A 57,671-nucleotide genomic window follows, 5' to 3' on the forward strand; every position below is an offset into this window, starting at 1 on the left:
CCTTGGCCGGATCCGGTTTCTGTTTATGATTATGTGTATAAACAAAAAGATTACCCCTTTCTCCCCTATTAATTAAAGTAATGAAACTAGTAGATATCAATAGTGTCCCCAGGGCTACGTCAGCAAAAGAGCTTTCCCAATCGGAAAAGGCACTTCAGCTGGCTATAAAACGTAAAAAACGCAGCTATTATTGTATAGGTTGCCTTTTAGTGCTTGTTCCTATTATGGTATACATATGGGATTTGTATCAAAGCAAAAAAGATTTGCAAGCGAAAAAGGAGGCTGCTCAGGCAATTTGTTTTTTTGAATCTGCGAACTTTGCTAAAGCGTTGGAAGGAGAGGGTGCGCATAAAGGGTTTCTAAGCATAATTGAATTATACCCCTTTACATCAACGGCTTGCCTTATGCATTTTTATGCAGGGATCTCCTACATGCATCAGAAGCAATATGACCAAGCCATTGCCTCTTTGAAAAAATTTTCTTCTAAAGATTTTATTGTACAAGCCCGTGCCTATGCGGTTATAGCGGACGCATATAGTGAGCAAAGAAAATACAAACAAGCAGCCATTTATTATAAGCAAGCAGCAAACTACAAACCAAATAGTGTCTATACACCGCATTATTTGGTTAAAGCAGCTAATGCTTTTGAAGAAGTTGCTCAATATAAGGAAGCATATGATTGCTACAATACAATTGAAGAAAAATATCCAAATGCGCAATTGAATCGAGAGGGGTTAGTCGCTCGGGAAAAAGGCCGGCTATCCATGTTGCTGTCAAACTGATTACATACCGTATGGTACGCCATCCCATGCCTAAACATTGGGTCATCCGTTATCCGAAGGAAAATGAAAAAATAATTCTATTAGAAAAAGAAATTGGGGTACCTACCCCTCTTTCAACTATTTTAGTTGATAGGTCAATAGAAACATTTGATTCAGCTAAACAGTTCTTCCGTCCTTCTCTGGAGGCGTTACACGATCCTTTTTTAATGTTAGGGATGGGACGTGCCGTAGCACGTTTGATGCAAGCGCTCTATCGCAGCGAACAAATATTAATTTATGGTGACTATGACGTAGATGGTACAACCGCTGTGGCCATGGTTTATCTTTTCTTACAGCAATTTTCTGGATCTAACATAAGGTATTATGTTCCAGACCGTATGTTAGAAGGATATGGCGTCTCCTTACAAGCTATAGAACAAGCCTATCAAAATGGTGTTAAACTGATTCTTACGTTGGATTGTGGCATAAAGGCTTACGAAGCTATAGCAAGCGCCGTTGCATTAGGAATAGACGTAATAGTTTGTGATCATCATGAGGTGGGTGATTCTTTACCTTTGGCCTATGCGATTCTAAACCCAAAGCAGGGCGATTGTACGTATCCTTTTAAAGAACTATCGGGCTGTGGTATTGCTTTTAAATTCGTACAAGCATGCTGTAAGTATAATGGATGGAAGTATGAAACAGTTTACCCTTACTTAGATTTGGTAGCTATCAGTACAGCTTGTGATATGGTTCCATTAGTGGATGAAAATAGAATTTTAACCTACCATGGCATTAAACAATTAGCGCAAAACGCTCGTCCAGCACTACAAGCGCTCATGGAGGTAGCTTCTTTGGCTGGTAATGTTACAATGGAGGATCTCTTGTTTAAGATAGGACCACGCGTTAATGTGGCTGGACGCATTGGCCATGCTTCCTTGGTGGTACAGCTGCTTGTGGAAAAAGATATCAAACAAGCTAGAACGCTGGCACAAGTTATCAATCAACAAAACCTCTTGCGAAGAGAGCTGGACCATACCATTACACAGGAAGCATTGTCACTTATAGCAAAAAATACAAAATTAAGGAAAAGCAATGTGCTCTTTAATCCAGACTGGCATAAAGGTATTATTGGGATTGTGGCTTCACGTTGTATCGAACAACACCATAAACCTACCATTGTCTTAACGCTTTCCAATGGCAAAGCTACTGGATCCGCTCGCTCAGTGCCTGGCTATAATATATATGAAGCCATTGCTTCCTGTAGCGCGCTACTATGCCAATATGGTGGCCATGCTTTTGCAGCAGGTCTTACGCTACCATTAGAAAATATTTCTGATTTCCAGGAAATGTTTGAGGAAGTGGTAGCAGATACTATAGCGGATCATTTGTTAATCCCACGGCAATCCATTCATGCGTTACTTTCCTTTCAAGATATTACGCAAAAATTTGTTAACATATTGATGCAGATGGCTCCTTTCGGTTTGGGAAATCCTATGCCTGTATTTGTTAGCAACCATGTTTATGCTAGCAGCTATAGCTTGCTTAAGGGGCAACATCTTAAGCTGCAACTCTATCAATTGGGTTGTAAACAACACTATACAGCTATTGGTTTTGGACTAGCAGCTTATGAGTCATTGGTGGCAAGTGGGAATCCTTTTTCTATAGCCTATACAATAGCTTATAACTATTTTCTTGGTAATAAATCCTTACAACTTATTATAAAAGATTTTAAAGAAACGGTTTAGTTTATAGCTTTGATACAAATTACACAATTACAAAAGGGGAAAAAGGTATTTTTTATATCAGATTTACATTTGCCGCTCCAAATGAGCAGTAAAACAAGCAATAGCTGTCGAGAAGACAAGGTCATAGCGTGGTTAAATTATATACAGCCGCAAGCAGAAGCTTTATTTCTATTAGGTGACATTTTTGATTTTTGGTTTGAATATAAATACCTTATCCCAAAAGGTGCTTTGCGATTTCAAGCAAAACTTTTATCATTTTGTGAAGAAAAAATTCCTGTTTATTTTTTTTTAGGGAATCATGACTATTGGGCTAAGGATTATTTAATGCACGTAAGTGGCGTACAGATTTTTCGAGCGCCACTATCTGTTTGTATGTGCAATAAGCGTTTTTTAATCGGACATGGTGATACCATCAATCCTACCCGTTCTTATTCCTTATTGTTGAAATTGTACCACAATGCTTTACTACAGCATCTGGCAAAGTTATTACCAGCCGATTGGTTATACGGTATGGTGGATTACTATTGCTTAAAAAAAAATAATCGTAAAAAAGCTTGGGATTTAGGACAAGAGGATCGTATATTACACTACTGCAAAACGGAAATAGAGCCTTCTATGCACCATGATTTTTATATATTCGGCCATATGCATACACCTTGCATAAAAGCAATAAACCATACAAGTTACTATTGCAATCTGGGTGATTGGATTACACACTATACGTATGGTTGTTTTGATGGATTGGCGTTTTCGTTACTTAAATTTTAAAACGTAATTTTATGGTCCGGCTTAGCAAGGTATTTTAGTTTTAGCCATTATGAAAGCTTTTTATTTGTTAATCTGTTTAGATAGGGTATATGGGAATCCGTAGTTATTTTTATAAAGACATTGCTGTTGATTTAGGAACAGCTAATACATTGATTATACAAGACGATAAAATTGTTGTTGATGAGCCCTCTATTATTGCTGTAGACAAGAGCAGTAATAAAATGATAGCTGTAGGGAAGGTAGCCATGCAGATGCATGAAAAGACACATGATACCATTAAAACCATTAGACCGCTTAAAGATGGTGTGATTGCAGATTATCATGCAGCAGAGCTAATGATTCAAGGTATGATTAAGATGCTACATAAAAAAAAGTTTAATTTTTTTACCCCTTTTTTTAATAAAATTATTATCTGTATTCCATCTGGGACAACCGATGTAGAAAAAAGAGCTGTTAGGGATTCTGCTGCCCATACAGGTGGTAAGGAAGTTTATATGATTTATGAACCTATTGCAGCAGCTATAGGCATAGGGATTAATATTGCGGATCCTATTGGCTGTATGATAGTTGATATTGGGGGAGGTACAACGGAAATCGCTATTATCTCTTTGGCTGGCATTGCTTGTGACCAATCCATCAAAATAGCAGGGCATGCTTTTAATAAGGATATTTTGGACTATATGCGCAAGCAGCATAGTTTGCTTATTGGAGAGCGTACGGCAGAACAAATTAAAATTACAGTAGGAGCGGTTTGGACTGATTTAAAGAATCCACCCGCCGATTATTCGGTCCATGGTAAAGATTTAATGACAGGTATCCCCAAAACCGTAACAGTAAATTATAGAGAAATAACTGCTTCTTTGGAAGAATCAGCTGTTAAAATTGATAATGCCGTACTCAAGGCATTGGAAATGGTACCACCTGAATTGGCTTCTGATATTTATAAAAATGGCATTCATTTAACAGGAGGTGGTGCTTTATTACGTGGCCTGAATAAACGTTTACATAGTCTCACCAATCTCCCTGTACATATTGCAGAAGACCCTTTACAGGCAGTAGTACGTGGGACAGGTATCGCATTAAAAAATATAGAGGCTTATCGAAGTGTACTAATGAGCTAGAGAATAGCTGATATTTAAATAAAAAAGATTATTACTTAGTAGCATACGATTGCTGATCAGCTTATATTATGATATAAAATGATAGGGAACTTGCTTTTAAAAAAATGGACAAGTGTAAAGAAAAAGAGAAAAGTTTCTAGAGTTAGAAAGCCTTTTTAAAAAATTTCATTAAAGAGGCTAATTGCTTTTCAGAATTTTACTTTTTTGTAAAGAGTGGAGGTGCTGTATAATGATTAAAGGGAGAAAAAGAACGTTCCTCTTAAAGAAGAAAGGGCCCTTTTCCCCCTTGTTTGCTATATATTAGAAGTTCTATACATTACAGATGTATACAGCCATTATATTTAACCTCTAGTTCCCAACCCCAATTGCTGCTGCTCTTTTTTATGGAATAAATTTATCTTTTTAAATACTTTATCTACATAACCACTTATTTTTTTAGCAATTTTTAATGGAAGATTAGGCTTATTAAGCATTTTTTGCACTGCTTCTTCTGTCGCTTCTACTCCCATTTCCGTTAGCCCTTGCCTTTTCATTTCCTCTCCCGCTATCATTTTCATTTCCTCTTTCATGTTAGCTTCCCTTTCCTCTCTATTTTTCCTTGCCATCCTTGCCTCTTGCGCTTTTTTTTTCGCTATACATAATTGTTTTACAGTTCCACGTGCCGCTTCCAGTGCCTTTTCCGCTGCATTTACTCTTTCTATTCTTTTTTCCAAATCCTCTCTCGCCTCCCTTCCTATTTTCTCTGTCTCTTCCTTTTCCTCTCTCATTTCTGCTATCCTTCTTTCATGTATACTTCTTCTCTTTCCATTAACTTGCATTATCTCTTTTAGCATTTTTATTATTTCCCATTCCTTATTCCTTTCCGCTTTAACTTTCATTATCTCTTCTAACATTTTCATGTTTATTTCCCATGCCTTCTTCGGTTTATCTTCCGCTATCATTGCTAGTAATGGTGCTATTAACATTTCCGATTGCGCTTGCTTTAATTGTGCCGCTTTATTTCTCTCTATAACCTCTGCATCCTTTATCTGCCTGGTTAATGGGAATACAACCTTTCGAATGTTAGTATGCTTCCTAGAATTAACACTAGAATTAACAGCTGAATATGATTGTTGCTGGGATTGATTCTGGCATCCAGTCACAGCTACTGCAACCAAACAAAGTGAAGATTTTGATATTATATTTCTTCTACTTAACTTATACTTATGCATGTGTTTAATTCAATTTATAGATTAACATATGTAATTAACAATGAAGGAGGGTACTTACTATTTTGCATACCATTCTTTAGTGTCAAGGCTAAGTTTGTATGGTTTTGCTCAAATAGTAAATACCTCCTTTTCCTTCCTCCGCTATCGCGTACGGCATGGTGCAAATATATGTAAAATTAGGGCTGTATCAAAGTTTATTTAATGAATAACAAATAAAATGTTTATTGAAATACTTTGTAAAAGTAGGTTATCTATCCACATAGATAATCTAATTTATAGCTGTTAATGAGTTTCTATACTGGAATTGCGGTACGAAATAATTCAATGAATAAAGAAAACTAGTAGTTTGTTACTGTTGTTGTGTTTCCACCTGTAAGCCTCTCTCATAGCAGTGGCATCTATTGCGCTTTAATATGTTTTTTATGGTAGCTCTATGTTACTGCCTTTTTCTACATGTTTTGAAGCTAAGCAGCAAGTATGGCGTATAAAGTCTTGACGCTTTAATTAAGGAGGAGCCGATACGTGCTTTGGTTTTGGTTTTGGCTTTATAAAGTGAGCTTATCTATTCTTACGGTTCTTTCTGGTACCCTATACATCTAAACAATAGTTGGTAAGGCAGCAAGAATAGCTAGATTAAAGCCTTGTAAACAGTCGAAGCTAACTTCTTTTATCTGTCTAAATAGGGCATGGATAAAGGTTAATAACCCAATGTTGCGTTCTCTTAATGCCTTTATACGAAAAGGGCGCATAGCGTATTATTTTTGGGGGATATCTTTATTCCTATCTGTGCTTATAATTAAGCAAATACAACAAACTAATCTTTTTACATACGGCAGCATCCTAGGCCAATCTAGTTTGTATTAAAAAATTAATTAAAGAAGGGGCCGAGGCATGATCCGTGGCTGTTTTAACCCCAAGTGGATGGCAATGCATTTTTTTGCTACTTTCCCTAAAGTATTTAAATCTTTTATTTTATTTTTTTATAAACTTGGAAAGTTATCATAGCTATATATACAATCGTTTAAAAATTAAACCTTATTTAATACACTACAATTTTTTATTTGTATATGAATCAGATTAAGCACATGCTAAATATAGAAAGCAGGGCATTGTGCCTTTGTTGTTTCTTGCTACAATCATGTTAACAGCGGATTGTAATGAAAAACTTAGAAATAAAACAAGACAAGAAGAGATAGCTCTATTGGGTTCTATTGATTAGGGGACTTCCAGCAATCGTTTTGTATACCCTACAATTTCAATCTGAGAAAATCGTATGACTCAAATAAACCTATTCAATAATAATACTTCAGGGAAGACTATCTAAAGGCATTATGGAGCAAACGGCATCCGCATATTACCAAATCCTGGTATAGAAATTGGGATAATTTAGTACTATTCTTGGCATATCCTGAAGCTATCCATGGAAAGACCCTCAAAGGAGTCTGTGGGGTATATTTTCTACTAGCGTTTAGTGGAAGTACTTATAGAAGGAATAGAGCGGTCTATAGCAACCGGTTGACTGTAATCCACCCCCTCTACTTCGAATCCAAATAGCCTGTAGAAGGCCTGTTTATAACCTGTCAAGTCTGTAAGAAGTAATAAATTTTCATCATTGACTTCAGACCATCTTTGGGCAACTGCTTGTTGTACGTCTTCACGCATTTCCCAATCATCCATGCGAATGAATCCTTCTGAATCTGCTATTGGCCGCTCACCATTTTTATATAGGTGATCCACATATAACCTATATATTTGCTCCATACATTCCTCATGCAGTTGCTTTTCTTTCATTACCTTGTAAAGCAAAGAAACATACAGTGGTATAGCGGGTATGGCTGCACTAGCCTGTGTAACCAAAGCCTTATTAAAAGAAATCAAGGCGCTCCCCTGGAGTACCTCTAGCCGCTGTTGTATTACTTGGCTGGTTGCTTCCAAATGCTTTTTCGCTTGACCAATGCTCCCTTCTCTGTAAATGGGATAGGTTAAGGCAGAACCATAGTAGGAATAAGCTATGGTTTGTACCCCTTTAGCCAAAAGATTAGCTTGCAACAATGCTTCTATCCATAGCATCCAATCTTCTCCCCCCATCACAGCAATGGTATCGGCTACTTCTTGATCGCTTGCAGGCTCAATAGTTACTTCTTCAAGCCGATTATGCATTACGTCAATGGTTTTAGTAGTATAAGGTTGTCCAATGGGTTTTAAAACAGAATTGAAGCAGAGGCCTGTTTTAGGATGTATACGGCGGGGAGAAGCCAAACTATAAACCACTAAATCTATTCCTCCTTGCCAATCCTGCTCTATTAACGCAAGAACCCGTTGCTTGGTAGCATCTGAATAAGCATCCCCATTAATGCTTTTGGCATACAATCCAACCTTGTGTGCTTCCTCTTCAAAAGCAACCGTATTATACCACCCTGCAGAAGCGGTTCGATGGAGCGCAGCAGATCCCTCCCGTTCAAAAAAGACAGCTATCGTTTGTGCTTGTGAACCAAAGGTAGCTGCTATCCTACTGGCTAGCCCAAAACCTGTAGAACCACCTATAATAAGTACTTTTCTAGGGCCGTAAGCAATCGCAGGCCGCTGTGTAACATATTGAATAGAAGTCTGTACCTGCTTGACACAACCTACTGGATGGGCAGTCGTACATATATAACCACGTACTTTGGGATGTATAAGCGTATGCATAATTTTAAAAATCCTATAAGCTACTTAGAAAATGAATGGCTTTTTACTATTTTATCATCGCCTGATTGCTCAGATTCTGATGGATCTGTGGTAACAGATGAACTATTTATAGATGCAGTAGAGAGAGACGCTGGTTTTTCGTTTGCCTTTTTGCCCATTTTACATTTCCCATCAAAATAGGCCCCCTCCTCAAATACCAACTTATTAGCAATAATATCACCCCATACAACCGCGGTCGTTTTTAATACAAGTAATTCCACAACTTCTATTCTTCCTCTCACTTCCCCCCCAATTTCAGCATGGTAAGCTACAATATTACCCTGTAACTGGGCTGTATGACTTAAAACTACCTTTGCTTCTGTTTGAATACTACCAGTTATTTTACCTTCTATGCGCAAATTGCCTGTCGTATGTATGTTACCCTCTAGATGTGATCCCTGCCCTATAATATTACCAATGGTTACAGGACCTGTATTTTTTATTTTATTATTATTAAACATGATTTTAAAAATTATAAAAATCTTCCGGATTGAGTGCTGCGCTTTCATACCAAAGCTCAAAATGTAAATGCGGATTGGTCGAGAGCTCTCCAGAGTTCCCCATCAGTGCAATTATATCCCCTACCTTAATTAAATTACCAACTTTTTTAAACAAAACAGCACAATGTTTGTAAATAGAAACTAAATTATTGAAATGTTGAATGACGATAATCCATCCTGAATCAACGGACCAATCAGAGAAGATTACTATCCCAGCGGCTACTGCTTTAATGGGATCTTTCTCTTTAGCCACAATATCTACGCCATAATGCCCATTCTTCATATTGAATGGAGCTGAAATCATTCCATTCATAGGTGGTATAAGTAGGGAATCTTGCATAGCTGTGGTTGAGGTATGCTGTGCGAAAGGTGGTAACGTCCCTTTTTTTTTCGGGGAGATGATTGCGGGTGCGTTAAGGATAGTAGGCCTGGTAGGAAGAGTAGATGGAACAGAAGAAGCGGGTGGCTGCAAAGGCAAACTGGATGGAACAGGATTGCCCTTTATGATTTGTTGTAGCGTTTCAATAAATACCGACTGTGTATGGATTTGCTTTTCTAAAGTTTCTACGGTATCCAACAGTGTAAGAATTTTCTTTTTGTTTTCTTTTTCTAGGTAAGTAGGATTCACCCATTTAGCTAAAACCGTCTTAGCAAGCCATAAACTACAACCAAAACTTGCGAAAAAAAAAGAAAAAACAAAAATAATCAGGGTTGCACCGCTAAAAGGAGTGGTTGCATATTCTGCAAAGTTCTCAATATTTCGAATAACCAACTGATAACGACGTTCGAAACCATCTAACCACTTTTTATAGGTACGCAATTGATCGATTTTTTGATTAAAATTAGAAATAAACCACGCTATGGTTTTGCTATTTGGAATGGAAAGCAAACAACCAATAATATAGTTATATATCTTTTTAATTTCAAGCAACCAATGAGGAAAAAAGCCACAGACTAACGCTATAACCAAGTAAAGTGGGCAGTATTGGATTCGAACCAACGACCTTTCCGATGTCAACGGAATGCTCTAAACCAACTGAGCTAACCACCCTACCTATGACGAGGCGCTTGCTATTGTATACCATTGTTGTGCGCATGGGGGGACTCGAACCCCCACACCAGCAGGCACCACCCCCTCAAGATGGCGTGTATACCTATTTCACCACATGCGCAGCAATTTGACTTTGCTTAAGGGGAACTTTTTGTACAATTGTATCTTCCCTTTATGGCCCTTTATGTATACGCACCACTGCCGCTTAGTAGCATGGCAAAATCTCAACCTTGCAGTAAAAGGTAATACAAAAAATAGTACAGCACAAACCTACCTGCAAAAGTATGAATTTACTGAACTTTTTCAACAATAATTAGCAACGTTTTATTTGTTAGGAAAAGAAACATGCCCCGTTAGAAATGAGATTAAATAAAAAACGTTATATATTTACTTGCAGAAACCATGGTCCCTAGGCCATAGGTGCGTAATAAAGAAACCCATGTATGCAAAAATATATCCCCAATTGCTTATCTATTGTAAATTTGATAAGCGGCACAATAGGTATGTTGTTCGTGGCAGAGGATCGTTTGGTAGCTGCTGCGTATGCCATTTTTATCGGGGCTTTGTTTGATTTTTTAGATGGTGCTACAGCAAAACTACTTTCTGCGCAATCTTCTATGGGAAAACAGTTAGATTCATTAGCGGATCTTATTACGTTTGGTCTGCTCCCTGCTGGCATTATGTATAAGCTTATAAGGCAGTATACAGGATTGCTTCCGCTTTCGCATACTGCTCTGTTGATTGTTATTTGCACAGCACTTAGGCTGTCCAAATTTAATGTAGATTATAGGCAAACAGATCAGTTTATAGGACTTCCTACACCGGCTAATGCACTCTTAATAGCCACGCTACCCATTCTATTGACCCAACCCACCTATCCCTGCTTGATAGCCTTACTTACGAATCCTTTTGTTTTGCCCCTGTTGAGCATGCTACTCTCCTTTCTATTGGTATCTCATACGCCCTTTATAGCCTTTAAATTCAAGGGGCTTTCCTTTCAATCCAATAGCACACGCTACTATTTGTTAGGCATAGGGTTGGTTTTTGTGCTTGCTATGCAGATAAAAGGGATTTTTTTCGCTATCTGGTTTTATATATTTTCCTCTCTATACCGTCATGTACGTCATTAAATGAAGCAATGGCGGAATTATATTCATTCATAAACATATGCAAAAAAAGAGAATGCTAACAGGAGATCGCCCAACGGGACCGCTGCATTTGGGACATTATATTGGTTCTCTACAAAATAGAGTAAAACTGCAAGAAACATATGAGCAATACGTTATGATTGCAGATGGGCAAGCTTTAACCGATCATTTTATGCATCCCAAAGAGATAGCCAAGCATGTTGTGGAACTCGCTAAAGATTATCTTAGCATAGGTATTAATCCAGCGCAAACTACCATTTTAGTCCAATCTCAAATACCAGAAATTGCAGAACTAACGTTGTACTATCTTAATTTGGTTAGTGTAAGCAAACTAGAACGAAATCCTACTGTGAAATACGAGATAGCACAAAAGGGATATACGAGCAATATCCCTGCAGGATTTTTATGCTATCCTGTTAACCAGGCAGCAGATATTACTCTATTTCAAGCAGAATATGTACCAGGTGGATCAGATCAGTTACCAATGATTGAACAAACCAACGCAATTGTTAAACGCTTTAATAAGCTATACAATACCCATATATTAAAGGAGTGTCAAATCATTTTAAGCCATATGCCTAGACTAGTTGGTATAGATGGCAAAGCTAAGGCCAGTAAGTCATTAGGGAATGCGATCTCTCTTTCAGATAGGCCTGAAGTTATTAAGCAGAAAGTGTTTCAAATGTATACGGATCCTAAGCATGGTAAAGTAAGCGATCCCGGCTGTATAGAAGGGAATGTGGTATTTGCTTATTTAGATGCCTTCCATCCCGATAAGGAAACCGTTGAGGCATTAAAGTGCCATTACAGTAAGGGTGGGTTAGGAGATGTAACCCTCAAAAATATGTTGAATGATCACTTGCAATGCTTATTGGCACCCATTAGAGAGAAAAGGGAAACGCTATCTACGCATGCAATAAGAGAAATGCTATATGATGGAAACCAAAGAGCAAGACAGCTGGCCAGCGTAACCATGGGAATGGTCCGAGATGCTATGGGTATCTACCAATAAGCATATACAGCTACCCTTATTTCGCCCTATTGTTTAACTGTACCAACCTATCATGTATGAATGGGTTGCGTAAACCAACAATAGGAAACTCCTGATAGCTTCTTTTGAAGCGTATGCTTTCCTTTGCGTTTATGTTCAACTAGTTTTTCCAAAAGACCTATGCTGCTGCTGAAAATAATCCAAAGCTTCTATTAGATGTTTTTTTTTGAAAGTGGGCCAGAATAAATCTGTAAAATAAAGCTCTGAGTAAGCACATTTCCAAGGCAGAAAATTACTCATCCGCTTTTTTCCCCCTGTACGTATTAAGAGATCAACATCTGGTAAGTCTCCAGTATATAAATACTTCTCGTATAAGTCTGGCGTAATTTTAGCACGGTAAACCTGTATAAATTCCGTAAACTTATGGAAGCAAGTATTGTGTTGAAGTTCTTTACTTAAAAATTCATCCACTGCTTTACTTAAAAAGTCGTTAACCATCGCTTCAGAGGCAGCTACTGTTTCTGCTCTTCCACCGTAATTAATAGCAGCTGTAAAATGCAACCCATCGTTATATTTTGTGGCTTCTATTGCCTCTTCTAACTTAGACCAGCAGGAATGCGGAATCGCCGTTGTATCGCCTACCACACGAAATTTAATATTATGCGCTAAGAAACGATCTAAATTTTCAGCTATCCCTTTTGCAATAATTTTGAAAATGGTACTTACCTCTTGGGGGGGACGACCCCAGTTTTCAGTAGAAAAAGCATAAAGTGTTAGGTAGGCTATTCCTTGTTCCAAACACCCAGTGATGGTTTCTTCTACAGCTTGTTTTGCATTTGCATGACCGTAAGACCTCTCTCCTGTTTGTGCTTTGCCCCATCTGCCATTGCCATCCATGATAATGGCTATATGCATTGGTTTCTTTTGAAGTTTAGGTAAATTCATTGAATTATGTCCATTTAACAAAAGGCTTATATACGCCTAATCAACCCATACACTGTGCGGTTCCCCCTCACATACAAAAAGCTGATCTTTCCAATTTATTATTTTTGATTAAAGATAGTTAAATTAATGCATGCTTATTCAAATTTTGAAATAATGCTATTATTTTTTTTATGGGGCATGCAATTTGTGTAGAGGAGGTAGTCAATGCTGGAGGGAGCTTTCAATAGTATCTATTAAGGAAGCAAAAGATTCCTCATGTAAACAATTTACGCGTATTACAGGGCAAAAGGGAAGCCTGAGCGCTTGGTCGTAAGCCCATTGAATGGCATTAAATCGCTCTTTATTCATTTGATCAAACGAATCTTTTTTACTACGAGCTTGACTGCGCAACTGGAAAGTATTAAAATCTATCTCACAATAAATACATGAATGAGGTACCAAACTAGAAAAAGAGCGATGGATACTTAACAATAATTCCCAATATTGCGGTTGATGGGTTAATTGGTAGGCGATGGTAGAAAAAATAAATCGATCAAAAATAATAACATCTGTCTTCTTTTCCCCTCCTAACGCTTCCTTATAAATAAGCTCATTTCGTGCTGCTAAAAAAAGAAAAAACTCTGTAATAGGGTGTGCTGCTTGCTTTTTAAGGGTTAGGATGGTATCCCAGATGATGCGTCCATTGGGACTTCCCTTTGGGTCATGCAACAACTTTACCTGGTAAGCCCGCTTGGTTAAAGCAGCTTGTATGCGGTGCGCTAAGGTTGTCTTACCAGAGTAATCGATCCCTTCCATAACTAACACAAAGGGTTTAGCCCGTACATTAGAGTTATTTTTTGTATGATCTTTTATAAATGACATAACATCTAATAGTTATTAATAGTTATTTTTGTAAAGGTAAGCATACATGCGCTATAGATTTGAAAAATCTAACTATCTTACGAAAAACAAAACAGAGGTATAGTATAATAAATGATCAAAATTGGGGTTACATCCGTTGAACAAATGATAGATGCGATTCAAGATTTTTTTTCCTTATCAGATCCAAATGTACGCAATGTACTCCTGGGGACTATTCTCTTAAGTACGAGTAGCTCCATGATTGGGACCCTTGCGTTTTTAAAAAGAAAAACATTAATTAATGATGCAATGGCTCATGCTGCATTACCTGGTATTTGCCTTGCTTTTCTTATAACAGGCGAAAAACATACCCATTGGTTAATGGTAGGTGCTTTCATCACAAGCTGGTTAGCATCTATAGTGATCCATAAAATTACAACTCATTCAAAAATAAAGCAAGATACGGCTATTGCGCTTGTCTCATCTGTAGCTTTTGGTTTAGGGAACTTCTTGCTCTCTATTTTACAGCACAGCAGTCGATCGAACCAAGGGGGGCTCAAATTATTTCTATTGGGAAGTGCAGCAACCTTATTGAAGGAAGATATTTTTTTACTGTTTCTGCTTAGCCTACTCATTATAGTAGTGCTGCTGTTTTGTTTAAAACGCTTTGTTATCATTGCATTCGATAGTCTTTTCGCGAAATCCATAGGCATTCCTGTTAAGCAAATGGATTACTTGTTTACAAGTTTATTGGTTTTAGCCATTATCATTGGTATACAGGCAGTAGGGATTGTATTGATGAGCGCTATGCTTATTACGCCAGCCGCTACAGCTCGATTTTGGACGTCTAATGTAAATTATATTATATTATTCTCTGTTTTAATTTCTCTTTTTGCTTCCCTTGTAGGAACCTGTATTTCTTACATGTATGCTTCCATGCCGACTGGTCCTTGGATTGTGCTTATGCTGTCTCTGTTGGCTTACGGCTCTTTCTTTTTCTCCTGGTACTATCGTATGTTTAAAAAAAATAAATAACCAGCTGTATATGATTCCACTTAGGCTTCCCTCTTTTGCTTATAGAACAAAGCAAGCGCTAAGTAAAACGTATATTTTAGATCTTATAAAAGACAAATATGTATTATTAACGCCAGAGGAGTGGGTCCGGCAACATATTTTGTACTATTTAATTAGACATTTAGGTTACCCCAAAGGTTTATTTTGTTTAGAACGAAAGATTCAAAAAATTACAACAAAATATAGGCCGGATGTTGTATTTTTTGATAAATACGGAATGGCTAAAATGATTATAGAATGTAAGGCTCCCTATGTTAAGATTACAGAGACAATACTATATCAGGTCATACAGTATAATCGGCAACTTCCTGTAAATGTTATAGTAGTGACCAATGGGTTAACACACTTTTGCTGGCAATTTAAGAAAGAAAGGGGTCAATTTGAAGCAATCCATTGTATCCCAACCTATCAAACACGCTTATGAGAGAAAAGGCTATAGGATTGCTTTGGTAGTGTTTTGTCTATGCATTGCGTTTACATAGGGTTTCTCAAATCTCGTTGTTAATCTTTAAAATTTAAACCGGCCAATAATGCATGTAAGCATGCTTCATCTGCTATTAGTACTTCTCTTGCCTTGCTGCCCTCAAAGGGGCCCACAATGCCAGCAGCTTCTAGTTGATCTATGATTCTTCCGGAGCGGTTGTAGCCTAGTTTTAGTTTGCGTTGAATTAAAGAGGTACTACCTTGTTGATGCAATACAATGAGCTTAGCCGCTTCTACGAATAGAGGATCTATGGCTTGTGGATCTACCGTACTAGCGTCCTCCTTATCTTCTGCATCGTAGGTAGGCAATAGATAGGCAGAAGGATAACCTGACTGGTTCCCAATATACGTACAAACACGGTCCACCTCTGCTGTATCTAAGAAAGGGGTTTGTAGCCGTATAATATCTGAATTCATGGCGAGTAGCATATCACCATTTCCTACCAACTGTTCTGCGCCACTCATATCCAAAATAGTCCTTGAATCGATACGGGAGCTTACTTTGTAAGAGATCCTAACGGGGAAATTCGCTTTGATGGTTCCAGTAATAACATTAACGGAAGGACGTTGGGTAGCTAATACCAGATGGATGCCAATGGCACGTGCCAGTTGTGCCAAACGCGCAATGGGAACTTCAATTTCCTTACCTGCTGTCATAATCATATCTGCAAACTCATCTATGACAAGTACAATGTAGGGTAAAAACCGATGCCCTTCTTGTGGAGGAAGGGTTCGCTTTATAAACTTTTCATTATACTCTTTAATGTTACGCGTGCCTGCTTCTTTTAATAGTTCATAGCGGTGATCCATTTCAATGCAGAGGGAATGGAGGGTATGGACTACTTTTTTGGTTTCCGTAATAATGGCCTCTTCACTAGTGGGTAGCTTAGCTAAAAAATGGTTTTCCAACTTATTATATAAGGAAAGCTCTACTTTTTTGGGATCAACCAATACCAATTTTAATTGGGAAGGGTGCTTCTTATAAATTAAAGAAGCAAGCAATACATTAAGACCTACGGATTTGCCTTGTCCCGTAGCCCCCGCAATAAGCAGGTGGGGCATGCGTGTTAGATCTGCCATAAATAGCTCATTGGCAATACTCTTTCCCAATACAATAGGGAGGTCCATTTTCCCCTTTAAGAATTTATCAGCAGCAAGCATCCCTTGTAAGGGTACGAGTTCACGGTGCTTATTGGGAACTTCAATCCCGATAGTTCCCTTGCCTGGTATAGGCGCGATCATGCGAATACCCAATGCTGCTAGATTCAAAGCAATATCATCCTCTAAACTTTTGATTCTAGCTACTTTAATGCCTGCTTCAGGTACTATTTCATAGAGCGTAACAGTGGGGCCAATGGTTGCCTTGATTTTCGCTATGTTGATTTTAAAATTATGGAGGGTTTGTACAATGATATTTTTATTATTGGTTAGCTCCTCCTCTGTAACGGATAGCCGGCTTTGTTCATATTGTTCTAATAGATCTAAGGTGGGGTAGCGGTAGGTAGATAAATCTAAGGTTGGGTCATAATTTTCACTGCGGAGGCGGCTCGGTTGGATCGCAGCATGAGCGGTAACGGCAAGCTGAGTGGATGCATCGCTCCCTACTATCTCAAAATCTATGGTGGGTTCCTTAGAGCAAGCTGTGTTTCCTATAGGGAGCGGTTCCGCTGCGAGGGGCATTACAACCGCACAGCTAGAATTCATTTTTTTTTTACCAATAGATTCCTCGTTATCTGATTTATCATTGGTATGGTTTAATAAGCCGTCTTGTGGAAGCATATTTTGTTTGGAGGGAGGTGATTTTCCTAGCGGGAAGTAACTGCTCATAGACCATGTTGTGATGTTAAAGCAGAGAACAAAAAAAATGATCAATGAGACAGCCAACAGCAGTAAAGTCCCATAACCTAGCAAGCTTTTAAACAGAACGCCCATTTCATACCCAATGCCTCCTACTTGTTCTGTTAGTAGGGTTATAGTTGGGTAGAGGGTATGTAGGTAACCCAGTAGTATAGTAAACCACACTATTAGAAAGAGGGAACTCATAAAGACTTTATACAGGGAACAGCGCGGCCAAATCTTTTGTTTTATCATCTTGGTTCCTACGATAAATAGACAAGGTAAGAAAAGAAAAGCCGTAATACCCCACCATAGGTGTACAAAATAGTAGCTCACAAAAGCACCTGCAAAACCCAACCAGTTGCCTATGGCTATCCCTGATTTTGTTATGCCCAATGCTTGATACGATTCAATAATAGGCTGATCATGGTTCCCATGTAGTAAATGGGAATAAAAGGCCAATGCTAGAAATAGGGCAATCCCCTGTAGCAATAACCCAATGGTAATGCGAATGCGCTGATCAAAGTAAAAAGTATGCTCTTTTTTTTCCACAGCGCTGTCCTGCTGAATTTTGTAGCTGTTTTTAACCATGCATAAGTGAAATAAAAGTTACATTAACCCTATGGTTTAAGGCAGATACAAGCTTATTTTAAGCAAACCCCAGTTCCAATCGAGCGGCTTCGGACATACGATCTGTCGTATAGGGTGGTTCAAAAGTAATATGTACCATTACCTCATTAACACCCTCTATTGCTTTTACCTTTTCCTCTACTTGGCTAGGGATGACCTCTGCTGCTGGACAGTTAGGGGAGGTAAGCGTCATGAGAATTTCAACATTATTAAATGGTAAAATAGTAATGTCATAGATAAGCCCCAAGGCATAAATATCTACCGGTATTTCTGGGTCATATACCTGCTTGATAGCCTCTATAATGGTTTCTTTTTGAATCATAAGCAACCTTTCTTAATATTACGCAATGCCCATACAAAAACGGAAATCTTATGGTATATTTAAACATAAGTACTATACAAAGATAGTACTATTTTTGGAATGCTATGGCTATACGTTATTTTATAGGATTTTTTTTACTATTGTTCTGTCTACCAGTGGAGGTCATTGGATGTTTTTGTTTTAAAGCAAAAAAAAAGATCTATAGCGAAGATCTCTCCTGTCATAGGATGCCATTTTATACAGCTAAGAAAGGCAAAAAAGAAGCAGCAGGACCTCTTGTTTTGCCACATGACCAAACCAGTCGCTTGGAAGAATGTTTGGCCAAGCGTAGGCTAGCCTGTGAGCGTATGCCTTATCTCAAGGGATTTACCATACAGGTTTATATGGGCAATAGCAGAGCAACTGCATTGAGCATGCAAGAGCGTGCGGCTGCTTTACAAACCATGTATACCCCTCGTTTGCACTACAGGCAGCCCAATTATGTGGTGCAGTTAGGTTTTTTTCCAGAACGATTAGAAGCTTATTTTGTTTATGTAAGCTTAGCAAAAGCATTACCGCATGTATTGCTTCGTCCCTTTATGCTTAAAAGGAAAGGGTATCCTCTGTCATTGCAAAACAACTAGGGTACCCCGATCACATAGGGAGTAGTGTAGGCCTCTATAGTTGTTTACCTTGGCGCATAAGCGTTTCTATTTCTTCTACTTCAATAGGGATATCTTCTGTTAAGTTTCGTATACCATTGTGGCACACTACTATATCATCTTCTAGCCGTATACCTATTCCCTCTTTTGGAATATAGATACCAGGTTCTACTGTTAGCACCATATTAGCCTGCATGATGCCATGGGTATCCCCTACATCATGCGTACTAAGACCCAAATGATGCGAGATGCCGTGCATAAAATATTTTTTATAAGCAGGGGCTGTTTGGGTTTGGGTTTTAAGGTCTGTGCGGTCTATCAGGCGTAATGCCAGCAGTTCATGCTCTACCCATGCAATGATTTCTTTGTGGTAATCTAAAAAAGAAAGCCCAGCCGTAATAAGGGCTTGTGCTGTTTTTAGAATATGCAATACGCTAGCATATACTTGGCGTTGCCTAGCTGTAAATACACCCGTGATAGGTACTACGCGGGTGACATCAGCAGAGTAATTTGCGTATTCTGCGCCTATATCTAACAATAGCAGCCCCTCTGCTGGGCAAGGCTGGTTATTCTGATGATAGTGCAAAATACAGCTATTGGCGCCACTTGCAATAATAGGTTCAAACGCAAATCCCCTTGAACCCCTCCGGATAAATTCATAAGCGAGCAAAGCTTCTGCTTCATATTCCATTAAACCAGGTTGAATAATAGATAAAACAGATCGAAAACCAGCCTCCGTAATCCTACAGGCCTCTTGTAAAAGACTAAGTTCTATGGGTTCCTTTATGCTGCGTAATTTTTGCATGATGGGCGCTATACGTTCATAGCGGTGTAAAGGATAGTGCTCCTTAACCCAACGAATAAAACGGCTATTCCTGCTTTCTACGGGACAGTTGGCTCTTGGATGCTCATTGCTACTAAGGTATAGCTGCTCTGCTAAGCCCATAAGCGTATGCAATAGCGGTTCAAATGCACTTATCCAATGGATGGTCTCAATACCACTCCTATCGCGAGCGGCTTCCTTCGTATATTTCTTCCCTTCCCAGATTTCTACCATTTCATTGGTTTCCTTAATAAATAAAATTTCTTTCCATTCTGATTTAATGGCATCTGGGTAGAGTAATAGGATGGTCTCTTCTTGATCTATACCCGAGAGATAAAAGAGATCACTATGCTGTACAAATGGCATAGTAGCATCTGTATTCTTAGGCATGCTATCGTTGGCCTGTAAAACCACTAAACTATTGGGACGCAAATAGGATATTAGTTTTTTTCTATTTGTTATAAAAAGCTGTGGATCAATATTTCTATAGCGCATAATTTGTTAAAATTAAAGGTAGAAGCAGCTTGCTAGCGGTTCCCTTTGCTTGACGTCTTCCCGGCAGTGTGCTAGGTATATTACAAAAAATACCGCTCATTTTACATAATGCACAATAACCGTTTTTATACGCCCCTATTGTTTATATGTTTACCTTATTAGGCAAGTACTACTAGAGCCTGCGTACTTCATGATTAGGAATGCTAACTACTCAGTCATATAAATCGCTACTTCTGCTTAAACTGCTTTTTTCCCAAGTTAAATAGTCAGCAAATAAAAGCAAGCTCCATAAAGCCGTTTTACTTCTATCCAGCAGATCAAAAGCAAGATGCTTATCAATCGATGCGGTTAAAGCCGCTCCTTGCATCAATTGTTCGATTTGACCTTTAATGCTATCGTTAGAGGAAAGTATCAGCTGCTTAATTAAATCATTATTTCCGGTATTAATCCAATACAAATCAAAACGACCTGCTTTATTGATACATGAAACACTAGACCATGGATTATACCTAATCAAGTTGCCTGTTTTGTAGCCATTGTAGCAATCTCTTACTGCTTCCATAGAAATACCAAGCCTTTTTCTTTAAATAAAAAGGCAACTTCTGCTTCACTAAAACCAAAGTGGTTGCTATATGCTTCATCTAATGAGGTATACGTTTCTAAATTATTTAATCCAGAAAGCATACTATCTTTAGAAATACGTAATATACCCGTTAATACCCCTTTTTCTAGCGTAGCATTTCCTTTTAAAGCAGCACTAAATAGGTTACGCATAAATGCAACCATAGCTTTAAAGTATGCCTCATTTCCATAAGCTTTATTAAGAGGCGTATCGTATTCATCTATAAGCATATAGACCCTTTGGCCATGGTATTGTATAAGCATTGACTAAGTAACTCTAAAGAAACTTCTAACGCTTACTGATTGGCTTGTTTATTGAGTATAACATGTAATTGCCCTAACTGGATTTCATTAATTTTATCGCTTTTCAACAAGTAGGTATATCCACTATAAATCTTTACGATCAACCTATACACCGCATTGTAAGCCCCTTGAAAGCTCTATCTGCATTGAAATCCTTAAAGCTTAGCATAATAACCGGATGTTTACCTTGAGCGCATTACCCTAACCCAATCCTAAAAAAGAAAACAAAAGTGGGTGGCTTTTTACATCGGAATATTGCTACACCAGTAGGAAATAGCACATATAATTTAATACATCCTTTATATCTTTAGGGTAAGAAAATTTATACAACATGCAACAACATACCATTCGGCGTACCATCCAATTTGAAGGCGTTGGCCTACATACAGGCATTCCAATAAAAGCAGTATTATTGCCCATGCCTGTGCATACAGGCATACAGTTTCAACGGGTAGATCTCCCTAATCAACCCATTGTAGAAGCAGTAGTAGCCCATGTAGCAGCCACAGAGCGGAATACTATGCTTGTAAAAGAATCCGTACAGGTGGCTACCACAGAGCATATCCTGGCAGCGCTAGCGGGATTAGAAATTGATAACCTATGCATTCAATTAGATGGCCCTGAGATTCCCGATTTAGATGGCTGTGCGGTGGCTTTTGTGCAATTGCTGTTAGAAGCGGAACGATTGCCCCAAGAGGCCGAAAGAAAAACTTTTAAAATCAGGGAGAAATTTACCTACGAAGATCCCATTACAGCCAGCTATTTCGAAGTTTATCCAGATGCAGCTTACAGTGTACAGTGTACCATTGCTTACCCTAGGTGGCCCCTAGAACAGCAGTATGCTATATTACGTAACATAGCATATTTTCCAGCAGAAATAGCGCCGGCACGTACCTTCCTATATTTAGATGAGGTAGCCGATCTTTACCGTCGTGGCTTGGTGCAAGGGGGAGATCCGACCAAAGCCGTTATTTTTTCTGAGCGTACTTTGAACCAAGAGCTGCTGGAAGAAGTGACAAGATTGTCTGGTAAGCAGATTACTCAACTGGTTACGCCTGGGCAGCCGCTAGCCAATGTATTGCGCTATCCCAATGAACCAGCACGTCATAAGCTATTAGATTTAATGGGAGATGTAGCCTTATTGGGGAGGCCCTTGTTAGGGAAAATAGAGGCCCATAAACCGGGACATGGTCCCAATACACGTTTTATAGCCGCGCTACAGCGATTCTTGCAAAGGCAAGAAACCAAAGGTCCCCCCATTTGTGACCTACAGGCTCCCCCTTGTATAACAGCAAAAGAAATTGCTCAACGATTGCCCCATCGGTATCCTTTTCAACTGGTGGATAAAATTATGCAGCTAGATGCAAGCAGTATTGTAGGTATTAAAAATGTAACAATAAATGAACCGTTTTTTCAGGGTCATTTTCCAGGAGAACCTGTAATGCCTGGTGTATTGCAAGTAGAGGCCTTAGCCCAAACAGGAGGGCTTTTGGTTTTACATAGCATACCAGATCCCGCTAACTATTTAACGTATTTTCTTTCCATTGATCGATGTAAATTTCGTCGTGTAGTTGTGCCTGGGGATACGTTGGTATTGCATTGTCAGTTGCTTACAGCTATTAAATTTAGTACCACAGAAAAGCAGTCTATAGGTATCGCAAAAGTATATGGGCGAGTATTTGTAGGCATGCATTTAGCTTGCGAAGCGGTACTATTGGCTCAAATTGTTAAACAGCATGCAGCATACATTAATTGATATACATCCTACTGCTACGCTAGGAAAAGCGGTTACAGTAGGCAATTTTTCGATTATTCAGGCTGATGTGGTAATTGGGGATGGGACTTGGATAGGGCCTCATGTAACGATCCTATCAGGTAGCCGTATTGGCAAGCAGTGTCAGATTTTCCCAGGTGCAGTGATTGGAGCTACTGCACAAGATAAAAAGGGGACTTCCTTGCAGACATACTTAGAAATAGGGGATCATACGATTATACGGGAATTTGTCACATTGCATAGGGGTACTGTTGGCCATACAACTATCGGTTCCCATGTGCTGCTTATGGCTTATGTACACGTGGCCCATGATTGCACCATTGAAGATCATGTAGTCATTGCCAACGCAGCCCAATTAGCCGGTCATGTGCAGCTACATCATCATGCCGTAATAGGAGGGATGGCAGCTATTCATCAATTTATGCGGGTGGGTTCCTATAGTATGGTAGCCTCTAAAAGTATTGTGCGAAAAGAGGTCCCTCCCTTTATTAGGGTGGCACGAGAACCATTGCGCTATTGTGGGCTTAATTGGATTGCATTGCGACGCAATGGTTTTACAGCAACACAATGTGAACAGATCAACTATAGCTACTTCCTGCTTTATCGAAGTAAGTTGTTGCTATCAGAAGCCTTGCAAGTCATAGATAAACAGCTCCAACCTTCACAGGAGAAAGAAATGATCGTATCATTTGTACGCAGTAGCAATAGAGGTATTGTAAAAAAAACCAATACGCCTATAACTTAAGGAAATGCTGCTATGTTTCTTTTAAAAATGAAGCATATAAAGTTATATTTTAATGGATCTAGCTGCTTAGTAGATACCTATTGAATGAATAGAGATTGTATAGTATATATTATTGAAATACAAAAAGAAAACAAACTCTATATTAAACGTACCGTATGAAGCAACACGATAATCTCACAGAAATTCAAACCTATTTTTCTACATAAAGGGAAGCTTTCTCTTCTTGTTTATACCCAAAAAATAAATTAAATTGCACCGCATGTGCCATATTTTGTATGTAGTAAGTATAGGTATTTATAGATAGCAATTTATGAGTAGACGGATCATATTGTATCTAGTGGCTGTTGGGGTATTTGTTTGTGTTTACTATCGTGCGTATAGGTCTCATAAGGCATTACCGATAGGGGGGGCTGTTGTATTCCATAATGTAGCGTGGTGTTCCATTAATGGTATCGATCCATTGCGTTCCAAAAATATTACTCATAACCAGGTTGTTAGAAAAATTTATGAAGGGTTATATAGTTATCATCCGTTTAAAAAGCCGCTTGAGATCGTGCCCAATTTAGCAGAGGCTTTGCCTTCTATTTCTCCAGATAGAAGAATATATACGTTTAAAATTAAGAAAGGTATTTTATTTCAGGATGACGCTTGCTTCCCAAATGGGAAAGGGCGTGAAGTTACAGCAGCTGATTTTGTTTTTTCCTTCAAGAGGATGGTAGACCCTAACCATGAGGTGCTGTATATTGATCTGATACAGGGCAAAATAAAAGGACTGGATAGGTGGCGACAACAAGCTGTTGTAGATTATGCACAAGAGGTAGAAGGGCTACAAGCAGTAGATGATTATACGCTTCAGATAACCCTTATAGCGCCCTGGAGTGGTTTTTTAAATTTTTTAACCATGCCGATTTCGTTTGTGGTGGCACGGGAAGCTGTTGATTACTATGGTCCTGAATTTATTAATCATCCTGTAGGGACAGGTCCTTTTAAGTTAGAGGGGGTATTTAATCCACAAGCAGCAAAAATAGAATTTGTTAAAAATCCTACTTTTAGAAAAAAATTGTTCCCTGATGAAGCGGTTCACTTTGATCCTTCTATGCAGGCCTATGTGGGAAGGCAGTTACCTCTGGTAGATAGGATCGTTACCTGCTTATTTCCAAAAAAAGATACGTGTAAGGTTGATTTGAATAGAGTAGACAATTCTCCCTTTGCGTTAAAGTTTGTTAAAGATGGAAAAGTGGGGCCATCGTTAGCCGAAAGAGGACTGGTATTGTATCAAGCATGTTCTTCTAATACAGAACTTTTTATTTTTAATAACAGCCATCCGCTTTTTGCTCGAAATTCCTACTTGAGGCAAGCGATGTCTATGGCCTTTGATAGGGAGATGTATAATAGAACCTTTTACCACAATGCAGCCAAAATAGCTCAATCCTTAGTACCTCCTGTTTTAATGAAAGATAGACTATATAGCGCATACAAGCGTACATTAAAAAATCCTTATGCGTATGATCTTAGAAGAGCAAAGCAGTATTTAGCTAAGGCAGGTTTTCCAGCTGGTAAAGGCCTTCCTGAAATTACATTAGATACCTCTACAGGAGAATTTTTTACAGATAGAGCTTATTTTTTTGCTCGCTGTATGGCTAAAATTGGCATACGCGTTAGGGTTATTGCCAATGTTTGTTCGGAATTAGATAGAAAGAGTGAAAATCAAGCCACTATGATGCATATGAATGCCTGGGTGGCAGATGACATAGACCCTTTGTCTTTTTTGCAGGTGGTTCGTACGAAAAATTTGATAGGATTGTATTATGAAAACCCTACCTTTAATAGGCTTTTTGATCAAGCAGAAACAATCATCGACAAAAGGGAAAGGGCGGGTATTTTTATCAAACTGAGTAGAATGGTTGCAGAGGAGGTCCCTGTGATTGGTGCGGTACACGCTCCTATTCAGTTTTTGCACCAGAAGTGGGTTAAAAATGTTTTTTATAGTGGGATTGAACAGGAGCTGGATCAATATATTGCAGTAGATATGGCAGAGAAAAGTAAGGCAGCTAGCTGATAAAGTTTCCCATTGTATACAGTATAGGGCACTGCATGCGCTTCCCAAGCGATACGCTCACATTGCTGTATGTTTATAATCTAGCTCTTTGTAAGTATTCTCTAGGGCTAGGCTGCCTGTACAGCGGGGTATTTCTTACATTTAATAGATAATTATGAATGTTTTTTACTATATCTTTAGAAGATTACGTTATGCTCTAGCGATTGTTGTAGGCGCTACATTAATGATTTTTGTGCTTTTTAATGTAGTAGTAGAAGATCCTACACTTGTTCTATTAGGTAAGTACGCAACGCCGCAAGCGATGGAAGCCTTGAGGCATGAACTAGGATTAAATAATCCATGGTATGTCCAGTACTGGGAAATTTTGCAATCTGCTTTTACGTTTAACTTTGGTTATTCTTGGGCCAGTAAACAAAATATAATAAAAATATTCCAGCAAGGGATTGCAGGCTCCTTATCAGTCACACTACCTGCTTTTGTGCTTGGTAATGTTTTAACCATATCTTTTGCACTTTGGATGACGCAGTATAGGGGATCTATTTGGGATCGTTTTTTTCTTTCTTTTTCCACTGCCATGAGCTGTATTCCTATCTTGCTTTATATTTTAATGGGGCAATGGTTCTTTGCTTATAAGCTTGGACTCTTTGAAATAACTGGTTATGAAAAAGGTCTCTTAGCCTGTATCCCTTACATTATGTTGCCTACACTTATTATGGTATTTATGCATTTCTGTTATGATTATCGATTTTATAGAACCATTATGTTGGATGAAATTTACCAAGATTATGTACGTACCGCACGTGCAAAAGGCCTTTCAGAAAAAGTAATTTTATTTAAACATGTGCTTAAGAATGTAATGGTGCCCATTATTACCCATCTGATTCAGGCTATCCCTTCCCTACTGTTTGGATCGATACTTATTGAAAACTTTTTTGGTATCCCTGGATTGGGTAATGTTATTCAACATGCCCTTCATACTTGTGACCTTCCAATGCTTAAAGCTACAACCGTAGTAGCTGCCATAGTACGTATTGTGTGTAACATTGTAGGGGATATCCTATATAAATTGGTTGATCCGCGTGTTAAATTGTAATTTTGTAAGTTGTAAAGTGAGCATGTATGCATTATTTGTCACAGCATTCCCAATTTAAGAAGTTATTGATAGCTTTGTTGCGTAAGCGGTTATCTTGTTTTTGTTTATGTATACTATTGGGCTATTTGCTTGTTACCGTATGGGTTAAAGCAGGCTGGCTGTATCCCAATTGGGATACGATAGTAGGAACTTCACATGAACCACCTAGCTGGACACATTGCTTTGGTACAGATATTTTAGGGTACAGTGTCTTAGCTAAAGTAATACATGGGGTAGCGGTAGCCATGCATGTTGGTTGTATGGTAGCGCTTTTTGCTACTGCTATAGGGGTTGTATTGGGTATTGTAGCTGGTTATTTTGGGGGAACAATAGATGAATGTGTGGTATGGCTTTATACGGTTGTAGGATCCATACCTACGCTACTTTCGTTAATCGTTGTAGCCTTTATCATGGGTAGAGGAATACAGAGCTGCTGTATTGCTTTGGTAGTAGTAGGATGGACGGATATCTGTCGTTTGATTCGAGGGGAAGTCATGCGGCATAGGTCTCGAGAATATATACAAGCAGCTGCAGCTATTGGTGCTGGTAATTTTAGGAAGCTTTTTATACATATCTTACCTAACATTCTTTCTTTGATTACTTACCAATTTTCTTTAACTTTTCAGTTTGCTATAAAGTATGAAGTTATACTCTCTTATTTAGGGCTTGGGGTACAGCATAAGCCTAGTTGGGGTCTTATGATTGGTGAAGCAAAAACAGAATTATTAAAAGATGTTTGGTGGGGGCTTTTTTTTCCTGTAGTGGCCATGTTTTTATTACTTTTTGCAGTTAACATGCTAGCAGATGCACTACGTGATGAGTTAGACCCCAAATTAAGAAGTTAATAAGTATGGGAGAAGCTATTCTTAAGGTAAAAAATTTAGTTACCCAATTTTCTCATAAACGTGTAGTATCGGTCGTAAATGGCATCTCTTTTGAGCTTCCTCAAGGAGGCTCCTTGGGCATTGTAGGGGAATCAGGTTCTGGCAAATCAGCTATGGCGCTTTCCTTAATGCGGCTTATTGCACCTCCAACTGGAAAGATTATGGGAGAGGGTATCTTCCTAGAAGGGAGAGATATCCTCCCGCTTTCCTCTAAAGAGATGGAGCACATACGTGGGAACCGTATGTCTATGATTTTTCAAGAGCCTATGACCTCTCTGAATCCTGTTTATACCGTTGGTGAACAGATTATGGAAACTGTCCAACTGCATCAGCAAGTATCTACTAAAGAAGCAAAAGAGCGTTGCATAGGTTTGCTGGACTTGGTGGGTATATCGGCTCCTCAACAGCGTATGAGTGCCTACCCCCATCAACTTTCAGGTGGTATGCGGCAACGCATTATGATTGCCATTGCCTTAGCTTGCAATCCTTCCGTACTGATTGCAGATGAGCCTACTACTGCTTTGGATGTGACTACGCAAGCACAAATTATGGAGCTGATTCAAAAACTACAAGCAGAAACGCATATGGGTCTTATTCTTATTACGCATGATTTGGGTATCGTAGCAGAAGTATGTGATCAGGTAGCGGTTATGTATTGCGGGAGAATTATAGAAAAGAGCTCAGTAGAAAATATTTTTAAAACAGCGTTGCATCCCTATACACAGGCATTATTGGATTCCATCCCTCCCTTAACAAGGCAGACAGATAAGCGTAGGTTACGTACAATTGATGGCATTGTACCTCCCTTAACAGCACTTCCCGTTGGTTGTAATTTCCAAGACCGCTGCCCAAATGTAGCCCCTGCTTGTAGAGAGCAACAGCCTTTGTTACAGGAAGTATCACCAGGTCACTTTGTAGAATGCTTTTATCCGCTGCATTGGCAAGATGCTACTAAGAAAAAATAGCTATGATACATGAACAAGAAGTTTTACTAAAAGTTGAGCATCTTTCTAAGTTCTTCCCTATAAAGCATCAATTTTTAGGTCATACGGTTGGCCAGGTGTACGCAGTCAACAACGTGAGCTTTACCCTTCGTAGAGGGGATACATTGGGTTTAGTAGGAGAATCTGGTTGTGGAAAATCTACCTTAGGGAAGAGCATCTTACGGCTGGTAGAGCCTACTGCTGGGCGTATTATTTTTGATAGTATAGATATTACCCGTTGTAGTACAGCTGCTATGCGTAATATGCGTAGAAAAATGCAAATCATCTTCCAGGATCCTTCTGCTGCTTTAAATCCGCGGATGTCGATCCAAACGATTTTAGAGGAGCCTATTACCATACACCGTTTGGCAAATAGTGTAGCTGCACGTAGGCAGCGCATTCATCAGCTATTGGATTATGTTCAGTTACCTAAGACCGTCTTGTCTAAATATCCCCATGAGTTTTCTGGGGGGCAACGCCAACGAATTTGTATTGCAAGGGCTTTGGCTGTTGAGCCTATTTTTATAATTTGTGACGAAGCAATTGCCTCACTGGATGTTTCCGTTCAAGCGCAAGTTATTAATCTTTTAATGGATTTACAAGAAGAGCTCAAGCTAACCTATCTTTTTATTTCTCATGATTTAAGGGTAGTAGAATTTATAGCAGATTATATTGCTGTTATGTATTTAGGTAAAATTGTGGAGGCAGCGCCTGCTACAGAAATTTACCAGAACCCAAAACATCCTTATACCAAGGCCTTGTTCTCTGCGATACCTACTTTAGATTTATCGCGTAAGAAAGGGCGTATTATCTTACAAGGGGAAGTTCCTAATCCTATAGATTTGCCTACGGGTTGCCATTTTCATCCCCGTTGCTGGAAAGCTACAGAGGTATGTAGTAAAATATACCCACCGGAAACCCATCTCAGCGCAGTAAAACATCAGTTTAGCTGCTACCATCCGGAAGGTGATGAGTAAAAATAATTTATTATAATGCATCAGGTCTTCTCTACGGACCTCTACAAAGAGGGTGGAATGCCCCTGTAGGAAGAAAATGAGGCCGTCCACAATGCACTAGCCCTCCATTTGCAATAAGCTGTTTATGCATTCCATCTTCTACTATTTTTCCTCTATTAAAAACAAGGATGCGATCCATCTCTTTCAATAGATTGAGTTGGTGGGTGATAATTAGTGCGGTTTTATCCGCTATAAGCGATTTTAGAGAAGCATATATTCTACTTTCCGTCTGTACATCAAGACTGGCAGTCACTTCATCTAGCAACACGATGGGCGCATCTTTAAGGATTGCTCTTGCAATGGCAATACGCTGCCTTTGTCCCCCTGATAAGTTCAACCCTCCTTCACCAACCATAGTGTCTTATATTGACAAGGGAGCGCTTCAATAAACGCATGGGCAGAAGCCCTCTTTGCAGTTTCTGTCACTTCTTTATCGCTGGCATGTGGGTTGCCATATCTGATATTCTCTAGGATAGTAGTGTGGAACAGATTACATTCTTGCGGCACTATTGACATAGCCTTATATAGGCTTTTCTGGGTTATGCTACTTATATCCTGCCCACCGATAAGAATAGCACCCTGTTTTAAATTAAACAACCTGGTAATTAGTTTAAAAAAGTTGTTTTCCCACTGCCTGAGTAGCCTACCAAGCCAACTTTTTGCTTTGCTCCAATATGTATAGTTTCTTTATCAAATAATTTTGTGTTTTTTGAGTAGCTAAAGGTTACCTCATTGAAGCTGATACTACCTGATTTTACAATTAAAGGAATGGTATCGGGTCTATCCTGGATTTCAGGCTCCTTTAACAAGACATATACAGATTGACTAAATTCTCCCCATAGTGTATTAAACGATTGCATCCGTTCAAATAGTTTCCATAATCCCTCTGTAACGATAAGATTCATTGACAGCGTCATGGCAAAATCCCCTGCTGTGACCAGATTTTTACGATGCATATAAACCAAAAAGAGAATAGATATAGATTGGTAGCATTGAAATCCTATACTTTGAAACAGATAGAATTTCAATGTAAAACAGCCATATTTTTGACTAGATTGGCAATAAGAAGCTTGCAGCCTACCCAAATGTCTTAAGGTAAATAGCTGAGCTGATTTTTTAAAAACATCATTTCACAGTGTCGATCATTAATTTTTTTTTAGTTTTTTTAAGGTTGAACACCGGTTTCCATAAAGTTCAATGATCGTACTATTAAAAGTTTATTCAATTAGTTTAAAAATCGGATCAGCTTGTTTAATGATCTGAAAATATAAATTGTGTGTCAGTGGTACCAACTTTCTTTAAGTAAAATGGATTAAAAAAACATCCCTTTTATGCGTTATTTTACCTAATTCATGTAACTCCCCTATTGCATCTGCAGTAAAAAATCATTTTTACATACATTTATTATATTCAACAATACTGCATAAGCTTTTCTTATACAAATGGCTGCTTAACTTTTTAATCTATAGCTTATGAGATTAATCCATCTTTACGTTATACCAAAAATTGAAAACAAATTTATTCTGATTCTGTTATTAAATGGATAAACCTATTCCTACTTTGCAAACGGCTAACGGCATCAACTTAAGAAAGTTACCATAACAAAATGAGACTTTGTAAATTTTGATACAATTTGATATAATATGATAAGTAATAGATTTTATCTAATTGTTACTAAAAGTCTTTTAAAGTATATATTACAGCTGGTAATCAATAAAATACATATATTAAAACTACTATTGTGCAAACGAATTTATGTTTATATAAACCTTATCATTTAACCTTAACAAACCTTTATTATATATATATATTTATTTTATAATAAAACTAAAACAAATAAGAAAGTTTTTATAAAAATTTATTAATGCAGATAATTTCTTTAATCTATATTGGTTGTAGAGTCGAGCAACGGTGCGCTAATCTTACCCCTGTTTCCATGCCCCTCCTTATTAAATGAAATATATAGATTTTCTGTACTACGCTTTCCTGATTACTTTCTTATCATCGCCTATGACCTATCTGTCATTTTTATATAACATATCTATTAAAAAATTATAAAATACACTAAATCAATAAAAATACAAATTTCATTATCATCAGTAAGCACGCAATCCAAACAAGACCTGGTTACACTAAAATATTTTCCACTAATAAACCACATTTTATTCCCTTATAAGCTAACTGGAAGGGGATAACATTGGTTAAATATTAATATGTACGTTTGTCCACAAGATTATTCCGAATGTATACTTAAGTTATTAAATAACTGTTTCCTTTTTTTCCCTTCTATGTTTACCGACAAGCATGTGTATTTTTAACTATAAAACACAGTAAAATACCTAAATAGCAGCTATTGTTGCGTGGCTTTTAATTCTTCTTTTCCACAAATTCACAGAATAACTAAGAATAATAAGATTCTAATTTAATTTCATTAAACTAAACCTGTTAATATTAGGTAAGATTTTAAGGTATGGATAAATTAGAAAAGGAAAAATTAGGTATGGTTTGTCATGGTGGATGATTTTTTATCTAAAGAAATAACGCTTCTTGAAGGTATTGGGTTAGATAAGGCTCAACTATTAAAAGAGGAGTTGGGGATCCATACTTTCAAAGATCTTTTAGAGTATTATCCTTTTCGTTATGAGGACAAAAAGACTTTATTTACTGTTTCGACAATAGCATCAGCTCCTGCTTCTACAGGTATACCATTGCAGGGTTATATTAGAAATGTACAAAAGATAGGAAGGGGAAAAAAAAGATTAACAGCTTGTTTTCAGGATAGTACTGGACAATTAGAGCTTGTATGGTTTCAAAATTTTTCTTGGATTATAAAAAAAATAAAGCCAAATATATTGTACCGTGTCTGGGGAAAGCCTTCTTTTTTACCTTCTGGTCTAATTCAACTTATTCACCCGGAAATTTCATTAGCTACCGATAACCCATTTGATTGCTTATCTCCTGTGTATCATACTACAGAAAAGCTAAAAAAAAAACAGCTGGGCACGATAGGTATTGCTGACTTACAAAAAAAAATATTAAGTCAATTGGGTGATTCTGTAGTGGAAACATTGCCGTTCAATCTAATAAACCAATATCAGTTAATATCTCTAAAACTAGCACTTAAGCATATTCATTTTCCTAGCAATCAGCAAATTTTATGGCAAGCACAAAGAAGGCTTAAATTTGAAGAACTGTTTTACATTCAGCTTAAATTACTTAAAATAAAACAGGTCCGTGTAGAAAAGCAAAACAGCAGATCGTTTGGTGATTTATCTTTATTTCATAATTTCTACAACAATTACCTTTCTTTTAATCTAACAAGTGATCAAAAAAAAGTTATACGGGATATTTACCGTGATTTATGTTCTGGTAAGCAGATGAACAGGCTCCTACAAGGCGATGTGGGGAGTGGAAAAACAATTGTTGCTTTCTTAGCTTCACTAGTAGTTGTTAATAATCAAGCTCAAGTAGCTATTATGGCTCCTACTGAAGTTTTGGCAAAGCAACACTATAAACGTTTTTACGTTTATGCAAAACAGCTAGATTTACCTGTTGCATTGCTCACAGGAAGTACTAAAAAAAAAGAAAGAGAGCACATTATATATCAACTTAAGGTGGGTTTGTTACCTATTATAGTAGGTACACATGCTTTGCTTAGCAATGATGTTTTGTTTAAGGAATTGGGTTTTTTTATAATAGATGAGCAGCATCGTTTTGGAGTGGCACAACGTGCTGGGCTTTTAGCTAAAAATCAAGTTTATGCACCACATATACTTATTATGACTGCTACACCTATTCCAAGGACACTAGCTATGAGTTTTTATGGAGACTTAGCTATTTCTACGATCTATACCTTACCAGAGGGCCGAAGACCTATAAAAACGCAACATTATTACGAGCATCTCCGGTTAAAAGTTTTTAAATTTTTGAAGGAACAGTTGGTGTCTGGTAGACAAGTGTATATAGTTTATCCGCTTATTGAAGCGTCTGCCACATTAGATTACCATAACCTATTGACGGGTTATGAAAACATTGTTAGCGCTTTCCCGGATATTTCTGTAGGTATGGTACATGGTAAGATGGATAGTACATCTAGAGAAGTAGAAATGGACCGTTTTGAGCGGAACGAAACAGCCATTTTAGTAACTACTACTGTCATAGAGGTAGGGGTACATATACCTAATGCTACGGTAATGGTTGTAGAAAATGCAGATCGTTTTGGGTTAGCACAGCTACATCAATTGCGCGGAAGAGTAGGACGTGGTGATATGCAGGGTTATTGTATTTTAATGACAAATTATAATTTAACCAAAATAGGAAAAGCTCGCATAGATACCATGGTAAAAACCAGTAATGGTTTTGAAATAGCAGAATTAGATCTAAAGCTCCGTGGCCCAGGAGATTTGATGGGATTGCAACAAAGTGGAGATTTAAACTTAAAAATAGCTGATCTAACAAAAGATACAAGTATATTAGAAGCAGCACGCCAGTCAGCTAAAAAAATTATAAAAGAGGATTCCAATTTTCATAATCCAGATAACCTACCCATATATCGAGCATATAATAGATTAATGGCTCTATCTGGAAGCTGGAGTATGATAGGATAAATAGAATATTCGCTCTAATTTACTCCATTATACTTTCACTAATTTGGGTAGTGTAAATTTTCCTACTGTTATTGGAACATTGGATAAATCCATGTTTTTAACTATATAAAGGGAAAAACCCTTCAGGTACACAGCCGAGGATACTATTATAGGAAAACAATATCCAGCGTATTAGGTATGGTTTCCTGAAAAAGCTTAAGAATTTTATTTTTATGGAACCGTAGTTCATGGCGTAAAGCAGCGGAATTTATTTTTAGGAATACCTTGTTATGGTGGAGATAGATTTTTTCTGTTCTGTCATGAATGCTTGTAGGCATGCTTGTGTGCCATATGGCGCGAACTTTAGCAGTGGCTAGCTGCTTTTGGAAAGGGGAAGTTTCCAAAAATTTGTGCGTTAACTCTTTTAAACTAAATAGGTGATCCATTGCTTTTATTATATTGTTTTGCCTTGGACGTAAAATAGATTGTTCCCCCAATAGATTGTCCCCTGCTGTCATCTAATACATATATCCAATATATTATTCTTTCTGTGCTGCTTAAGTTAATAAAAATTAAACAGGCAAACGACTGCTCGTTTAGCTAAATTACGGAACAAAAAACAAAGATAATTATTAGAAAAATATTTTTACTATCTTAGGAAAAGATAAGATCTAGGTCTGTTTTTAGGAAACATTTTTTATTATGTTTTGATACAGAGGGGGTATTCTATTATCACATTGTATGCTTAGATTAAAGGAGAGAGACAATTATATATAAAGAAATTATGGAAGGGGTAGTGTGCCTTTTTATAGTTTGTAAGTATATTCTATAGCTAATAAGTGTACAATGCTATAACAGTTGAGTTAAGCTATAATTTTATAGTTTGCCTATGGATGCGATTATAGGTAATGGTTCAGTAGAAGCAATACATGGTACGGCTTCTATAAGAACCTATTACAAAGGTAGATTGGCTTTTCATATATTATGTATATACCTAAAGCCTTGTAATTCTACAATAGGTAAAGCATGTAGTAAGATAGATAAAGATCGCAATAGGGAAATAGCAATAGGAAAAGGGTTTCTATTTTTTAATTAGGTATTAAGTTTAGCCCAATAGGATAGCTGTAGTCAAGATGTCAACAATAATTAAGAGCGTATAATGTATACAAAAACACCCCAAGCTGCTGGTGGTATTCTTGTGCAGAGCGCAGCGGATAGTTGGAATTATTTAGCGCTCTTACAAAAAAGAATGGATGGTAACATGGAATGGTTGGCACCCAAAGGGCATATGGAAACAGGGGAAAATCCCTTGGAAACGGCTAGAAGGGAAATAGCAGAAGAAACAGGTTTAAAAAGTATAAATCTAATTGATTTTGTTTATAAGCAAATGTATTCTTTTGAGCAAAACGATTGTCTTTATAACAAAACAGTATATTGGTATCTTTTTGAGGTTGAACATCCAGATGAACTCGTTTTGAGTAAAGAAGAAGGATTTGTAATGCATAAATGGGTTTCCTACAAAGAAGCCTTGGAACTGTTTTCCTATAGGTCTTTTAACCAAATTATCCAGTTGACAGAAGCGTTATTAAATAAGTAACTAATGGTTACCCCTGTTTATATTTGTACAAACATTTCTATAGCTAACTTAGAATAAGTATATAAATAAAATTAGTAGCATGGTACATAAAAGTTTACATAACCGAAAATACACCAATTTATACGCTATAGGATTAAGCATTTTTTTATTTATGCTTACTTTGTGCCTTAATCTTTGCAAAACGATAGTTTGTTGTTCTCTACTATTTACGTTTTTAGCTTTTACCATAAATGGGATAACAATCGTGCAGGGCAGTAAAAAAGCATTTAGTATCACGTTACTATGTATTGGCATAAGTTTTACCTTATTGTATAGCAAGCCTTATTGCATTCATGGAAAGCCTATTGATGGAATAGTATTGGCTTCCTATTTATCTTTATGGTTAGCTTCTTTAGTAGGTGTAAAAGCCTTCTTAAAATTAAGGCCTTATTACAGTTTTCCTGTAAGCAATGGAATAAGTTTAGGAATATATGCGTTGGTTGATGGTTTAGCTATGTCCGTATTCTTTACAGCTAAGTTTCCTATAAGTCGCGTTTTGCTTATTGCTTACAAAGAAATACAATACAAGTCTATTTTCTCGTTTTTTCTTTGTTTTACATTGTTTATGATATGGTATTATAAAACTTTCCTTGAAAGAAGGTTTCTTATGTTATCTGGTTTCATTAGGAAGGCTTTTTTCTTAAAGAAAGCACACAAGCTAATAAAAGGGCTATTGTAAAGAGCTAGGTCCAGTCTCTCCCTCTTGCAAAAGAGTCCCCTTGTTCAGATTAGTAAGCTTAAAAAGAAGGCAGTGTACCATGCCCCGCCTTTGAATGTGTGGAAAAAGAGAAGTCCTTTCTTGCGCACTACTTCAGCCAAAGCATTAAAAAAGATGAGTATACCTATCCGTAATGTAAAAAAACAAGCCAAGTATCGCGCCGCTACAACCATTTTACCTTTGCTTCTTTCCAGACCTGGTGGATTCAATGGGAGCTAGCCGTACTGGCTTGTCAGGAGCAAGTTAATATATTTTGTTACACTTAGCAAATGGTTTGTGTATAAAGTAAGGAAAGGCATAAGCAAGGGGAGGGACTATTTGTTGGAGAATGAAACTGTTCTAAATGAGGATAATAAGATTTAAAATTTCTAAATCCAATTACATGAAAGGTAATGCGTATGGTCATTATTTCACTTAATGTCAGCGAACAAGTTCTAGTGTATTTTTTTTAGAATTGGTTAACAGTTGTTTTTTTATATAAGACATAAACTTTATAAAAAATTCATCCACAGCATATTATATTTCAACTAATTTTTTACATTCTTAATTAGCTCTTTTGATAATTTGGTTGCTGTTTCCATCTCCAAATTTAAAACACAAAAGAGCTTTTTAACTCATTTTTTATTTTCTAATCTAAAATTGACGTTAGGAGGGTAGGATACCCTAGAGAAATGATCTAATAGTTATTTTACATGCTTATAATCAGTGTTTATTCTATTAAATTAAATAGAGTCTATAGATAAACAGCGGTGGTAGTCACTTAGTTATTTTTAAAAGCCAAGCAATTAACATCCAAATTAAACTTAGCAAAAGGCAAGTTGTAATAGGAAAGTAGAAAGTAAAAGAGGGCCTTTTAAAGAGGATATCACCTGGTAGCTGTCCTATTTTAATATGGGATAGAAAAGGCCAAACAAAACCAATGACCATAATAAAGCAACCTAGATATATAATTATTTTTTGCATAAGTTATAATTTAATTATTGAAAAATTAATAATATTGGGTAATTTTATTTATACATTATGCCAGTATCTGTAGCTGCTCAGGCCTATCGCTTAGGTAGTAGCCGTGTAAAGTTACGCTTGGAGTTACTTTTTCAAATAGCTTGAATATTTTTATTACTGATATGCATGTTGTCCTAAATCATTGAATACAAATCTTTAATTCCGGTATATAGTTAATTATAAATTAAGGTAAAGGTACCAAAAAGTGATACGAAATAAAGCAATAGGCATTAAAAGCTTAGGATTGATTAGCTATGAAACAGCATACCGCATTCAGGAGTTATATTATAAAAACATTCTTGAGAAGAAAAAAAATGGTTTTGCCAACTATTCGGGGCAGTGTTCTCCTAATTATTTGCTATTCTGTGAGCACCCTCCTACTTACACCATTGGAAGCAGTGGTTCTACAGAACAGCTGTTGGTAGACACCGTTGTATTAAAAAAGCAATCTATTGCTTTATACCAAACCAATAGGGGAGGAGGTATTACTTACCATGGGCCAGGTCAATTAATTGCCTATTTTATTATTGATCTAGAAAATTTTTTTACAAGTATAGATCGTTATCTCCGCTTATTAGAGGAGGCAGTCATAGAAACACTTGCTTATTTTCATATTATAGCTACACAATTACCTGGGCTAACAGGCGTATGGATAAAAGCAGCGAACACCCAACCACATCTTGACAGCAAGATTTGTTCCATTGGCATTAGAGTAAGCCGATGGATAACAATGCATGGGCTTGCTTTAAACGTAAACAATGATTTAGAGCCTTTTAAGCAAATCATACCTTGTGGTATTTCAACTAAAAAAGTAACTTCTATACAACAAGAAATACAAAGAACTACCTGTATAAAAAGGGTAACTGCTGTTTTAGAAAAAATTATTTTGGAGAAATTTTATTATAGCTAGTTGTATATCAAACATTTTTATTATAGCTTATAGTAAGAAATAACAATTTGTATATTTTATGCTACTAGTAGCATTTTAGTGTTTGACAAATAAAAGTAGGTTAAACAATCGAAAATAGAATATCGAATATACAGTTCGAACGTTCTTTTATATGTTAATGTATTGTACTTTTTTTTAGATGTGCCATAGAGGTAAGATTATTGAAAGTGTGGTAAGAAGGAGTGGAATTTCCATTTCAGTGTTAGCTGCTAAAATGGGCATTAGTAGGAATACGCTCTATAACAGATTTAAGGAGAAGAATTTAAGTTACGATTTTATCCTAGCTTTAGGTGCGGTTGTGCATTATAATTTTGCAGTAGAATTTCCTGAGATGCGTGTAGATAGCTCATCGTTAGATGATATACGTGCAGAATTATGGAGGGTTGAAAGGAAATACAAAAATCTGTTAGAGAAATACAATCACTTATTAAAATTTTTGCTCAAAAAATCGCAAGATACCGACCAGCATGCTTTGCATAAAAAAATTAAGGATTTCATTAATTCTTCTTCCTTTTAAAGGGTTATGCGCATGATCTCTGCTGTAAGAGCTAAAAAATCATTGGGGCAGCATTTCTTAAAGGATCCTGCTGTAGCACAGCGCATTGTCAATTTGTTGACTGCTGAAAGGTGCCAGCATACTGTCCTAGAGGTAGGTCCAGGTACCGGTAGTTTAACAGATTTCCTATTACAAAAGGCTATTGCTAAACTCTACCTTATAGAAATAGATCAAGATCTTATTTTTCATTTAAAGGAGAAATATGTTTCCCTAAATAATGAGATCATAGCAGCAGATTTTTTGGCCTATTCCTTATCAGAACAATTTAAGGATACGCGCTTAACCATTATTGGAAACTTTCCTTACTATATTTCTTCTCAAATTTTTTTTAAGATACTACATAATCGTCAGATAGTAGAGGAAGTAGTAGGAATGGTACAGAAGGAAGTCGCAGAACGTTTGGTTGCACAAGCTGGGAACAAGCGTTATGGAATCCTTAGTGTTTTGTTGCAGGCATTCTATACCCTCGAATACTGTTTTACAGTTCCTAGAGAGGCTTTTTTTCCCTCTCCTAGGGTGGACTCTGCTGTGATTACCATGCACCGTAATAAGGTAAGCGAACTGGCTTGCAATGAACAATCTTTTTTTCAAATAGTAAAAAGTGCTTTTCAACAACGCCGGAAAAAATTGCGTAATGCATTGCATGCCTACCATCCCAATCGCTTACATGCTGCACAGATGTTTCTAGATAAACGGGCAGAAGCGCTAAGTGTGGCTGAATTTATTCAATTAACCAATATATTAGATTCTCAATAGGCCATGTTCAAAGCTATTGCATAATAGAAATCGTTCCCTTTCTTCAAAAGGGCTTCGTTTCCTATCTTTTTACCTACCCTCTGTGCAACCCAATGTAACAGGTATGGGAAGAGATGAAGAAGGTAAATTTTATTTCGTTGTGCTTTCTTGTTAAGGAGGTTATCGAAAAGTATGGGTTGTTCTTGTACGGTATAGTGGGAAAAGGAAATTTGGATAGTTTGTTTTTATAATGGTATCTTTCCTACAAAAGGGTGCGGTATACAGAGGTGTAGGCCGTATACCATACGCAATAGGTTAAATTTTAATGCTTATTATCTTAGGCAGATAAGCAATTATGGTTTCCACTTTAGAAGAAAAGCACTATCGATTAGCGCTCTCTCTGGTTTCAGGCATAGGCAGTAGCCGATTAAAAAAATTGGTAGACCATTTTGGAACTGCTCAAGCGGTATGGAAGGCTGCTTACCATAGCCATTCGGTCATATCTCCTAACATAGCCAGGCAGATTGCAATGGAAGCAAATAATAAACTTTCTCAAGCAAAAGAAATATGCCAACTGCACGAAGCAGAAAATATTCAATTGCTTATTCCAGGAACCTTACTTTTTCCTAAGCGGTTGCTTGAATTACCAGATTGTCCTGCTTTGCTTTACTATCAAGGTAATACACTACTCAATAACAAGCGGATAATTAGCATAGTTGGCACAAGGCAGCTCTCTCTTTACGGACAAAGGATGATCGTTAAATTTTTAGAACAATTGCATCCGTATCAACCTTTGGTAGTGAGTGGGCTTGCCTATGGTACAGACATAAAAGTACATAAAGAAGCTTTAGCAATGGGGTTGCCCACAATAGCTGTGTTACCCAGTAGTTTAGACAATATCTATCCTGTTTCGCATAGGCAAATAGCTAAAAAAATAGTGGCATGTAATGGTGGACTGCTAACAGAATATTCTATGGGCAGCGGTATAAGGAATTACTTTTTTGTAGCACGCAATAGAATTGTCGCGGGGTTGTCAGATGTGACCGTAGTGATTGAGGCAAAAGAAAAAAGTGGTGCATTGCTTACGGCTTATTATGCCAATAGCTACCATCGGGAGGTGTTTGCCCTTCCAGGCAATGTTGACAATGCTACGGTTGCAGGATGCCATCAATTGATCAAGCGAAACCAAGCACATCTGTTGACACATATGGATGATTTGGCGTATATCATGAATTGGAATGTTGAAGCTGTACCCAAAAGGGATAGGTATGCAACGTACGCATTAACCCCTGCGGAAAAACTTATTCTAGCACAATATCAACAAACCTCTGACCCTATAGCAATAGATGTCCTTCTAACCGCTACAGCATTGCCGCTGGGAGAATTGCATATAGCCCTATTATCTCTCGAGTTACAAGGATTGCTACATGCTTTGCCGGGTAAGCGCTTTACGGTAGCTCGTCCATTAAATTGACTAGAAGGTATAGCCCACTTTGTTACATTAAGCTAAAATTTAATTAAATTTAGCCTTGATATTATTATTTCATCATTTAGGTGGTAAAGTTAAAAAGCAGTGTTTAATCAGTAGGGGTCTGCCTTAATTTCTATACGGTTATGTTTAAAGTTGTTACGTTATATAAGTTTATTTCCTTAACCAATCTTACTATTTTACAGCAACAGTTACAAACCATATGTCGGTCCCTAACGGGGACACTGCTCATTGCTCCGGAAGGCATTAATGGTACGATTGCTGGCCTGCCAACTGCATTAGAGCAGGCAATGGCACAAATACAAACTATACCATTCTTTCAAGATCTCTTTTATCAATATTCTGAAGCAACGGTTAAACCATTTTGTCGTTTAAAAGTTAGGATCAAGAAAGAAATTATCACTATGACCAAAGCCGCAGCTGCACAGCCCATGCAGTTACGGGGATGTCATGTCTCAGCCAAAGATTGGAATGCCCTATTAGATGAAGCAGCGCTTATAGTTGACGTGCGCAATCATTACGAACATCGAATAGGTAGTTTTACAGCTGCTTTAAATCCCAATACTACCTATTTTAGTGAATTTCCAGCCTTTGTGGACCGGCATTTAACAGCATATAAGCAGAAACCCATTGCCCTTTTTTGTACAGGAGGTATTCGATGTGAAAAAGCTTCTGCTTATATGTGTATGGTTGGTTTTCAGGAAGTTTATCAATTGAGCGGTGGTATTTTACAATACATAGCCCATATTCCAGAAAGTGAAACAAAGTGGGAAGGGGCGTGCTTTGTATTTGATAGAAGGGTAGCGTTGAAGCAGGGGTTAGCAGAGAGTGATACGCTTCTTTGTTATGGTTGCCGGATGCCTTTAGCGGCAGCTGATTTAGATGAGCAGTATCAGCCTGGAAAGCAATGTAAATATTGCTCAAACAAAGCTACTGCCTAATGCCTGGCAGGGTAAATCAATCTTATATAAAACAACGCTGTAATGAGAGCTTATTTGTTTCCTGGTCAGGGTAGCCAGCATGTAGGAATGGGGAAAGCATTGTACGATTATAGTAGCCGAGCACGTCGTATGTTTGACAAAGCCGATCAGCTTTTAGATTTAGAACTTAGCCAACTCATGCTAGAAGGTTCTGCTCAAGATTTACAAAAAACTACCATTGCCCAGCCAGCTATTTTTGTCCATTCTATTGTTACGGTTTCTGTAATGGATTCTTTTCATCCAGCAGCAGTTGCTGGTCATTCTTTGGGGGAAATAGCTGCTTTAGTAGCCAGTCGTGTGCTCACTTTTGAAGACGGCTTGCGGTTGGTAATGGTGCGCGCTGAGGCTATGCAAAAAGCTTGTCAGCTTGAACCTGGTAAAATGGTTGCAGTATTGGGCTTAACAGATAAGATAGTGGAAGAAATCTGTGCAGCTGTTACGCAAGAGGTAGTTGTGCCTGCTAATTATAATTGCCCTGGTCAAATAATTATTTCTGGTAATGAGTCAGGTATAAACCTAGTGATGGCTAGCCTGAAAGAGGCAGGAGGGAAGCTTATACCGTTACAAGTAGGAGGAGGATTCCATTCCCCTCTTATGCAAAGTGCCCAACAAGCGCTTGCCTCTATGCTTTCATCTGTAGATTTCTCTAAAGGGATTTGCCCCATTTATCAAAATGCTACAGGGCTACCTGTTACCGATCCTGAAAAGATTAAGCAACATTTGTTGCAGCAGCTTACGGCACCTGTTTATTGGACTGCTACCATTCAGCAGATGGTAAAAGATGGAATGACGGTTTTTGTTGAATGTGGACCAGGCAATGTATTACAGGGATTGGTTCGTAAAATAGCCCCTTCCATGGCTGTTTTGCATAGTATGCCCAATGCTGTCTAGCCTTTTAGGTAAACATGCCTCCATCTACCTGTATTATTTGACCTGTAAGGTAACTTGAAGCGTCAGAAGCTAAAAAGAGCGCACAATTGGCTACCTCTTCTGGAAGACCTAATCGATTAAGTGGAATTTTGGATTTGTATATTTCTATTTGACTTTCTGTAAGATGTTCTGTCATAGCCGTTTGAATGAAGCCAGGCGCTATAGCATTGGCCCGTATATTTCGGCTCCCTAGTTCTAAAGCGAGGGATTTGGTCAAGCCAATTATGCCTGCCTTGGCGGCAGCATAATTGGCTTGACCAGCATTGCCATGTATACCTACTACGGAAGAAATGTTGATAATAGATCCACTGCGCTGTTTGAGAAAAGTTTTTGTTGTAGCCTTAACCGTATTAAAGATAGATTTAAGGTTAACATTTAATACCGTATCCCAATCTGTCTCTGTCATACGTAACAATAAGTTATCTCTTGTTATGCCTGCATTGTTGATTAATACATCTAGTCCACCAAATGTTTCTATAATACTATCTACTATTTGGGTAGTAGTAGCAAAATCAGAAACATCCAAATGAAACCCCTTGCTTTTTACGCCAAATGAACGTAATTTTTGCTCCAATTCTTCTACTTCTGCTGATCTTGAGCGAAAATAGGTAAAAGCAATCTGTCCACCTGCTTCTGCTAATTTAAGTGCAATAGACTTACCTATACCCCTAGTACCGCCTGTGATAAGTATAATTTTACCGTTTAAATGCATGAAGTCAAAAGTTTAAAAAAGTTATGTGCATCTTGATATAGATCTAATTTTTATGGTAACCAAATTATAATACTTTATTAGCATAGTGCTGTAATTTCTTTACTAAGGGATTTAACCCCATTTGTTTGGCTAATGGGACATAAAAATTTTTAATTAAATGGGCTTTCTTTTTTTGCTTTTCAATATTATGCCCATGAATCGTTTGCGCATTGTGCAATGCGTCTGCTAACATAACCAAAAGTGCAGAACGGTATGCGTGGTTGGGTGTATTAAGTAAAGAGTGAATATAAGATAGATAATCATTTTCATCAGTGGTTAATAGTTTTTTATGTATAAAATATGCTTCAGATATAATATGCGAAATAGCTTCTCCAACTAGAGTAGTCAGACCAGCTTCTGTAAGGGGTGTATTTTGTACCACATCGTGCAGGAGCCCTGCCATAATAATATTTTGATCTTTTGTTAAATCTGAAAGTATAGCAGCAACTGATACGGGGTGTAAGTAGAAAGGTTCTCCAGTTTCTCTTTTTTGTGTAGCATAATATGTTTTAATCAGTTGAAGCGCCGACATGATTTCCTGAATATTGATTTTTGGATAAGTGCGTAATTTTTTGACAAAGACCGCTTCTTCATCCTTGTTTATAGGACTTAATCGCTGCGTATAGACCACAGGAGAAAAAGTAGCAAATGCTTTTGTAATGTCTTGTATGTTGACAGGGAGGACGAATAGATGCATCACTTCCCTATTTGAATAGGTTGTTTCGCAATAACCATAATGTGTATTTATAATACATTGGTTCTCATAATCTATTTTATCTTTTTCTTTGTTTAATATCTGTATATCTGCCATTTCAATCACTTTATAGAGAGGAAGTATAGTGGGCTGTTGGGTATACGTAGTGATGCTGAAGCTTATCGCATCTATTTTTTGTCTTTTACCCTGCAAAAGAGTTAATTGATAAGCTAATTGTGTGTCGTTTATATAGATAAAAATATCTTTTTTTTCTTCTAGATGGAGAGATTTGTATAGTATGCAAGAGTGTATACTGTTGGTTATTAATTGTTTTATACGTTCTATATCGCAATGTATGTAAAGGTGCTCTGTATTGAGTAAGACATAAGGTATATTGTATATATTGTTAATTTTAACTTTATCAAAACATCCTTCTAATAGTTTATCTGTACTGATCCAATTGGTGGTAAGGTAGAAGTTATGCTTTAAGTGGGTAAATACGCTGTTAAAATAGTTATTTAGCTTGAGCGCTTGCTGTTTAATGGTGTGGATAGCGTCTGTTTCTTGTGATTTAATTAAATGCACAAGCCGCTGATGTAGCTCTGTTAGGACGTAACTACTTTCATAGGCCAATGCCTCTATATGTTGTTTGCTAAAGAATTGCCGTGTATTTTGTATTTCTTGTATATTGCTTAGCTCTTGTATAGTGGCAATCAACTTATATAAGCGTTTCTTATAGTAAAACAAGGTGCCAATTAAAACAGATAGAATCAGTAGGATAAACATGAACTTGCTATTCTGATTCCAGAAACATTCTATGTTTATTGTAGGATCCTTCACATAAGAAGATAATAGCCAGGAAAAAAATGGTAGCGTAATGATACAGCTTATAATAATTATTGGGAAAGATGTAATAAGAATAGATAAATAGAAGTTGAGCATCAGAGTAACTACAGATATGTAATTAAATCCACTCATTATCAACATTTTGGCTCCTACTATAAAAAGAAAATAGCCATTGCTTAATGGCCATAGAATGGTAGCTATATTTTTTAAATAAGGATTAGGTGGTGTAGATACATAGAATAAAAAGAAAGTAGCTACAAAAAGACTAGGAAAAAAAACTAAAATTTCTAAATCATTATCCCATATAGATGATATAGAATTAGAGTTAAAAGGAAGGGTATAGAAAAAACCATACCCTGTAATAATGATATAAAAACTAAAAAATAAATAAGGTAGATTATCTTTTGGTAGCTGTTTTTGAAGCTGTTCCCAATAGCTACATTTCATCAATTGACGTAAAATGGAGATAGCTTTTTGTTTCCAAGATGCTAGTATATGCGTAGTTCCCTGTAGGGTTAATATTTTTCTACAGTATTCCGAGCTAGTTTGTTGCTTGTATCGTTGAAAATAAACTTGAGCAATAGTAAGTACAATCAGATGTATAAGTATGGAAATACCTGTTATTTTTATTACATTAGTAAGCAAATCTCCTGTAGACCGTAGCGACCATTGGAATACAATGGTCGCTACGGTAGTTCCTAGTATACCCGTTATAATAGCATAGGGGTGTAAGCATATCCCTATTAACGAGATACACAAAGGAATGTTAACAGTCGTTCTAAATAAATAGATCACAATAAGCCAAATATGCATTGTACCATAGTAGGTAAATAATGCAGCGACCATTCCTGTTAGCATAGTATAGGGGCTAAAATGCATTACTGTTTGCTTATCCTTACTACCTAGGTAAATCTTTAGATCGTTTACAAGTAAAACAGCGGATGAATGTAAATAAGCGCTTGCCTTATTAGCAAGTAGGAATATAACAGTTATGGGAAATAGCTCCTTTAGCCCTGGGTAGGCGGATAAAAAATTCTTTAAGTTAGGATCGAATAATGTTATTTTATTTGCTCTAAACAAGAGAAAAACAAATGATAAAAATAAATTAATACCTAATAGGAACCAGCCTGCTGCATTGTAAGAACGTTTGACTTGAGCAGCATTTTCAGCAATTAAAATACGCTGCATTTGGGGAGGTGATAAATTAGGCAATGAGAAAATGGTAAGGAACCCGATGAGGAGACCGATGTAGGACCAATGAGAGACAGGTAAGGTAGAAGTTTTGGTTAGCGTATTCCATATTGTTTGAAAGGCTTTGGTAGGGGATTTTAGGTCGTTACCATATTGACCGATCAGTTTTTTCCATAAAACTAAAACTATTACTGGTAATAGTAAGGTAAGCATGACACAACGAATCATTTCTCGTAGTGTAGATACTTTTTGTATTCTACCACATTCGCTGTTAAATAGTATGAAGATCAGTGCTATGAAGAGACTGTAGAATTCTGAAATCTCATAAAAAACGTTAATAAATTTGGTGAGTGCGCTAAGTAGACAGGAAACAAATGCTACATTATGAAGCAGCCCAATTATAGCTACCGTTTTACGAATGGTTTTACTATATAATTTACCCATTATTTCGGCTACTGAATGCTGCTTCAAAATAAGTTGAAACCGGGAGGATAGCACATTACTTATCAGGAAATAGCTAATGGGAAGACTTATCATATAAGTTAACATAACCCATTCATTATTCGTATAATAAAAACCACGAACCCCATAAGATATGGTTATGATAGTGTTTATAAGATTAATTATGGAAAATCCTTTAGGGCCTACTGCATATTGTGATAAGGTAACGGGGCGGAAGAGAATAGGTATACTGATTTTTATAGTTATCAAGAAAAAAAGCAATAATATAATAAGGTCTACTACATACATGTTTTTCTATTTTTAAAGCTATTGACCCTGTTTTAGCAAAGTCCTAAGCTGGTATAATGAAGCAGTTACACATTTCCTTATAACAGAATAAGAGAGCTTATGGTAGCCTCCAGTATACACATATCCTATTAAAAAGACAAATTTAATTTCAACCATTTCTGAGCTGCGATCAAGTATATGTTTATGCAGGCGATAAGCTTCTTTAAGTAGACGTTTGATTCTATTGCGTGCAACAGAAGAGAAGTGTTTTTTAGGAACAGCGCAAAGCATTTGATTGCATAAAAAATGCTTTTTTTCCTTTTTTATAAAAAAAACTTTAAAAGGATAAAACTTTAGACAGCTACCCTCCTCAAAAAGCAGTTTAATATGCTGGCGGTTGGTTAGTCGATCATGTTTCGTCAATCTATGATTGACTAGACTACGAGATAGTTTATTAGCATTCAATATTATCTTTTATGTCTAGATTCATCAGAGATGGTTAATTTGGTTCTCCCTTTAGCCCTTCTTCTTGCTAGTATGGCTCGTCCGTTAGCGGTTGACATACGTTCCCTAAAGCCATGCTTATTTCTTCTTTTTCTAAGTGATGGTTGAAAGGTTCTTTTCATAATGATAATGCATTATAATAACTAATGGTTTTCTTCCCTAATTAAAGTAGTCTTTAACAGTAAAGCCTAACAATGGCCTGTAGGGGGATAGTAGACCCAACTCCCCCCTTAATCCCAAGATACGCAATAACTAAGACAAATTAAATAAAAAACGTATTCCCTATAAGGGAGCAATAGTATGACAAGTCAAATTTCTACTTGTATTTGTTTTGATTTCTATATTAATTAGTACATAACAGGAAGGCCAAATAGGCTTGATATTGGAAGGCCATTCTATAAAACAATAATAACCAGAAAATAAATAATATTCCAAATCTAATGCTATCACATCTTGTAGTGCATGGATGCGATAAAAATCAAAATGATAAATAGGATGCCCATGTCTTGTTTTATATTCATGAACAAGCGTAAAAGTAGGACTTTGTGCGTTTGTATATCCTAGTGCCGTACATAGTGCCTTCGTTAGAGTTGTTTTTCCGGATCCTATAGGACCTTCTAGCAAGAACACTTTTTGATTACCAGCATAATCTAATAATTTATAAGCGGTATCCAATAATGTTTCTTGGGAACTTTTTAAGATCATGTTGTGTGCATCATAGGGGATTATTTGACTTTCCTTAAAGAATTATGAAATCTTTCTGGGTACTGTACCATATATCTTGCTTGGTTTAGGACTGTCTTATCATATCCTTCCTGTTCAAGCAATTGTAAGGCAACTGCTTGGGTAGCTGCACCGGGTACAATTTTGTAGGTATACTGTAGCTTTTTGTTTTTGCCATCTGTTCTCTCTTCTTTTACAAATACTTTAAAATTTCTAATTCCACATCCTTTGATCTTAGATTCCAATCCCATTACCATAGGGTAATGCGAAGAAACAATATGCAATGCATTGCTATATTTAGCTATACAGGCAATGGTACTGTAGGCGGCAGCAGCACCTTCAACCGGATTAGTAGCAGAAAAAAGCTCATCCATAGCGGAAAAGATGAATGTATTTGGCTTAGAGGATGCTAACATGTGAATATAGTGATGCATGCGATCCATTTCTACCATAAAAAGGGAAGAACCATTTGCAATATCATCCCCTACTCCAATGTAAGTTATAATTTTGTTAAAGGGCGTTATGGTTGCCTGCTTCGAAGCTGCAATGCCAAAAGTTTGGCTAAGCAAGAGGTTGATGGCAACGCCAGAGAGAAAAGAAGATTTTCCACCTGCATTAGGGCCACAGAGTACCATATTGCGTGTTTCATTGGCATTCATTTCCACTTCATTATCTACAACTGTTTCAGGATTTAGCAGCGGATTCCACATACCATGAAATTGTATAGAGGGGCTCTCTTTTTGCGTACGATTTAGAAATTTTGTAAAAGTATAGCTATGTTTAGGATGTTTGGCATGGGCATGCGCTATTACCATAGCTATGCTCGCTAAGCTATCTAACTTTCCCAATGCATACATAGCAGGTTGTAAATGATTTTTGTATGCCTCAAAGAGATGGAAAGTAGCCAGCAATTTACCGCCATTTCCCATGATATAAGGCCAGTTATCGAATTTTATGTTCAACAAATTGCTTACCATGGTGCCTAGTTCAGTTTTCGTTTGACTTGTTAGTAACAATTGCCTTATTTCTTTTAAGGAACTGCCGTACACCGTTTCCAATGCTGGATTATTTATTACAATATTATTTAGTGATTGCATAGTCTGTAAGAGGCATTGTACATCTTGCAGACGAGTAGCCAGGTTGCGAAAAACCGTACTATATTCTTGGTAACGCTTTATGCTACGAAACACGCGCCACGTAGCTAACCCATGCATAACAGCACTGCCCAAAAAGGGCCAAAGTTGTGGCTTGCCATCGGTACGTAGGTAGTTACGGGTAACATCTACGATAGAATACAAAGGGACGAAGAAGGGTAAGGAGGCAAAACTTGATTTTAGATCTGATTGTACGAATCCCCCTTTGGTAAAGCTAGTCATTAATGCGTGGCTACCACAAAATACAACGCCTATTGCAGGAATCAGTACGTATTCTGCATATATATCCCTGAAGTTTCTCAAAGTAATGCGTTTATTCAGTTTAGCTGCATTTTTATTTATTGCAATGTTATCAGAAATAAAATGATTCTGCATGTAGGATCGACATTCCTTGGTATAGAGAGGATCTGTACTAGTCCAGAAGCTAAGTAAGCGAGGCTCTACCTTACGATAGGATACCAATACCTCTTGTAAAGCTTTTAAATAGTCTGGTTGCTCTACGAGCAATTTGACCATTTCTTGGCGGTTTAATAGAATGGATAGGTCGCTTGTTGGCGTAGCCAATAAGGTAGCCAATGCGCATTCCCCTAATACGGTAGTAGTTTTATTGATAGAGGCTAATAAATGATGCGATGGATTACTAGATGTTCCACAAAATAAAGCTAAATCAAGCCAAGCGTTGTGATTTAAAAGATCTTTATCTGTTGCTATCTGGTTGATAGCAAGGTCAGCAAATAAAGTACGCAATACCACTTTACGTTGCGTACTTTCAGCTAACGTTACTTCTCCTAAAGGTAGCTGCTTCTGCTTGGTGGGTTGCTGTACAGAAGCTATTAAAGGATGGGTGGGGGCTGTTTTCTGTGCAGTAGCAAAGGATCTAAGGTAATTATAGGCAATCTTAGTCATAAGCTTTTCATCCTGTATGGACCGAGTAGCCGATAGTTCATCTAAACCTATACAATAGAATAACAGGACATACAGCATACCCGTTATATTCCCCTTACTGTTATGCTTCATAAATAAATAATATAGTGATGTTAATTATAAATAATCAGCTATAAATAAAACTTATTTTATAGCTGGAAGTTATATGGTTTATACGTCCTTTCTCTCTTATTTTCTCTCCTTCCGCTCTTATCTTCCCCTTAATTAATATAAATAATTTCAGTTGGTAAAAAAATTGTTTGTATGGATATGGAATATAGTAGCTATATAGGTTATAGAGAGGATGTTTTTTTAATACAGCACATTGTACCGGTAATAAAAGTGTGCTTCTTCTGATACGTTTGCAATAAATGATGAACGGTTATGTATGGTTGAGTAGATGCGAGGCGTTTATATTTTTTTTGCCTTGCTTGCCTCTATAAGTGTTAAGCAATCTTCTAAGCTAAGTAGTTTAGGATCCTCAATTGTTTTGGGGATGCGTACATTTTTTTCTTTGCTTTTGATATAGGCCCCCCATCTTCCATTTAAGATTTGTATTTCTGGGTTCTCAGGAAAAACTTTAAGTAATTTTTCTTTTTCTTTTTGTCGTTTGGCTTGAATAATTTCTATAGCCCTTTCTTCCTCTAGGAGCAAGGGGTCATCGTTTTTATCTAATGCATAAAACAATTCCCCATGTTTGATATAGGGGCCAAATCTACCTATGTTTACCCATAGGGGCAGATCTTCCAATAGACCCACTGTTTTAGGGAATTTAAAAAGACCCAATGCCTCTTCTAAGGTAATACTTTCCATTCGTTGATTGGGTCGTAATCCTGCAAAACGGATTTTTTCCTCCTTCCCGTCTGCTTCGCTACCCAGCTGAACCAATGGTCCATATTTCCCTAGCCGAACAATTACCGAAGCATTTGTATTTGGATCTTTGCCCAAGTCTCTGCTGTAATTTACCGTAGATCTATCGATATTGGCGGTAGCTTGTACTTTAAGAGAGAAGGTACCATAAAATTCGGCTAACATCTGATTCCAGCGTTTAGTACCTTGTGCAATTTTGTCAAGTTCTTTCTCTATTTCTGCTGTAAAATTATAATCTGTAATGTCAGAAAAATGCTTAACTAAAAAATCATTTACTACTGCTGCGATATCAGTTGGAAAAAGCTTTTGCTTTTCTGCGCGAACAATTTCTGTTAAAGTTTCGGATTTAATGTGGTTATTTTGTAGCGTTAATAATTTGTAATTACGTGGGATTCCTTCGCGGGAGGCCAAAGTAATATAGCCTCTTTTTTGAATGGTAGAAATAATAGGTGCATAGGTAGAAGGGCGGCCAATCTCTTTTTCCTCCAAATCTCTTACCAAGGTAGCTTCCGTATAACGTGCAGGTGGTTGTGAAAAACGCTCTCTGGCTACCATTTTTTCTAATGGCAAAGGTTGGTTAATGGATAAAGGAGGTAACATTTTTTTATTTTCTTCCTCTGTTTCATTTTCTTCTTCTTTATCCGTTGCGTAAACCTTTAGGAACCCTTCGAATTGTAGCACTTCCCCCGTCGCTATAAGGCATTGATCCGTGGTAGAAATTTGAATGGTTGCAATGGTTTTTTCTATTTGTGCATCGGCCATTTGGGAAGCCATTGCTCTACGCCAAATGAGTGTATACAAGCGCTGTTCATCCCGGTGGTTGCTGGCAACCTTTACTGAAAAATCGGTAGGCCGTATGGCTTCATGTGCTTCCTGTGCGGTGGATGATTGGGTGGTATAGGTTCTGGTATGAGCGTAGACGGCGCCATAAGATTCCGTTACTTCATGGGAAATTTGTTGTAAAGCATGTTCAGAAAGATTTACAGAATCTGTACGCATGTAAGAGATTTTCCCAGTTTCATAGAGTTTTTGCGCCAATTGCATGGTACGGTTTACGGTATAGCCCAATTTTCTACTGGCCTCCTGTTGCAAACTAGCTGTGATAAAAGGGGGGGAGGGAGAGCGTTTTGATGCTTTTTTATTCAATGATTTAATAGAAAAAAGAGCCTGCTGGCATTTATTTAAAAATGCCCAAGCAGCTTCTTCTGTTTTAAATTTTTCGGAGCCTTCTGCTTTAAGCAGCTGTCCGGTTAGTAAAATAAAAAAAGCAGATATGGCAAAATTTGCCGTTGCAACAAAAGCATTAATAGCCCTTTCCCGCTCTACTACCATTCTTACTGCAGCAGACTGTACGCGACCAGCAGAAAGGCCTGGTTTGATTTTTTTCCATAGCAAAGGGGATAAATCAAACCCAACCAGCCTATCTAAGACACGTCTGGCTTGTTGGGAATTTACCAAATCTAGATCTATCGCACGTGGCTGCTTAAGGGCATTGGTAATGGCAACTTGGGTTATTTCTCTAAATACAATGCGTTGCACTTGGGTATCTGTTAGCTCAAGTGCTTCCTTAAGATGCCAAGAAATAGATTCCCCTTCTCGGTCGTCATCACTTGCTAGATAGATAAAAGCGGAATCTTTGGATAGCTTTTTAAGATAGCGTACGACCCCTTCTTTTCCAGGGCTGATTTCATAAATAGGTAAAAAGCCTTCCTCAATTTTTATGGCATGGTTTCCCTTAATAAGATCTCTAATATGGCCATTAGAAGAAGCTACTTGGTAATTATTCCCTAAGTAACGCTCGATAGTTTTTGCTTTTACAGGTGACTCAACGATAACTAAATTTTTCCCCATTGTATATAAAAATATAGATAGAAACTACTAAAACTAAACTAATATAAAAGATCTTTTTTATTTTAAATAGAGTTATAATAGTATGTCCGTTTGCAATCGGCGTATAACGCCTACTGTAAGTGCAGCAGGCTTCCCTGATTTGGCGAAGTAGGTTAAAATATGTAAATTGACGGTCAGGTAATTATAAATAAGTTAGTAACATAATAATTTTTGTTGGTGATGTAGCTCAGCCTGGTAGAGCATCGGACTGAAAATCCGTGTGTCGGAGGTTCAAATCCTCTCATCACCACCTTACCGTGCCACACCATTATCATACTAAGGACAAGGATGTTAAAACGCTTTATTTCTAAGATTTTTACTTCAGCTAAGGAAAAAAGAATCCACTGCTATAAACAAAAAGTAAAAGAAATTAATAAATTTTGTGAAAGCTTACATTCCCTTTCTCATGATCAATTACGTGAAGAGGTAATCAAAATTCGTCAAACCATAAAGGGGCGTTTGCATCCTATTGAGTCTGCTATGGTTTGTGTACAGCAAGCTATAGCAGCGGAGGAGCAGCTAACGGATCTTTCTACCTTGGTTCATCAGCAGGAAGACCAATATAAGCAGCTAGAAAGCCTACAAAAGGAGCATAAGTTAGCCTTAGCGGAGGTATTAGATCAGGTATTGATAGCTGTATTTGCCTTAGTCAAAGAGACGGCACGTCGTTTTAGGGATAACGAACAATTAAGGGTGATAGCTACTGATTTTGATCGGGCAGTAGCTGCCAGCAAGTCATATCCCCTTATAAAGGGTGCGCACGCTATTTGGAAAAATCGATGGGACGTTACGGGTCATCAGCTGGTTTGGGAAATGGTGCACTATGATGTTCAGCTCATAGGCGGGATGGTTTTACATGAAGGGGCAATAGCTGAAATGGCTACGGGTGAAGGAAAGACGTTTATTACTACGCTAGCTGCCTTCTTAAATGCGTTGAGTGGGAAGGGAGTTCATGTGGTTACTGTCAATGACTACCTAGCTAAGCGAGATGCAGAGTGGATAGCACCTATTTTTGAATTCCATGGATTAACGGTTGCCTGTATAGATTGCTATCCTGCTTATTCTACAGAGCGGCAGTATGCCTACCAAGCAGATATTATATTTGGCACCAACAATGAATTTGGGTTTGATTATCTACGGGATAATATGGCTACAGATGCGAGTGATTTGGTGCAGCGGGAGCATTATTTTGCTATTGTGGATGAAGTAGATTCTGTGCTCATTGACGATGCCAGAACCCCTTTGCTTATTTCAGGTCCTGTGGAGGAGAGTGACGAGCATATCTATAAAGCATTAGCCCCTAAGGTTGCCCAGCTTTATAAGTTACAAAAAGAGCTGGTAATTGCGTTTTTACAAGATGCTAAGCAAAAAATAAAAAGCGGGAAAAAGGAAGAAGGAGGATTGTCTCTTTTTCGTGCCTATAGGGGATTACCTAGATACAAACCCTTAATCAAGTTTCTCAGTGAGCAAGGCATTCGTCAGCTGCTGGATAGTGTAGAATCTTACTACCTACAAGAAAATGCAAAGATGATGCCTCAAGCAGATGAACCCCTTTTCTTTTCCATTGATGAGCGGCACAACAATGTGGAAATAACAGAAAAAGGGCTTTCCTATTTGAAAGAACAAGCGGAAGATCCTGAATTTTTTATACTACCAGATGTAGCAGCGCATATAGCGGCTATTGAAAATGATGCTTCCTTGAAACAGGAAGAAAGTGTAGCGATACGTACGCAATTCCAGCAGACCTACAAAGCAAAAGCACAGCGTATTCATGCCTTGCATCAACTTTTAAAGGCATATACCCTATTTGAGAAAGATGTAGCGTACATTATAGTGAACCGGGAGGTAAAAATTGTGGACGAGCAGACCGGTAGGGTTTTAGAGGGGCGCAGGTACTCAGATGGCTTACATCAAGCATTAGAAGCAAAGGAGGGGGTTCCCATTGAAAAACCTACGCAAACATATGCTTCCATTACGCTTCAAAGCTATTTCCATATGTATGATAAGCTAGCGGGGATGACTGGTACAGCAGAGACGGATGCGGAAGAATTTTGGGAAATTTATGGATTAGCGGTAGTCACTATTCCAACCCATAAGCCACTATTGCGTGCAGATAAGGAGGATAAAGTATATAAAACGGTACGGGAAAAGTTTAATGCTATTATTGAGGAAATAGTTGCTTTATCTGGGCAAGAGCGGCCTGTGTTAGTAGGTACCACCTCAGTAGAGATATCTGAATTAGTGAGCAGGATGCTTTCTTTTCGCAAGATTCCCCATCAAATTTTAAATGCCAAGCACCATCAAAAAGAAGCAGAAATAGTGGCCCAAGCCGGCGTATCCGGTACGGTTACCATTGCTACAAATATGGCTGGTCGGGGTACAGACATCAAATTAACGGCAGAAGCCAAAACAGCAGGGGGGTTGGCTATCATTGGTACGGAGCGGCATGAGTCTAGGAGGGTTGATAGGCAATTGCGTGGTCGTTCAGGGCGTCAGGGGGATCCTGGTTCTTCTCAATTTTTTCTTTCGCTAGAGGATAGCTTAATGCGCCTCTTTGGTTCTGATAGGATTGCAGCCATTATGGATAAAATGGGTTTAGAAGAGGGCGAGGTAATCCAGCATAGTATAGTCAGTAGATCTATTGAGAGAGCGCAAAAAAAGGTGGAGCAAAATAATTTTGCCATGCGCAAGCGGTTGCTAGAGTACGACAGTGAAATGGGGACCCATCGCAATGCGGTATACCAGAGGCGTACCCATGCCTTATTGGGGAAAGGGGTAGAGGTAGATGTGATGCATATGCTCTATGATACGGTGACCAACATTGTGGAGCATGAGGATAGTAGGTTAGACAGCCATTATTTCAATCCTATTTTTGCTTCTTTGTTTGGTGTACCTACTGCTTTCTCAGAGTCATTTTTTGTAGGTAAAAAAAAGGCACTCCTTATAGAAGAATTGTATACCTATTTAGTCAAGTTATACCAGGAACGTTTGGTAGCGCTTCAAACCAAATTGTGGCATTCTTTTCAGGGAGTTGTGCGTACAGGTAAGCAGCGCAGCATGGTAGCGGCTCCTTTTTTTGATGGTAAAACCTATGTAAAGGCAGAAGCGTATCCCGATGTTTTTTTAGCTTCTCAAGGAAGAGCCCTTATAAAGCATTTAACCTGTGTGGTAGTGCTGCATATCATTGATCAACATTGGAAGAGCCATTTACGTGTGATGGATGATTTAAAGCAATCGGTACAGAATGCGGTTTATGAAAGGCAGGATCCTATAATCACGTTTAAATTTGAAGCGTATCATTTGTTTAGGAAATTTATGGCTACGATAAGCCAAGAAATCGTCTCTTTTTTGTTTCACGCCGATCTTTATCTACAGTTACCCTCCCCTAATGGGCGTCAGTAAGGGAAAGGTAGTGAAAGTTCACTCTTTTCCTTAAATTGAATAAAAGATTTTGCAGAAGGCATACAATGGGTTGAGTGGAATGGCCTGTAAGGATTACCCATTTGTGGTTGTGTGAGCTATTTAATGGGTAGATTATAATTTTATTACACTTTGAACGTATAAGCAGTAATGTCCAGCGCTGGAAAAGTAATTCAAATTATAGGTTCTGTAGTTGATGTACGCTTTGAAGAAGCGGCTACCTTACCCTGCATATTGCATGCACTGCATATCAAAACGCCTTCTGGTAAGGTAGTTACGTTAGAATGTCAGCAGCATTTGGGTGAGCATTGCATACGAGCCATTGCAATGGAGAGCACAGAAGGATTAACGCGTGGTTTAGAAGTGGTAGATACAGGTGCGCCCATTCAAGTACCGGTAGGAAATGCGGTAAAGGGGCGTTTATTCAATGTAGTAGGTCATGCCATAGATGGCATGGAGCAGCCGCTAGTAGATCAAAAGCGATCGATTCATCAGCCTGCTCCAGCGTTTGATCAGCTCATTCCTACTACAGAAATTCTATATACTGGTATTAAAGTAATTGATTTATTAGCTCCTTATGTAAAGGGGGGTAAAATTGGTCTCTTTGGTGGTGCGGGGGTAGGTAAAACGGTCTTAATCATGGAGCTTATTGATAAGATTGCTAAGTCTTATAATGGGCTTTCCATATTTGCGGGAGTAGGGGAACGAACACGTGAGGGGAATGATTTATTGCGTGAGATGATTGAGGCTGGGGTCATTAAT

53 protein-coding genes, 3 tRNA genes and 1 pseudogene (2 of these 57 only partly in view) are annotated in these 57,671 nt (G+C 37.7%); 30 read left to right on the plus strand and 27 right to left on the minus strand.

Annotated elements, in window-relative coordinates:
* From pdhA to mreB, 5 genes are all read left to right on the plus strand, one after another.
* Positions 1-72 carry the 3' portion of a pyruvate dehydrogenase (acetyl-transferring) E1 component subunit alpha gene (gene pdhA, locus DK880_RS03020; RefSeq protein ID WP_109997340.1) on the plus strand. 978 nt of this gene lie to the left of the window's left edge, so 72 of the gene's 1,050 nt are visible here — the last part of the coding sequence; its start codon lies beyond the left edge, outside the window; its stop codon occupies positions 70-72.
* Positions 73-80: 8 nt separating this feature from the next.
* Entirely contained in the window at positions 81-782 is a 702-nt protein-coding gene (locus DK880_RS03025) for a tetratricopeptide repeat protein (RefSeq protein ID WP_109997341.1), read from the plus strand.
* Between the two features lie 11 nt (positions 783-793).
* Positions 794-2,509, plus strand: a complete 1,716-nt coding sequence (gene recJ, locus DK880_RS03030; RefSeq protein WP_239302503.1) for a single-stranded-DNA-specific exonuclease RecJ — start codon at positions 794-796, stop codon at positions 2,507-2,509.
* A gap of 9 nt (positions 2,510-2,518) precedes the next feature.
* The gene (locus DK880_RS03035; RefSeq protein ID WP_109997343.1) at positions 2,519-3,277 is read left to right on the plus strand and encodes a UDP-2,3-diacylglucosamine diphosphatase; all 759 of its coding nucleotides are present in this window, start codon (positions 2,519-2,521) and stop codon (positions 3,275-3,277) included.
* Between the two features lie 89 nt (positions 3,278-3,366).
* Complete coding sequence (mreB, locus tag DK880_RS03040; RefSeq protein WP_109997344.1) at positions 3,367-4,398, plus strand: rod shape-determining protein; 1,032 nt, start codon at positions 3,367-3,369, stop codon at positions 4,396-4,398.
* 341 nt (positions 4,399-4,739) lie between these two features.
* Here mreB and DK880_RS03045 read toward each other — a convergent pair whose 3' ends face one another.
* The 7 genes from DK880_RS03045 to DK880_RS03070 form a co-directional block, all read right to left on the minus strand.
* Positions 4,740-5,555, minus strand: a complete 816-nt coding sequence (locus DK880_RS03045) for a hypothetical protein (RefSeq protein ID WP_162534146.1) — start codon at positions 5,553-5,555, stop codon at positions 4,740-4,742.
* A 650-nt stretch (positions 5,556-6,205) separates the two neighbouring features.
* Positions 6,206-6,358 (minus strand): hypothetical protein, encoded by a 153-nt coding sequence (locus tag DK880_RS05460; RefSeq protein WP_204082246.1) that lies wholly within the window; start codon positions 6,356-6,358, stop codon positions 6,206-6,208.
* A 712-nt stretch (positions 6,359-7,070) separates the two neighbouring features.
* Positions 7,071-8,297: an enoyl-ACP reductase FabV gene (fabV, locus tag DK880_RS03050; RefSeq protein ID WP_109997346.1), complete on the minus strand. Its 1,227-nt coding sequence runs from the start codon at positions 8,295-8,297 to the stop codon at positions 7,071-7,073.
* A gap of 20 nt (positions 8,298-8,317) precedes the next feature.
* Positions 8,318-8,797 carry a bactofilin family protein gene (locus DK880_RS03055; RefSeq protein WP_109997709.1) on the minus strand — a complete coding sequence of 160 codons (480 nt, stop codon included), beginning with the start codon at positions 8,795-8,797 and terminating at the stop codon, positions 8,318-8,320.
* 4 nt (positions 8,798-8,801) lie between these two features.
* Positions 8,802-9,725 carry a M23 family metallopeptidase gene (locus DK880_RS03060; protein ID WP_204082247.1) on the minus strand — a complete coding sequence of 308 codons (924 nt, stop codon included), beginning with the start codon at positions 9,723-9,725 and terminating at the stop codon, positions 8,802-8,804.
* A gap of 87 nt (positions 9,726-9,812) precedes the next feature.
* Positions 9,813-9,887, minus strand: a tRNA-Val gene (locus tag DK880_RS03065).
* A 39-nt stretch (positions 9,888-9,926) separates the two neighbouring features.
* A tRNA-Leu gene (locus DK880_RS03070) sits at positions 9,927-10,008 on the minus strand.
* Between the two features lie 322 nt (positions 10,009-10,330).
* Between DK880_RS03070 and pssA the strand changes: the two genes are divergently transcribed.
* Positions 10,331-11,017 (plus strand): CDP-diacylglycerol--serine O-phosphatidyltransferase, encoded by a 687-nt coding sequence (gene pssA / locus DK880_RS03080; RefSeq protein WP_109997349.1) that lies wholly within the window; start codon positions 10,331-10,333, stop codon positions 11,015-11,017.
* A 37-nt stretch (positions 11,018-11,054) separates the two neighbouring features.
* On the plus strand, positions 11,055-12,047 hold the full coding sequence (gene trpS / locus DK880_RS03085; protein ID WP_109997350.1) for a tryptophan--tRNA ligase: 993 nt from the start codon (positions 11,055-11,057) through the stop codon (positions 12,045-12,047).
* 135 nt (positions 12,048-12,182) lie between these two features.
* Here the strand turns inward: trpS and uppS are convergent, their stop codons facing one another.
* Positions 12,183-12,971: a polyprenyl diphosphate synthase gene (gene uppS / locus DK880_RS03090; protein WP_109997351.1), complete on the minus strand. Its 789-nt coding sequence runs from the start codon at positions 12,969-12,971 to the stop codon at positions 12,183-12,185.
* A 201-nt stretch (positions 12,972-13,172) separates the two neighbouring features.
* Complete coding sequence (gene tmk / locus DK880_RS03095) at positions 13,173-13,832, minus strand: dTMP kinase (protein ID WP_109997352.1); 660 nt, start codon at positions 13,830-13,832, stop codon at positions 13,173-13,175.
* A 111-nt stretch (positions 13,833-13,943) separates the two neighbouring features.
* On the opposite strand from tmk, the gene DK880_RS03100 reads away from it, so the two are divergent.
* Both DK880_RS03100 and DK880_RS03105 read left to right on the plus strand, forming a co-directional pair.
* Positions 13,944-14,846 (plus strand): metal ABC transporter permease, encoded by a 903-nt coding sequence (locus DK880_RS03100; RefSeq protein ID WP_109997353.1) that lies wholly within the window; start codon positions 13,944-13,946, stop codon positions 14,844-14,846.
* Positions 14,847-14,856: 10 nt separating this feature from the next.
* Positions 14,857-15,309: a type I restriction enzyme HsdR N-terminal domain-containing protein gene (locus tag DK880_RS03105; protein ID WP_162534148.1), complete on the plus strand. Its 453-nt coding sequence runs from the start codon at positions 14,857-14,859 to the stop codon at positions 15,307-15,309.
* A gap of 77 nt (positions 15,310-15,386) precedes the next feature.
* Here DK880_RS03105 and DK880_RS03110 read toward each other — a convergent pair whose 3' ends face one another.
* Both DK880_RS03110 and DK880_RS03115 read right to left on the minus strand, forming a co-directional pair.
* Positions 15,387-17,795 carry an FtsK/SpoIIIE family DNA translocase gene (locus DK880_RS03110; protein ID WP_109997355.1) on the minus strand — a complete coding sequence of 803 codons (2,409 nt, stop codon included), beginning with the start codon at positions 17,793-17,795 and terminating at the stop codon, positions 15,387-15,389.
* 58 nt (positions 17,796-17,853) lie between these two features.
* Positions 17,854-18,156, minus strand: coding sequence for an iron-sulfur cluster assembly protein (locus DK880_RS03115; protein WP_109997356.1), 303 nt, complete (start codon positions 18,154-18,156; stop codon positions 17,854-17,856).
* 104 nt (positions 18,157-18,260) lie between these two features.
* On the opposite strand from DK880_RS03115, the gene DK880_RS03120 reads away from it, so the two are divergent.
* Positions 18,261-18,779 carry an SPOR domain-containing protein gene (locus tag DK880_RS03120; protein ID WP_109997357.1) on the plus strand — a complete coding sequence of 173 codons (519 nt, stop codon included), beginning with the start codon at positions 18,261-18,263 and terminating at the stop codon, positions 18,777-18,779.
* A gap of 34 nt (positions 18,780-18,813) precedes the next feature.
* Here the strand turns inward: DK880_RS03120 and DK880_RS03125 are convergent, their stop codons facing one another.
* From DK880_RS03125 to DK880_RS03135, 3 genes are all read right to left on the minus strand, one after another.
* Positions 18,814-20,115: an aminopeptidase P N-terminal domain-containing protein gene (locus tag DK880_RS03125; protein ID WP_109997358.1), complete on the minus strand. Its 1,302-nt coding sequence runs from the start codon at positions 20,113-20,115 to the stop codon at positions 18,814-18,816.
* 211 nt (positions 20,116-20,326) lie between these two features.
* Positions 20,327-20,677, minus strand: coding sequence for a hypothetical protein (locus DK880_RS03130; RefSeq protein WP_109997359.1), 351 nt, complete (start codon positions 20,675-20,677; stop codon positions 20,327-20,329).
* On the minus strand, positions 20,665-21,000 hold the full coding sequence (locus DK880_RS03135; RefSeq protein WP_109997360.1) for an AAA family ATPase: 336 nt from the start codon (positions 20,998-21,000) through the stop codon (positions 20,665-20,667). Before DK880_RS03135 ends, DK880_RS03130 begins: the two co-directional genes overlap by 13 nt.
* A gap of 370 nt (positions 21,001-21,370) precedes the next feature.
* Here DK880_RS03135 and DK880_RS03140 point away from each other — a divergent pair, with 370 nt between their 5' ends.
* The 7 genes from DK880_RS03140 to DK880_RS03170 all read left to right on the plus strand — a co-directional run bounded on the left by DK880_RS03140 (position 21,371) and on the right by DK880_RS03170 (position 29,593).
* A complete protein-coding gene (locus tag DK880_RS03140) occupies positions 21,371-22,795 on the plus strand; it encodes a bifunctional UDP-3-O-[3-hydroxymyristoyl] N-acetylglucosamine deacetylase/3-hydroxyacyl-ACP dehydratase (RefSeq protein ID WP_109997361.1) in 1,425 nt (474 codons plus the stop codon).
* Positions 22,776-23,558, plus strand: a complete 783-nt coding sequence (gene lpxA / locus DK880_RS03145) for an acyl-ACP--UDP-N-acetylglucosamine O-acyltransferase (RefSeq protein WP_109997362.1) — start codon at positions 22,776-22,778, stop codon at positions 23,556-23,558. The genes DK880_RS03140 and lpxA overlap by 20 nt, the downstream gene beginning before the upstream one ends.
* 310 nt (positions 23,559-23,868) lie before the next feature.
* Positions 23,869-25,617, plus strand: coding sequence for an ABC transporter substrate-binding protein (locus DK880_RS03150; protein WP_109997363.1), 1,749 nt, complete (start codon positions 23,869-23,871; stop codon positions 25,615-25,617).
* A gap of 154 nt (positions 25,618-25,771) precedes the next feature.
* Positions 25,772-26,710 carry an ABC transporter permease gene (locus tag DK880_RS03155; RefSeq protein ID WP_239302505.1) on the plus strand — a complete coding sequence of 313 codons (939 nt, stop codon included), beginning with the start codon at positions 25,772-25,774 and terminating at the stop codon, positions 26,708-26,710.
* A 26-nt stretch (positions 26,711-26,736) separates the two neighbouring features.
* Positions 26,737-27,594 (plus strand): ABC transporter permease, encoded by an 858-nt coding sequence (locus DK880_RS03160; protein ID WP_109997365.1) that lies wholly within the window; start codon positions 26,737-26,739, stop codon positions 27,592-27,594.
* A 5-nt stretch (positions 27,595-27,599) separates the two neighbouring features.
* Positions 27,600-28,598, plus strand: coding sequence for an ABC transporter ATP-binding protein (locus DK880_RS03165; RefSeq protein ID WP_109997366.1), 999 nt, complete (start codon positions 27,600-27,602; stop codon positions 28,596-28,598).
* 2 nt (positions 28,599-28,600) lie between these two features.
* Positions 28,601-29,593: an ABC transporter ATP-binding protein gene (locus tag DK880_RS03170; RefSeq protein ID WP_239302507.1), complete on the plus strand. Its 993-nt coding sequence runs from the start codon at positions 28,601-28,603 to the stop codon at positions 29,591-29,593.
* Positions 29,594-29,624: 31 nt separating this feature from the next.
* On the opposite strand, the gene DK880_RS03175 is transcribed toward DK880_RS03170, so the two are convergent.
* The 3 genes from DK880_RS03175 to DK880_RS03185 are packed head-to-tail and all read right to left on the minus strand — an operon-like array spanning position 29,625 to position 30,588.
* Entirely contained in the window at positions 29,625-29,987 is a 363-nt protein-coding gene (locus DK880_RS03175) for an ATP-binding cassette domain-containing protein (RefSeq protein ID WP_109997367.1), read from the minus strand.
* Positions 29,966-30,229, minus strand: a complete 264-nt coding sequence (locus tag DK880_RS03180; protein WP_162534149.1) for a hypothetical protein — start codon at positions 30,227-30,229, stop codon at positions 29,966-29,968. Before DK880_RS03180 ends, DK880_RS03175 begins: the two co-directional genes overlap by 22 nt.
* 8 nt (positions 30,230-30,237) lie before the next feature.
* The gene (locus DK880_RS03185) at positions 30,238-30,588 is read right to left on the minus strand and encodes an ABC transporter ATP-binding protein (protein WP_162534150.1); all 351 of its coding nucleotides are present in this window, start codon (positions 30,586-30,588) and stop codon (positions 30,238-30,240) included.
* A gap of 1,554 nt (positions 30,589-32,142) precedes the next feature.
* On the opposite strand from DK880_RS03185, the gene recG reads away from it, so the two are divergent.
* On the plus strand, positions 32,143-34,239 hold the full coding sequence (recG, locus tag DK880_RS03190; RefSeq protein WP_109997370.1) for an ATP-dependent DNA helicase RecG: 2,097 nt from the start codon (positions 32,143-32,145) through the stop codon (positions 34,237-34,239).
* 146 nt (positions 34,240-34,385) lie between these two features.
* On the opposite strand, the gene DK880_RS03195 is transcribed toward recG, so the two are convergent.
* Complete coding sequence (locus tag DK880_RS03195; protein WP_109997371.1) at positions 34,386-34,736, minus strand: DciA family protein; 351 nt, start codon at positions 34,734-34,736, stop codon at positions 34,386-34,388.
* 371 nt (positions 34,737-35,107) lie between these two features.
* Here DK880_RS03195 and DK880_RS03200 point away from each other — a divergent pair, with 371 nt between their 5' ends.
* Entirely contained in the window at positions 35,108-35,314 is a 207-nt protein-coding gene (locus DK880_RS03200) for a hypothetical protein (protein ID WP_109997372.1), read from the plus strand.
* Positions 35,315-35,377: 63 nt separating this feature from the next.
* Positions 35,378-35,815: an NUDIX domain-containing protein gene (locus tag DK880_RS03205; protein WP_109997373.1), complete on the plus strand. Its 438-nt coding sequence runs from the start codon at positions 35,378-35,380 to the stop codon at positions 35,813-35,815.
* 1,082 nt (positions 35,816-36,897) lie between these two features.
* Here DK880_RS03205 and DK880_RS03220 read toward each other — a convergent pair.
* Together DK880_RS03220 and DK880_RS05690 are read right to left on the minus strand one after the other, a co-directional pair.
* Positions 36,898-37,058 (minus strand): annotated as a pseudogene (locus DK880_RS03220) (IS982 family transposase); the annotation flags it as partial.
* Between the two features lie 270 nt (positions 37,059-37,328).
* Positions 37,329-37,535, minus strand: coding sequence for a DUF2905 domain-containing protein (locus DK880_RS05690; protein WP_109997376.1), 207 nt, complete (start codon positions 37,533-37,535; stop codon positions 37,329-37,331).
* A 244-nt stretch (positions 37,536-37,779) separates the two neighbouring features.
* Between DK880_RS05690 and lipB the strand changes: the two genes are divergently transcribed.
* The 7 genes from lipB to fabD all read left to right on the plus strand — a co-directional run bounded on the left by lipB (position 37,780) and on the right by fabD (position 43,174).
* Positions 37,780-38,484, plus strand: coding sequence for a lipoyl(octanoyl) transferase LipB (gene lipB, locus DK880_RS03230; RefSeq protein WP_109997377.1), 705 nt, complete (start codon positions 37,780-37,782; stop codon positions 38,482-38,484).
* Between the two features lie 178 nt (positions 38,485-38,662).
* Positions 38,663-39,040: a transcriptional regulator gene (locus tag DK880_RS03235; protein ID WP_109997378.1), complete on the plus strand. Its 378-nt coding sequence runs from the start codon at positions 38,663-38,665 to the stop codon at positions 39,038-39,040.
* Between the two features lie 6 nt (positions 39,041-39,046).
* Positions 39,047-39,835, plus strand: coding sequence for a 16S rRNA (adenine(1518)-N(6)/adenine(1519)-N(6))-dimethyltransferase RsmA (gene rsmA, locus DK880_RS03240; protein ID WP_320409223.1), 789 nt, complete (start codon positions 39,047-39,049; stop codon positions 39,833-39,835).
* A gap of 16 nt (positions 39,836-39,851) precedes the next feature.
* A complete protein-coding gene (locus DK880_RS05230) occupies positions 39,852-39,989 on the plus strand; it encodes a hypothetical protein (RefSeq protein ID WP_162534151.1) in 138 nt (45 codons plus the stop codon).
* A 180-nt stretch (positions 39,990-40,169) separates the two neighbouring features.
* Positions 40,170-41,288 (plus strand): DNA-processing protein DprA, encoded by a 1,119-nt coding sequence (gene dprA / locus DK880_RS03245; protein ID WP_109997379.1) that lies wholly within the window; start codon positions 40,170-40,172, stop codon positions 41,286-41,288.
* Positions 41,289-41,428: 140 nt separating this feature from the next.
* Positions 41,429-42,244 (plus strand): oxygen-dependent tRNA uridine(34) hydroxylase TrhO, encoded by an 816-nt coding sequence (gene trhO, locus DK880_RS03250; RefSeq protein ID WP_109997380.1) that lies wholly within the window; start codon positions 41,429-41,431, stop codon positions 42,242-42,244.
* A 42-nt stretch (positions 42,245-42,286) separates the two neighbouring features.
* Positions 42,287-43,174, plus strand: a complete 888-nt coding sequence (fabD, locus tag DK880_RS03255; RefSeq protein WP_109997381.1) for an ACP S-malonyltransferase — start codon at positions 42,287-42,289, stop codon at positions 43,172-43,174.
* A gap of 4 nt (positions 43,175-43,178) precedes the next feature.
* On the opposite strand, the gene fabG is transcribed toward fabD, so the two are convergent.
* From fabG to topA, 7 genes are all read right to left on the minus strand, one after another.
* A complete protein-coding gene (gene fabG / locus DK880_RS03260) occupies positions 43,179-43,925 on the minus strand; it encodes a 3-oxoacyl-[acyl-carrier-protein] reductase (protein ID WP_109997382.1) in 747 nt (248 codons plus the stop codon).
* Between the two features lie 64 nt (positions 43,926-43,989).
* Entirely contained in the window at positions 43,990-47,244 is a 3,255-nt protein-coding gene (locus tag DK880_RS03265) for an HD domain-containing protein (protein ID WP_204082248.1), read from the minus strand.
* Positions 47,245-47,463: 219 nt separating this feature from the next.
* A complete protein-coding gene (locus tag DK880_RS03270; protein ID WP_162534153.1) occupies positions 47,464-47,889 on the minus strand; it encodes a ribonuclease P protein component in 426 nt (141 codons plus the stop codon).
* A gap of 2 nt (positions 47,890-47,891) precedes the next feature.
* Positions 47,892-48,050, minus strand: coding sequence for a 50S ribosomal protein L34 (gene rpmH / locus DK880_RS03275; protein ID WP_109997385.1), 159 nt, complete (start codon positions 48,048-48,050; stop codon positions 47,892-47,894).
* A gap of 160 nt (positions 48,051-48,210) precedes the next feature.
* Positions 48,211-48,633, minus strand: a complete 423-nt coding sequence (gene tsaE / locus DK880_RS03280; protein WP_109997386.1) for a tRNA (adenosine(37)-N6)-threonylcarbamoyltransferase complex ATPase subunit type 1 TsaE — start codon at positions 48,631-48,633, stop codon at positions 48,211-48,213.
* 20 nt (positions 48,634-48,653) lie between these two features.
* Positions 48,654-50,822, minus strand: a complete 2,169-nt coding sequence (locus DK880_RS03285; protein ID WP_109997387.1) for a MutS-related protein — start codon at positions 50,820-50,822, stop codon at positions 48,654-48,656.
* A gap of 318 nt (positions 50,823-51,140) precedes the next feature.
* The gene (gene topA / locus DK880_RS03290; protein WP_109997388.1) at positions 51,141-53,450 is read right to left on the minus strand and encodes a type I DNA topoisomerase; all 2,310 of its coding nucleotides are present in this window, start codon (positions 53,448-53,450) and stop codon (positions 51,141-51,143) included.
* Positions 53,451-53,665: 215 nt separating this feature from the next.
* Here topA and DK880_RS03295 point away from each other — a divergent pair.
* From DK880_RS03295 to atpD, 3 genes are all read left to right on the plus strand, one after another.
* Positions 53,666-53,739: transfer RNA gene (locus DK880_RS03295), tRNA-Phe, on the plus strand.
* Between the two features lie 38 nt (positions 53,740-53,777).
* Positions 53,778-56,891, plus strand: coding sequence for a preprotein translocase subunit SecA (gene secA, locus DK880_RS03300; protein ID WP_109997389.1), 3,114 nt, complete (start codon positions 53,778-53,780; stop codon positions 56,889-56,891).
* Positions 56,892-57,059: 168 nt separating this feature from the next.
* Positions 57,060-57,671 carry the start of a F0F1 ATP synthase subunit beta gene (gene atpD / locus DK880_RS03305; protein WP_109997390.1) on the plus strand. The gene runs 900 nt beyond the window's last position, so only the first 612 of its 1,512 coding nucleotides appear in the window; the start codon lies at positions 57,060-57,062; its stop codon lies beyond the right edge, outside the window.

Source organism: Candidatus Cardinium hertigii (genome assembly GCF_003176915.1).
In the GTDB taxonomy this organism is placed as follows: Bacteria; Bacteroidota; Bacteroidia; order Cytophagales; family Amoebophilaceae; genus Cardinium; species Cardinium hertigii_A.

Coding starts and splice junctions, on each gene's coding strand:
- DK880_RS03025 (WP_109997341.1), top strand. CDS start 81: ATGAAACTAGTAGATATCAATAGTGTCCCCAGGGCTACGTCAGCAAAA.
- recJ (WP_239302503.1), top strand. CDS start 794: ATGGTACGCCATCCCATGCCTAAACATTGGGTCATCCGTTATCCGAAG.
- mreB (WP_109997344.1), top strand. CDS start 3,367: ATGGGAATCCGTAGTTATTTTTATAAAGACATTGCTGTTGATTTAGGA.
- DK880_RS05460 (WP_204082246.1), bottom strand. CDS start 6,358: ATGCGCCCTTTTCGTATAAAGGCATTAAGAGAACGCAACATTGGGTTA.
- fabV (WP_109997346.1), bottom strand. CDS start 8,297: ATGCATACGCTTATACATCCCAAAGTACGTGGTTATATATGTACGACT.
- DK880_RS03055 (WP_109997709.1), bottom strand. CDS start 8,797: ATGTTTAATAATAATAAAATAAAAAATACAGGTCCTGTAACCATTGGT.
- pssA (WP_109997349.1), top strand. CDS start 10,331: ATGCAAAAATATATCCCCAATTGCTTATCTATTGTAAATTTGATAAGC.
- trpS (WP_109997350.1), top strand. CDS start 11,055: ATGCAAAAAAAGAGAATGCTAACAGGAGATCGCCCAACGGGACCGCTG.
- uppS (WP_109997351.1), bottom strand. CDS start 12,971: ATGAATTTACCTAAACTTCAAAAGAAACCAATGCATATAGCCATTATC.
- tmk (WP_109997352.1), bottom strand. CDS start 13,832: ATGTCATTTATAAAAGATCATACAAAAAATAACTCTAATGTACGGGCT.
- DK880_RS03100 (WP_109997353.1), top strand. CDS start 13,944: ATGATCAAAATTGGGGTTACATCCGTTGAACAAATGATAGATGCGATT.
- DK880_RS03105 (WP_162534148.1), top strand. CDS start 14,857: ATGATTCCACTTAGGCTTCCCTCTTTTGCTTATAGAACAAAGCAAGCG.
- DK880_RS03110 (WP_109997355.1), bottom strand. CDS start 17,795: ATGGTTAAAAACAGCTACAAAATTCAGCAGGACAGCGCTGTGGAAAAA.
- DK880_RS03115 (WP_109997356.1), bottom strand. CDS start 18,156: ATGATTCAAAAAGAAACCATTATAGAGGCTATCAAGCAGGTATATGAC.
- DK880_RS03120 (WP_109997357.1), top strand. CDS start 18,261: ATGGCTATACGTTATTTTATAGGATTTTTTTTACTATTGTTCTGTCTA.
- DK880_RS03125 (WP_109997358.1), bottom strand. CDS start 20,115: ATGCGCTATAGAAATATTGATCCACAGCTTTTTATAACAAATAGAAAA.
- DK880_RS03130 (WP_109997359.1), bottom strand. CDS start 20,677: ATGGAAGCAGTAAGAGATTGCTACAATGGCTACAAAACAGGCAACTTG.
- DK880_RS03135 (WP_109997360.1), bottom strand. CDS start 21,000: ATGCTTATACAATACCATGGCCAAAGGGTCTATATGCTTATAGATGAA.
- DK880_RS03140 (WP_109997361.1), top strand. CDS start 21,371: ATGCAACAACATACCATTCGGCGTACCATCCAATTTGAAGGCGTTGGC.
- lpxA (WP_109997362.1), top strand. CDS start 22,776: ATGCAGCATACATTAATTGATATACATCCTACTGCTACGCTAGGAAAA.
- DK880_RS03150 (WP_109997363.1), top strand. CDS start 23,869: ATGAGTAGACGGATCATATTGTATCTAGTGGCTGTTGGGGTATTTGTT.
- DK880_RS03155 (WP_239302505.1), top strand. CDS start 25,772: ATGAATGTTTTTTACTATATCTTTAGAAGATTACGTTATGCTCTAGCG.
- DK880_RS03160 (WP_109997365.1), top strand. CDS start 26,737: ATGCATTATTTGTCACAGCATTCCCAATTTAAGAAGTTATTGATAGCT.
- DK880_RS03165 (WP_109997366.1), top strand. CDS start 27,600: ATGGGAGAAGCTATTCTTAAGGTAAAAAATTTAGTTACCCAATTTTCT.
- DK880_RS03170 (WP_239302507.1), top strand. CDS start 28,601: ATGATACATGAACAAGAAGTTTTACTAAAAGTTGAGCATCTTTCTAAG.
- DK880_RS03175 (WP_109997367.1), bottom strand. CDS start 29,987: ATGGTTGGTGAAGGAGGGTTGAACTTATCAGGGGGACAAAGGCAGCGT.
- DK880_RS03185 (WP_162534150.1), bottom strand. CDS start 30,588: ATGCATCGTAAAAATCTGGTCACAGCAGGGGATTTTGCCATGACGCTG.
- recG (WP_109997370.1), top strand. CDS start 32,143: ATGGTGGATGATTTTTTATCTAAAGAAATAACGCTTCTTGAAGGTATT.
- DK880_RS03195 (WP_109997371.1), bottom strand. CDS start 34,736: ATGACAGCAGGGGACAATCTATTGGGGGAACAATCTATTTTACGTCCA.
- DK880_RS03200 (WP_109997372.1), top strand. CDS start 35,108: ATGGATGCGATTATAGGTAATGGTTCAGTAGAAGCAATACATGGTACG.
- DK880_RS03205 (WP_109997373.1), top strand. CDS start 35,378: ATGTATACAAAAACACCCCAAGCTGCTGGTGGTATTCTTGTGCAGAGC.
- DK880_RS05690 (WP_109997376.1), bottom strand. CDS start 37,535: ATGCAAAAAATAATTATATATCTAGGTTGCTTTATTATGGTCATTGGT.
- DK880_RS03235 (WP_109997378.1), top strand. CDS start 38,663: ATGTGCCATAGAGGTAAGATTATTGAAAGTGTGGTAAGAAGGAGTGGA.
- rsmA (WP_320409223.1), top strand. CDS start 39,047: ATGCGCATGATCTCTGCTGTAAGAGCTAAAAAATCATTGGGGCAGCAT.
- dprA (WP_109997379.1), top strand. CDS start 40,170: ATGGTTTCCACTTTAGAAGAAAAGCACTATCGATTAGCGCTCTCTCTG.
- trhO (WP_109997380.1), top strand. CDS start 41,429: ATGTTTAAAGTTGTTACGTTATATAAGTTTATTTCCTTAACCAATCTT.
- fabD (WP_109997381.1), top strand. CDS start 42,287: ATGAGAGCTTATTTGTTTCCTGGTCAGGGTAGCCAGCATGTAGGAATG.
- fabG (WP_109997382.1), bottom strand. CDS start 43,925: ATGCATTTAAACGGTAAAATTATACTTATCACAGGCGGTACTAGGGGT.
- DK880_RS03265 (WP_204082248.1), bottom strand. CDS start 47,244: ATGTTAACTTATATGATAAGTCTTCCCATTAGCTATTTCCTGATAAGT.
- rpmH (WP_109997385.1), bottom strand. CDS start 48,050: ATGAAAAGAACCTTTCAACCATCACTTAGAAAAAGAAGAAATAAGCAT.
- tsaE (WP_109997386.1), bottom strand. CDS start 48,633: ATGATCTTAAAAAGTTCCCAAGAAACATTATTGGATACCGCTTATAAA.
- DK880_RS03285 (WP_109997387.1), bottom strand. CDS start 50,822: ATGAAGCATAACAGTAAGGGGAATATAACGGGTATGCTGTATGTCCTG.
- topA (WP_109997388.1), bottom strand. CDS start 53,450: ATGGGGAAAAATTTAGTTATCGTTGAGTCACCTGTAAAAGCAAAAACT.
- secA (WP_109997389.1), top strand. CDS start 53,778: ATGTTAAAACGCTTTATTTCTAAGATTTTTACTTCAGCTAAGGAAAAA.